Raw genomic sequence first — 57,671 nt, forward strand, 5'->3', positions numbered from 1 at the left:
CCTTTTTCCGGCGACCATTTACGTCCCATCCGCTCTTTGCCTTTTGCGTCCGTAGAAGAAAAGTAATAGACAATTCCATCCAAACCAGCCGTAGAACCATCCAAATCCTGCACCTGTTCTGTCACCAAACGGAAGATGGCCCCTAAAGACTGATACAGGGAAGCACTGATGACAACCGATTTTGTATCCACCGTCACCGTCCCCTTCTCCGCCTGCCAGTAGGTACGGGATAGTGTGTTCGAAATCAGCGTATAACGCCCGTTCTTCCTTTCTACTGACATTGCATACTCCGGCGAAAAGGAAGGGATAGCTGCAAAACGCGCATAAGGCTGTTTCTGAAAGCCAGCATTAAGTAAAGAAAACACACTACGGTAATATTCGCCTAACTCGCCTGTATAAGAAGAAAAAGGTTTCACCGGCTCCAAATAGTCAATCTGGGCCGCCAGGCGAAAAGAAAAGGTTAAAAGCAGAAGACAGAAAACAATCTTTTTCATAAGTTGCCGGATTTTCGGTACATATCGGCAACAAAGATACAAATTATTTCGATGGTTCGTGATAAAATTATATCTTTGCACGGTTTTTACTAAGAAACTGAATAACAATACATCGAAAATATGATAGCTAAGATTGAACAACTTCTGAAAGAGGTGGAAGCCTTACACGCCTCCAATGCCGAAGAACTCGAAGCTCTCCGCATCAAATACCTAAGTAAGAAGGGAGCCATTAACGACTTAATGGCAGATTTCCGTAATGTAGCTGCCGAACAGAAAAAAGAAGTCGGCATGAGACTGAATGAACTGAAGACAAAAGCGCAGGACAAAATCAACGCGCTGAAAGAATTGTTTGAAAGTCAGGACAATGATTGTGACGGATTGGATTTGACGCGTTCGGCTTATCCCGTGGAACTCGGTACACGCCACCCGCTCACCATTGTAAAGAACGAAATCATCGATATCTTTGCCCGCCTGGGATTCAGCATTGCCGAAGGTCCGGAAATTGAAGATGACTGGCATGTATTCTCGGCACTCAACTTTGCCGAAGATCATCCGGCACGTGATATGCAGGACACTTTCTTTATCGAAGCTCACCCGGACGTTGTATTGCGCACGCATACTTCTTCCGTACAGACCCGTGTGATGGAAACTTCACAACCTCCTATCCGCATCATCTGTCCGGGACGTGTGTATCGTAACGAAGCAATCAGCTATCGCGCACACTGTTTCTTCCATCAGGTAGAGGCACTGTATGTAGACAAAAACGTATCGTTCACCGACTTGAAACAAGTTCTGTTGCTTTTCGCTAAAGAAATGTTCGGTACTGATACAAAGATTCGTCTGCGTCCGTCTTATTTCCCGTTCACTGAACCAAGTGCTGAAATGGACATCAGCTGTAATATCTGCGGCGGTAAAGGTTGTCCGTTCTGTAAACACACCGGCTGGGTAGAAATCCTCGGTTGCGGTATGGTAGACCCGAATGTGCTTGAATCTAACGGTATAGACAGCAAAGTATACAGCGGTTATGCTCTCGGTATGGGTATCGAGCGTATCACAAACCTGAAATATCAGGTGAAAGACCTCCGTATGTTCTCTGAAAACGATACTCGCTTCCTGAAAGAATTCGAAGCGGCATATTAATAATGTGCTAAATTTACCAGTATGCCAATGTTCCCAATGAAACCGTCGGACGGTGATCGGGACATTGGCATATTCATCAACAGACCAATCAGACCAACCGCCCCGGGTTCCAACCCACGCGAATCGGCCGATTGAACGATCATTCATTATGGCAAAGGATAGACTCATTACTCCCAGTTATTGTTTCATCTTGGCAGCCAACTTCCTGCTCTACTTCGGCTTTTGGTTGTTGATTCCTGTTTTGCCGTTTTATTTATCCGAATTTTTCCAAACTGGAAATTCCACTATTGGCATTGTACTTTCCTGCTATACGGTAGCCGCCCTCTGCATCCGTCCGTTTTCCGGTTATCTGCTCGACACGTTTGCCCGCAAACCTCTTTATTTATTTGCTTACTTCATCTTTATGATGATGTTCGGCGGATACCTGATAGCCGGCTCCCTTACCTTATTTATTATATTCCGAATCATTCATGGCGTCTCTTTCGGAATGGTTACAGTAGGAGGAAACACGGTAGTGATAGACATTATGCCATCTTCCCGCCGCGGAGAAGGCTTAGGCTATTACGGGCTCACCAACAATACAGCTATGTCTATCGGACCGATGTTCGGACTGTTTCTGCACGATGCAGGAGTCTCTTTTGCTACGATCTTCTGTTATGCATTCGGTTCCTGCATTTTAGGTTTCCTATGTGCCGGTCTGGTGAAAACTCCCTATAAACCTCCTGTGAAACGGGAACCGATTTCACTCGACCGTTTCATTTTGATGAAAGGACTGCCAGCCGGACTTAGCCTGCTGTTACTTTCCATCCCCTACGGAATGACAACCAACTATGTCGCCATGTATGCCCGCCAAATCGGATTGAACACACAAACCGGATTCTTCTTTACCTTTATGGCTGTCGGCATGGCAATCTCCCGCATCTTTTCGGGGAAACTGGTGGATCGTGGAAAAATAACGCAAGTAATAATGGCCGGATTATATCTGGTTGTTTGCAGTTTCTTCCTGCTTTCAGCCTGTGTTTATCTGATTCAATGGAATGATACTGTTTGCAACATCCTGTTTTTTGGTATCGCATTGTTGATGGGGGTCGGATTCGGGATCATGTTTCCGGCATTTAATACGTTGTTTGTCAACCTCGCCCCCAATAGCCAGCGGGGAACAGCCACTTCCACTTATCTCACTTCCTGGGATGTAGGAATCGGTATCGGTATGCTGACCGGCGGATATATCGCAGAAATAAGTACATTTGATAAGGCCTATCTTTTCGGAGCCTGCCTGACGGTAGTTTCCGCTATCTATTTCAAACTAAAAGTGACGCCTCATTACCATAAAAACAAGCTACGATGAGAAAGAAAGAACGTTATGAGAAAGTAATCGCCTGGTTTCAGGACAACATTCCTGTAGCCGAAACCGAACTGCATTACAACAATCCGTATGAGTTGCTGATCGCTGTTATTCTTTCTGCACAATGCACGGACAAACGGGTGAATATCATTACTCCTCCTTTGTATAAAGATTTTCCGACTCCGGAAGCACTGGCAGCCACTACACCGGAAGTTATTTTCGAATATATACGAAGCGTGTCCTATCCGAACAACAAAGCCAAACATCTGGTTGGCATGGCAAAGATGCTGGTGAATGACTTCAACAGTCAGGTGCCCGACAATCTGGACGATTTGATAAAGTTGCCTGGCGTAGGAAGAAAAACGGCCAATGTCATCCAGTCGGTAGTGTTCAATAAAGCTGCAATGGCGGTAGATACACACGTATTCCGTGTCAGCCACCGCATCGGACTGGTGCCGGACAGTTGCACCACTCCGTTCAGTGTGGAAAAAGAATTGGTGAAGAATATTCCGGAAAAACTCATACCGATTGCTCACCATTGGCTCATTCTGCACGGTCGTTATGTTTGTCAGGCACGCACTCCCAAATGTGACACCTGTGGTTTGCAAATGATGTGCAAATATTTCTGTAACACCTATAAAGTTACGAAAGAGGAACCAAAAGCCAAGAATAAATAACGATTTAATAGCAAGGAACCGAAATAAATAGTAACTTTGCGGTCGTTCTAAAAGAAGAATTTTAAAAACACTTTTAAATAAAAATAGAGTATTATGCAGACAATTGACAAATTCAATTTTGCCGGTAAAAAGGCATTTGTTCGCGTGGACTTCAATGTACCCCTGGACGAAAACTTCAACATCACAGATGACACTCGTATGCGTGCAGCTCTTCCTACTTTGAAGAAGATCCTGGCAGACGGCGGAAGCATCATCATTGGCTCTCACCTGGGCCGTCCGAAAGGCGTTGCCGATAAATTCTCTTTGAAACATATCATCAAGCACCTGTCTGATTTGCTGGGCGTTGAAGTTCAGTTCGCTAACGACTGCATGGGCGAAGAAGCTGCTGTAAAAGCTGCTGCTCTGCAACCGGGAGAAGTGCTGTTGCTCGAAAATCTTCGCTTCTACGCTGAAGAAGAAGGCAAACCAAGAGGTTTGGCTGAAGATGCAACTGACGAAGAGAAAGCTGCTGCCAAGAAGGCAGTGAAAGAAAGCCAGAAAGAATTTACCAAGAAATTGGCTTCTTATGCTGACTGCTACGTAAACGACGCATTCGGTACAGCTCACCGTGCACACGCTTCTACAGCATTGATCGCTAAATATTTCGATGTAAACAATAAGATGTTCGGTTACCTGATGGAAAAAGAAGTGAAAGCCGTTGATAAAGTATTGAACGACATCAAACGTCCGTTCACTGCTATCATGGGTGGTTCCAAAGTTTCTTCTAAAATCGAAATCATCGAAAACCTGTTGAGCAAAGTAGACAACCTGATCATCGCTGGTGGTATGACTTATACATTTACTAAAGCAATGGGCGGTAAAATCGGTATCTCTATCTGTGAGGACGACAAACTTGACCTGGCTTTGGATTTGATGAAGAAAGCAAAAGAAAAAGGTGTAAACCTGATATTGGCTGTTGACGCTAAGATTGCTGACGCATTCTCTAACGATGCCAATACTAAATTCTGTGCTGTTGACGAAATTCCTGACGGATGGGAAGGCCTTGACATCGGTCCTAAGACTGAAGAAATCTTCGCTAACGTTATCAAAGAATCTAAAACTATTCTTTGGAACGGTCCTACAGGTGTATTCGAATTTGACAACTTCACTCACGGCTCACGTGCAGTAGGTGAAGCAATCGTTGAAGCAACTAAGAACGGCGCATTCTCACTTGTTGGTGGTGGCGACTCTGTAGCTTGTGTCAACAAGTTCGGTTTGGCTAGCGGTGTATCTTATGTTTCAACCGGTGGCGGCGCATTGCTCGAAGCAATCGAAGGAAAAGTTCTTCCGGGTATCGCTGCTATTCAAGAATAATAGAACTAGATAATTAGTTAATTTTTTAAATAGTTAATAATAAGAGGGCAGTTCTTTGTGAAAAGAGTTGCCCTTATTCATAAAAACGAGGTATGAAAAGACCGATACTACTTTTTTGGTTCATCCTTTTCTTCCTTTACTCCTGTCAGAGTAAAAAAGGAGACAGCTCTTTTTTACCTCTAACCGAACTGCAACCACTCACCCTGGGCATGATGCCTACACTGGACGGACTCCCTTTCCACATAGCTAAAACACAAGGTATCTACGATTCATTAGGATTGGACCTGAGCATTCTTTCATTCAACTCCGCCAACGATCGCGACGCCACTTTCCTGATTAGGAAAATGGATGGCATGATTACCGACTATCCCAGCGCAATAGTGCTGCAAGCTATCCATCATGCTGATTTAGGATTTATCTTGAAAAATAATGGTTACTTCTGCTTCATTGTCTCTAAAGAAAGTAATATCAACCAACTGGAACAACTCAAGGAAAAAAATATCGCTGTGTCACGCAACACAGTTATTGAATATGCTACTGACCAGTTATTAAGCAAAGCCGGAATCAGTCTTTCGGAAATGAATATGCCGGAAATCGGTCAGCTTCCTCTCCGCCTGCAAATGTTGCAGTACAATCAGATCGACGCCTCTTTCCTGCCCGACCCTGCCGCATCTATCGCCATGAACAGCAAACATCGTTCATTGGTGAGCACACAAGAACTGGGCATTGATTTTACGGCTACCGCTTTTTCACGAAAAGCGCTCAACGAAAAAAGAAAAGAAATCGAACTACTCATCACAGGCTATAATCTGGGAGTAGATTATATAAAAATGCATCCACAAAAGGAATGGGAGCAAGTGCTGATTGAAATAGGTGTACCGGAAAATCTGACAGGACTTGTCGCCCTCCCCAATTATCAAAAAGCAAAACGCCCTTCAGCTGAAGGGATAGATAAAGCTATACAGTGGTTGAAAGAAAACCACCGAATCCCCGAGACCTACGCTGAAAAGAATCTGATTGACACAACGTATATCCCCACAATATCAACCAAAATCAAATAACAACTAACTCATGCGAAAAACACTACTCCAATTCTTAACCTTTGTTTTATGCATTACAGGTATGCAAAATCCGCTCCTGGCACAGGAGCAGACACCATTAAATCAAGTTGTCAACACACTGAAAGAACGGATTAGCCTCTCCGGATATGCCCAATTGGGATATACTTATGACGATGCAGCGAATCCGGATAATACATTCGACATCAAACGAATCATTTTCATGGCACACGGAAAGATTACCAAACGGTGGACTTGTGATTTTATGTATGACTTCTACAATGGGGGCATGTTACTCGAAGTGTATACCGATTATCAGTTTCTCCCCGGACTTACGGCACGTATCGGTGAATTCAAGGTTCCTTATACCATAGAAAATGAATTATCTCCTACCACAGTAGAACTCATTAATTGTTATTCGCAGTCTGTTTGTTACCTGGCAGGAGTAAGCGGCAGCGATAAGTGTTACGGAATGACGTCCGGACGGGATATCGGTATGATGCTTCACGGGAAATTATTTCGTGACTTCCTGCAATATAAGGTGGCTGTAATGAATGGACAAGGATTGAACACCAAAGACAAAAACAGTCAAAAAGATGTGGTCGGTAACTTGATGGTTAATCCGCTGAAATGGTTATCCGTGGGTGGTTCGTTTATCCGCGGAACAGGACATGCCATAGCAGATTCGGAATATACCGGAATCAAAGCTGGAGAAAATTACGCCAAGAAACGTTGGAGTGCAGGAGGGGTTGTCACCACTTCCACCTTTAATCTGCGTACGGAATATCTCGGCGGAAAAGACAGGAATGTGAAAAGTGAAGGTTTCTATGCAACAGGCAGCGTACGCTTCGCCCGGAATTTCGATTTCATCGCTTCTTATGACTATTTCAACCCGAATAAAGCTGCCGACTTCAAACAGAATAATTATATTGCAGGCGTACAGTACTGGTTTTATCCCAGATGCCGCTTACAAGCACAATATACTTTTTGCGACAAGCAAGGAGACGGACAAAAAGACTCCAATCTGATACAGGCACAAGTGCAGGTAAGATTTTAATTTAACGAAGAATCTTATATTATCAGGCACGGATTACATAAACCAATTAATAACAGAAACCAAGAAATCATGGAACACAAAATCGCCGAAACCAACGCCCGAATAGACGTGGCCGACGTATTAAGAGGATTAGCAGTAATGGGAATTATTCTCTTACACAGTATTGAACACTTTAATTTCTACTCCTTCCCGGAAGAAGTACCTTTTGAATGGATGAAATTTACCGATCAGGCTATTTGGAGAGGATTATTCTTCACATTCAGTAACAAAGCATACGCTGTGTTTGCCCTGCTCTTCGGTTTCAGTTTCTATATTCAAGACAACAACCAACAACGGAGAGGGAAAGATTTCCGCTTGCGATTTTTATGGAGATTATTCATTCTCTTCATTATAGGACAGTTCAATGCCGCCTTCTTTACCGGTGAAATATTGACCATGTATGCGATTTTAGGAATTATCCTTCCGATATTCTGCCGGATGAGTGACCGCACGGTTGTCATCTTCGCTACTTTACTAATTTTACAACCTATCGATTGGGGGAAATTGATTTATGCTTTGTGTAATCCTGACTATGTGGCAGGAAAAAGTTTGGCAGGTTATTATTTCAGCATTGCTTTCGACGTGCAAAAGAATGGAACGTTCCTCGAAACAGTCCGCATGAATATGTGGGAAGGACAACTGGCCAATATGACCTGGGCACTGGAACATGGACGTATCTTACAGACACCGGGATTATTCTTATTCGGAATGCTTGTCGGTCGCCGCAAATATTTCCTGTACAGCGAACAGAACGAACGCCTGTGGCTAAAGGCATTGGCCGTTTCACTTCTCTGCTTCTTCCCCATCTACGGATTGAACAATATGTTGCCGGAATTCATCGAACGAAGTGCCGTCCTTGTTCCCCTCCAATTGATTTTAAGTTCATTCAGCAGCCTTAGCTTCATGGTATTGCTGGTAACAGGATTACTGCTGACTTTCTACCGCGTAAAGGACCGCAGCTTCTTTATGCGTTTCACATCTTATGGTAAAATGAGTTTAACAAACTATCTCGGACAATCTATTTTCGGTTCTCTTTTGTTCTATCATTGGGGATTCGAACTTGGAAGATATTTAGGAATCACTTACAGTTTCCTTTTTGGCATCCTTTTTGTTATATTACAAATGGTATTCTGTTCGTGGTGGCTCCGGCACCATAAACACGGTCCTTTTGAGGGTCTCTGGAAACGTTTGACCTGGATTGGAAAAAATAAATAATAAAATAATGATGAACGAAAAAACGATTAATGAACAATACGCATATATACGTACTTTACTTGAAGAGAAAAGACTCAAAGAGGCCCTAATGCAGTTGGAATCTTTGCTGTGGCAGTGTCCCGACTGGGATTTGCGCACTCGCCTGGAACAATTGCAGACCTCTTACAAATATATGCTGGAATACATGAAACAGGGAGCAAACGACCCTGAACGGTGGAATCTGTATCAGAAAATGGTAGCAGACACCTGGGGAATTGCCGACCAATCACGTCTGCTCATGTTGGATAATGCTTCATCAAGATACTATCATGAAGTACGCCGCACTCCCGTATCGGCGGACTTGGCTAACTATGGTATAAAAACAATATTACACATGCTGGAGTCATTTAATGACGACTTGGCAGTCAGCGGATTACTGTCTGACGAAAAGATGGATGAAGTATTAAAGCGGCATGAAGATACGCTCAAGTTTATGTTTATAAGAACATGGACAAACAGCGCATGGACTCCCGAAGACGAGGAAGACGCAAAAGCCATGCTTACCTCGGAATTACTTCCGGGAGATGACTTATGCTTATTTGTCAGTGCCCTTACATTGAGCTTGATGGAATGTTTCGACTTACGAAAAATAGTGTGGCTGCTCAATGCTTACGAACACCCTAACGTCAACATCAGCCAACGGGCATTGGTAGGTACAATGATTATTTTCCACATCTACAGAAACCGTCTTCCTTTTTATCCGGAACTCATCAAAAGGGTAGATCTGATGGAGGAAATACCTTCATTCAGAGAAGACGTCGCACGTATATACCGCCAAATGCTATTATGTCAGGAAACGGAAAAGATTGATAAAAAGATGAGGGAAGAGATTATTCCTGAAATGCTGAAGAATGTCTCCTCCATGAAAAATATGCGGTTCGGTTTTGAAGAAAACGATGAAGAAAACAATGATATGAACCCGGATTGGGAAGATGCATTCGAGAAGTCCGGTCTGGGGGATAAATTGCGTGAAATGAACGAACTGCAGCTAGAGGGCGCAGATGTGTATATGAGTACTTTTGCCGCATTGAAAAATTATCCGTTCTTCCGCGAGGTACATAACTGGTTTTATCCATTCAGCAAACAACAGTCCAATGTGCACAAAGCAATGAAGCAAGCGGGAAATCAGGGAGGCAGTCTGTTGGACTTAATTCTTCAATCGGGATTTTTCAGCAACAGCGATAAGTACTCGCTCTTTTTCACGATTCATCAATTGCCACAGTCGCAACAGGATATGATGTTGAGTCAGCTGAACGAACAGCAGGTGGCAGAATTGGCAGAGAAATCGAATGTTGAAACAATGAAGAGATTCAATGAACGTCCGGGAACGGTCAGCAACCAATACCTGCACGACTTGTACCGTTTCTTCAAACTTAGTGTACGCAAGAGTGAGTTCAGAGATATTTTTAAAGAGAAACTCGATCTTCATCACGTTCCTGCACTTGACAATATATTGTGTTGGAAAGATGTATTGTTCCCCATTGCCGATTTTTATCTGTCAAAAGAACGTTGGGACGAGGCTACCGAAATTTATGAAGAACTGGAGTATATCGGAGGATTCAAAGGAGAAAGTGCGGAATGTTATCAGAAGTTTGGCTATGCATTACAGAAAAGAAAGAAATATGCAGAAGCTATTCAGGCTTATCTGAAAGCAGACACGCTGAAGCCGGATAATATCTGGAACAATCGCCACCTGGCTATTTGTTACCGGCTAAACAGAAACTATCAGGCTGCACTCACTTATTATAAAAAGGTAGAAGAAGCTGCTCCGGAAGATACCAATGTGACTTTCTATATCGGTAGTTGCCTGACTGAATTGGGACAATATGAGGAAGCTCTGAATTATTTCTTCAAGTTGGATTTCATCGAGAACAATTGTATAAAGGCATGGCGCGGCATCGGTTGGTGCTCGTTCATCAACCAGAAATATGAACAGGCGATGAAATATTATGAAAAGATCATTGGACAAAAGCCGCTGGCTATTGATTATATGAACGCAGGACATGTGGCCTGGGTAATGGGAGATATTCAGAAAGCTGCCGTTTTCTACGGAAAAGCCATTACGGCTAGTGGAAACCGGGAAAGATTCCTGGAGATGTTCCATAAAGATAAAGACTCTCTTCTCATACAAGGGATTCGGGAAGAAGACATTCCTCTGATGCTGGATTTATTATAGTCTCCCGCATCTTTCAATTTGGGATATTCAGTAAATATCCCTGCTTAAGAATACAGAAAAAGGCTGCCTCAAAATAGAAAATGAGGCAGCCTTCTCATATTATTGGGTTGAGTAGAGATGAGATAGTCAGATAGATTCACGAGCCCTACTATAACTTTTTCAACTCTCCATACAACTTCTGTATGGGAAGTCCCATAATATTATAGAAGCTACCTGAAATTGATTTCACTCCGATATACCCGATCCATTCCTGAACGCCATAGGCTCCTGCCTTATCCATCGGCAGATAGCGATCGACATAATACAGGATTTCATCTTCTGACAAGACATCAAACAATACTTCGGAGGAAGCAGTAAAGCTTTTTTGCCATTCGGTGGTAGCCAGGCAAACACCTGTGAAAACCTGATGAGACTTTCCCGAAAGAGCACGAAGCATTTCAATGGCTCCTTCCCTGCCCTCCGGTTTTCCAAGTACTTTTCCATCCAGCCAGACTATGGTATCTGCTGTAATCAATAATTCTCCCGGCTCCATCATGGTACGATAGGCATCCGCCTTTTCACGAGCAATATATTCGGGTATTTCAGCACCAACCAATGTATCCGGATACGACTCGTCTACATCCGGCAATGTTCTGACTACATAATCTACTCCCAAGCCTGACATCAGTTCTTTCCGACGGGGAGAATTGGAGGCTAATATAATCTGATATTTCTTTAAGTTATCAAGCATTATTTTATTTACAATTTGACGATTTACTATTTATGATTGAAAATACTTTTTATTGATGTTACCAGTTGATCTCACCAGCCGAAAGCATCTTCTGCCATCCATAGACCATGAGCTTTCAATACCTGCTCCACTACATCACGCCCGCAACCACGTCCGCCGTCTGCATAAGAAATATACTTTGCTACGGATTTCACTTCCGGCACGGCATCTTTCGGACAACATGGAAGTCCGCATTCACGCATCACTTCAATATCAGGAACATCATCTCCCATATAAAGAATTTCATCATCGGTCAATCCATATTTATCACGAAAATCACGATAATCGTGTATCTTGACGGCAGATCCCATATACAGATCCTTCACTCCCAGTCCTTCAAAACGGATACGCACTGCTTCTGTACGGCCACCGGTGATGATGGCTATGTGAAGTCCCTTTTTCACAGCCAACTGGATAGCGTACCCATCTTTGATATTCACGGTACGCATCGGTTCTCCGGAAGGATGCAGAGGTACAGTTGTCGAACTCAATACTCCGTCTACGTCAAAAGCTAAAGCCTTGATACGAGATAAATCATAGTTGATGGTGCTCATGGATACTTTTGCTCATTAGTTTATATATTTCCTGCAATGCCGGAGAATCTACCAACATGGCAAGATGATTGCTAATCACATTCTCATCATAACGGACAGCGGGTCCGGTCTGTGCATCATGCGGTGCCAGTTCGTGCACTTTACGTGCTGTTTCGTCTATCAGCGGAAGCATGACATCAAAAGGCAAGTTATACCTTTCAAGCAAATCAGCAGCTAATGCATACATGTGATTTGTGAAGTTACAGATAAAAACAGCTGCCAAATGAAGGCTTTTACGCTGCTCGGAAGAAGCTTCGTAAACTTTCTCCGAAAGAGCGGCAGCAACAGCTTTCAAGAACTCTACATCTTCCGGTCGTTTCGCTTCAACAAAGAAAGGTACTTCCTGAAAATTGACTTCACGTTGTTTGCTGAATGTCTGCATCGGATAAAATACCCCATACCGTTCTGCATGCCCTTCCCAGATACTCATCGGAATACTTCCCGCTGTATGCACCAACAATGAATTCTGTTTCCCTTCTGTTATCTGCGGCAACAAATCTACCAAAGCGGCATCTTTCAAAGATACGATATACAATTTGGCATCTTTGGAAATTTCCTGCAAATCTGTGGTATATTCAGCTTCCACTTTCTCGGCTAAAGTACGGGCAGATTCCATTGTCCGGCTATATACCTGCACAATGCGGAATCCTTTATGATAGAGAGCTTTCGCCAGATTAGTAGCCAGGTTGCCTGCACCGATAAACACAATCGGTGTATCTTCTATACTTCTCTTCATTATTTCTTTACCGTTTTGCAAACCAGAATAAAATGATTCCGACAATGAGCAGAGTCAATGGCAACAGATACCCGGATAACGAACCCAGCAATGATATTACCAGACTGATATTCATCACCAGCCAAAGACCAAGCAACACAAAACCAATTGATTTGTCACGTTTAAAAATAAGAAAACAGATCGAAGCATACAATAACATATTGTCCTTATTCATCACCCAAGGTAGTCCAACAGTAGAGAAATGAATCAGTTTATCAATCAGATAAAGTGCTCCGATAACGATAAAGGTAACAGCAGTAGCCAAATAAGTATCTTTGCTGTTACTCGCTTTAGCAGCTCCCATATTTATTTTCCTCCGAATTTATTTATGTGAATTTTCTCCCATTGAAGATGTTCTTCGTTGAAAGGTTTACGTTCCATCCCTTTATGTCCGATAGCAATAACGGAAAGAATTTGAAGTTGCAAAGGAATATCCAGGATTCCATGAACAAATTCATCGGAAGGCATTCCGGTAGCAGTGAAACGTTCGCGAACCTGCACCCAGCAGCTTCCCAAACCCAAATCTTCAGCCTGCAACTGTATCATGATGGAAGCAATAGAAGCATCTTCAATCCAAACATCACTGGCCAACGGATCGGCCATTACCACAATTGCTAAAGCTGCGTCGGCAATGAATGAAGAAGCCTGTTCCTTGCAATGAGACAATTCTTTCAATACCTCTTTATCATCAATCACTACAAACTGCCAACTATTACTACGTTTGGAAGAAGGAGACATCAAAGCTGCTTTCATCAACGTAACTACCTGATCTTGTGTCAACTCTTCATCGGTGAACTTCCGCATACTACGACGGTTCTTTATTAATTCACTGAAATTTTCCATATTATTTTTTGGTTTCATTTGATTAATGTATGCAAAGATAATGCAAACCGAGCGTAATAGGAAATAAAAGTATCTTTTTCATTTCTATTGTCAGAAGGGAATCTATGAGATGAAAAGAGCGCCAAATACTCCACTAAATGAAGAATATATTGTATCTTTGCACAGAGAAATAATTTCATTATGAAAAAGCGAATTACACAAGACGATTACATTAAAGCGAATCGTAAAGCTAGCCGTGAGGCAGAAATCGAGATGTACGGGCACCCTATTTGTCACAAACGAGTGCACCAGTCAAAGAAAGTATATAACCGCAGAAAGATAAAGGCAGCCGATAAAAAGCTGCCTTATTTTTTTGTCTTCAAAATGGCGTCACTATCCCCCAGACATAGCGACACTATGCAATAGAAATAGCGTCACTATCATGATAGGATAGCGTCACTATATTTAGGAGGTTAAAAAAGAAGGTTATCTATTTACCTATCTATCTAATTATCTATACAATCCGAGTTAATTCCCCGGTCGTAGAATCAATAATAAATCCGTAGACTGTCACATCTGAAGGGATCAAAGGATGGCGCACGATAAAATCGACTGTTCCTCTCACCGACTTTTCCGTATCTTCGAAACCATCCAGCCACGAATGAAAGTCAACTCCGCAGAAGCGCATCATGTCAATATAATCCGGATTGATTCCGCGTGCTTTCATTTTTTCGAGCATTTCTTCACTGTGCATGTGGCAAGCTCCACAATCAGAATGAGCAATCACCATTATTTCCTCCACACCCAGTTCAAAAATAGCAACGAGTAAACTACGTATTACGCTACCGAAAGGATGGGAAATAACGCCACCTGCATTTTTTATCATTTTCACATCGCCATTCTTAATTCCTAGTGCGGCTGGAAGCAAAGCAGTCAGTCGGGTGTCCATACAGGAAAGAATAGCTATTTTCTTATCGGGATATTTATTGGTAATATACGATTCGTATCCCTTGTTCTCAACAAATTGCTTGTTGTAAGCTAAAATTTCTTCTAACATAGTTCCGCTTTTTAAAAGTTCTGTTCGATTACACAAAGATATATAAAAAAGGGACATATCATCACGACATATCCCCTCTTTAATTAAAATTTAATCTGTATTGCTATTGTAAAAATCCATCCAGACCAGACTTAGCTGTTGTACCGTATCCATTATCTCCATATTCTTCAGCATTATCAATCTGTTGAAGGAATGTTTGTGATATAGGACGCCATATATTATAAGATTTGAAGCTAGAAGCAGCACGTTTGTTATATTTCGCCAAACGAGTTGAGAATGCTTGATGACGCTGCAACAATGCCCAACGTGAATGTTCTCCACAAAGTTCACGTGCATATTCGTCGTAGATATCTTCTTCGGTGACAGTAGTCAGCTTGTAAGACGACTCCGAAGCTCCGGTGCGAGCTGCACGGGCACGAAGCGTATTCAAATATCCTGCAGCTTTTGTACCGTTACCTAAATGCTGTTCGGCCTCGGCAGCAATCAAATAAACTTCTGCCATACGCATCACAAAAATATCACCATTACGGATTTGCAAGTTACTTCCATAATATACCCCTTCATAACTCCAGATAAACTTATTCAGACATGGATATGTTGCATATACTTTTGAAGTACGATCATAATCGCTAGGCATATCGTTCTGTGTTTTTACGTAATTGCCATTTGTATCAAACAAATCATCGATATTCACACATGCATAAACACGATCTTTCTTGTCTTCCGCTGACAAAGGTTCTTTGGACAAATAAAGAAAGAAACGATTATCATCCGCAGGCAATGGATAATCTATTACATATACTTTTTTAGGGGTCATCAATGTTGATACATCCCCTGTAGTCACCCCTTTGGGCCACACAGATGCTGTATACTGATTTCCTCCATGAGACATCGTTTTGCCATCACAATCAACATAGGGATAAATTTTTTCACCCACATGAGAAGCATCAATACCATACTTCTGACATAAATCGCTAGTCAAAGTCACTATATTCTTAGTATATGGAATCCATGCCACTTTTTCCATAGAAAATGCCCCGAAAGCAGTCTGGAATGAATTCTCCCAACGTTTATCCCAAGTTGGTTCAAAGCAGTCCAACAAATATTTAGATGGTGCGCAGTTACCATTGTTGGTACGTCCATAAAAATAGTTCTGTTTGTCAGATGTAATCTTACTAATATCCGACAGGTTCGTCTGATTCCAGTAAGTATACGTAAACAATTTATTATATCCCGCATTCGAATAATCCCATGCGTCATCATCACCGGCATCACAACCTGCTGCAACAAAAAGCGCTTCTTTATTAGTACGGTTGTTGCCATCAGCCCACATATCTGATATATCATTATAAAGATAACCTCCGTAAGTACCTCCGCCGGCTTCTGTATCCGCAATAAAGCTTTCCGCAACATCTGCCGCTCTTTGCCAGTAAGAAACACCATTCTCGTTCAATCCCTGACCGGCTCCTTGTATGTAGGCACGAGCCAAAAGTCCCATAGCCGATTTTCTTGAAACACGGGCACGATTATTACCGTAAGGAGTTGTATTCAGATTATCCGCAGCATACTTCAAATCATCAATAATGTATGAATAAATTTCCGACAATGTATTCCGTTTAGGTTCCAACACAATATTATTTCCCGCTTCATTCATGCAAAGAGTGATCGGACCAAAGTAAGTAGTCAATATCAGATGATAAAAGCCACGCAAACAACGAGCTTCGGCTGTTAGCACACGAATATCATCCGCATTTCCTTCTACACTTTCCGCACGGTTTATAACCGTATTACATATCCCCAAAGCAGTATACGCCTGCATAAATAATTTATCCCATGCCTTATCTTTACTCGGCGTCAGAGATTCATAGTAAAAAAGTTCTTTTGAGTTATCATTATTATTTGCCGTCAACCACGTATCCGTACCAGCCTCTGCAACAGATAAAAAGTCTGTCACAGTATACAACTGACTATAAATAGGATTATAACACTGGGTTTGCATTCCGTACCACCCGTCAAACGTAGCCAACGTTTCTTCGCCGGTAACTTCCATTGGATTATATTCATCCAATGAACATGAATTGATAGTAACCATCGCACACAATGCTAAGGCCACATTATATACTAATTTCTTCATTATTTATCAGTTTAGAGAATTAAAATGAAAGATTAAGACCAAAGACCAACTGTTTTGTCAATGGATAGTTCAAACCACCATTCATTTCCGGATCATAATCCTTCAACAAATGACTTTTTGCAATAACGAATGGATTAGTAATCGTTCCATACACACGGAGCTTGCCCAATCCCAGTTTTTTAGCCAATTTATCAGGCATAGTATATCCCAATGTTATATTCTTTATTTTAAAGAATGATCCATCTACATACGACAACGCTGCAAAGCCTGGATAATAGCTCAACTTATCCTTGATAGAAGCATCCATAGCAGGAAAATCGTTCGAAGGATTTGTTTCAGACCATACATTAAAATAAGTAGGATAGTTGTTCAACCCTGTCGGGTCATAATCCGTTAATACAGAATATTTAATCATCTGTCCCCAACGCATATACATATAAATACTTAAATCAAAATCTTTATATGTCAAAGTATTCTGGAAACCCATTGTCCAATCCGGAGAGTTATGTCCCAATACTTGATAATCATCAGCAGACACAGAATATGTATTAGAAGCATCATAACGGATTTCCTGTCCGTCAGCATTCACTTTCGTATAGTAGACACTACCGTCCGTATCCGTATGCCGCACCATATCAGGCACATTAATCTTTATAGATCCCGGTTTCAGTCCAAACACAGCAGCATCAGCTTCTTCACCTTTCTGCCAGATACCATCCAGTTTGTAGTGATAAAAAGAGTTGATTGCACTACCTACCGCATAAGTATAATCGCCATTGATTACTTTATCATTAGCAGTTCCGGTCAGTTTCGTAATCTCTTCCTTATTATATGCAAAAGTCAGAGCCGATGTCCATTGAAAATTTTTAGTTTCAATGTTGCGGGTATTCAAAGCAAACTCAAGACCTTTATTTTTAGTCTCACACAAGTTTATATTGGTCAGATATTGCTCTTTAGAACTATAGGAACCGTTCACTACAGGTAATGATTTTTTCCATATCACACCTTCCGTCTTAGTCTTATACATATCCAATGTCACATTGATACGATTATTCAGGAAAGAAGCATCAATACCGATATTGGTGTTCTTTGAACGTTCCCATGTCAGTTCCGGATTAGCTATTATTTTAGTGAGATTATAAATCTGCGTTTTTTCACCACCTAACGTCAACCATCCGGACTCCAGAGAAGAAGAGGAAGAATAAGGATCAATACTGGCCGTACCAGAAATACCGTAACCCACACGAATTTTTAAATTATCCAACCAGTTTCTTGTACTTTCCATAAACTTCTCGTCAGAAATACGCCATCCCAATGAAACAGCCGGGAAATTAGACCATTTATGATCTTTAGCCAAACGTGAAGAACCATCCCGACGAATAGAAGCAGAAAGCAAATACCTACCCAATAGAGAGTAGTTGATACGTCCTACTAATCCGACTCCTTTAGACATGGTATAACTGGACGAGTTCTTCTGAACGGCAGCTTTTTCCAATCCTTCCCACAAATATTTGTTGTTAGCAATACCTGTTCCTGTCATTTCCGTGTTATCCGTCTGGTTATGATTCCAGGTAGACACACCGGTAAGCGTAAATTCATGTATCTTAGCAATATTAAAGTTGTAAGTTACGATATTTTCCCACTTATAATTATATGATCTGTTTTGAGTAATCTTTGCATTCGTATCTGTCTCTACATTTCCTCCCGCTTTGTAAAAGTTGTACGAGCCATCTCCCTGGAAACTATTCGAACGGGAATAAGTCAACGTCCCATTCACGCGTGACTCCCATGTCAATCCTTTAATCGGAGTTATTTTAATATAAGGATTCACATACAGTTTTGTATTCTGGGATTGGTTTCTCCAATTACTTTTATTATTCATCAAAAGATTCAAATAGCTGGCATCCCCTTCAATCGGATAAGGATTAACATTGCCATTCTCGTCATAGATTTCACCGTAAGGAATAGCCGTCATACCATCTTGAATCTTTGCAAAAGGCTTATTCTGATGCACATAAGATGCCTGGATACTAATTCCTGTAGTAAACCATTTATTGATTGTGTGATCAATGCGAATATTTGTTGAATACAATTTATAATTATCATCGTTGTATTGTCCGTTTTCATCCGAAAAATTCATAGACATATAAGCCTTTGTATTTTTTGTACCTCCTGAAACCGACAAACTATAATTCTGAACAGTCCCCGTATGCAACAATTCATCTACCCAGTCAATGTATTTCCCGTTTTGATAAGCTTCATAATAAGCAGGGTTAGTAAACATATTGGCATCATCCACATAAGTACCCGCATTTTTATGGGCTGTACGCAAACCCTCCATGTAGGTTTCTCCTTGGCGGACTTCCGGCATTGTAGACCAGCTGTTTATACCAAAAAAGGCATTAAAATTGGCAGTCAATTTTCCTTCTTTTCCACCTTTGGTAGTAATGATTACAACACCATTGGCACCGGAAGAACCATAGACAGCCGTAGAAGAAGCATCTTTCAACACTTCAATAGATTCAATATCATTCGGATTCAGTGTCGCATAGTCACCCGGCATCCCGTCAATAATAAACATAGGATTACCACTTGCCGTCAATGAACGGTTACCGCGCAATTGCATTTTCACTCCTGAACCCGCTTGGCCCGATTCTCTCGTAATATCCAATCCCGCTACTTTTCCCTGCAATGCTTCCATCGGATTTGTACCCGGATTCATCGTAATGTCTTCCGATTTCACAGAAGCAACCGCTCCTGTTAAATCACGTTTCTTCACTGCACCGTAGCCAATAACAACCACTTCATCCAATGCCTGCGTATCCGAAATCATTTTCACATTGACCGGTCCGTTGCCCGTCACAGTCACCGTCTGTCCTTTGTAACCGATATAAGAAATGACCAGTTCTTTTCTTCCCGCCGGAAGATCAATAGAGAAGTTACCGTTAAAATCAGTAATCGTACCTGTACTTGTTCCTTTCACAACGATAGAAACTCCAATCAGCGGCTCCCCGCTTTCATCAATGATAGTTCCTTTCACAGTTTTCGTTTGTGTGACAACTTGCACCATAGTATTAGAAACTCCATCTTCCGCATAAACAGCGTATGACAGAGGGGCAGCCAATAAAGACAACCCTAAAATCATGGAAGCGCGTCTATGATGATTCTTCCATGCTTCAACAAATGCATTACATCTCATTCGTTCTAATTTAAAGTTAATATTAATTCTCGTTGTTTTGCAAAAACTATTTGATTATAATCTTAATTTAAGACGAACCTAATTTTAATACGTACTCACTTTTCATACCATATTTCTCCTATAAAATACATTTTTCCATTAAATACGCAAAGATATATTATACTTTACTTCAAGCAACTCCAACAAATTCTTTGTTTTGTTGTTGAATAAAGAATAAAAAGTGTAAATTTGTACCTAGATGCCACTTAAACTAACAACATATTATCATGGGAAGGACATTCCTGAATTGCCGGGAAAAAACACCTTCCATTCCAAAGAGTTATTTCAGATTTATGAAGCAACTCCAGGGTATACTCCTTTATTAATAGTGGCAACAGAAGACGGCAGACCTGTGGCACGCCTGCTTGCCGCCATTCGCAAAGCGAAGAAGTGGCTCCCCTCCTCTTTAGTGAAACATTGCGTGGTATATAGCGAAGGAGAATTTCTGGATGAATCGCTTTCGGCCAACAAAGAAAAGGCAGAAGAAGTCTTTGGCGATATGCTCGAACATCTCACACAAGAAGCATCGCGCAGCTGTGTCCTGATCGAGTTCCGAAACCTCAACAATTCGATGTTCGGTTATCGGGTTTTCCGTGCCAACGATTATTTCCCTGTCAACTGGTTGCGGGTACGCAATTCGCTGCACAGTATGAAAAAGACGGAAGACCGGTTCAGCCCGTCGCGTATCCGGCAGATAAAAAAAGGGCTCAAGAATGGAGCCAAAGTAGAGGAAGCACATACCGTGGAAGAGATACACAATTTCTCACGGATGCTGCATAAGGTTTACTCCTCCCGCATACGCAGATATTTCCCTGCCAACGACTTTTTCCGCCACATGAACAACATGTTAATCAAAGGACAACAGGCAAAAATATTCGTAGTAAAATACAAAGAGAAAATCATTGGCGGTTCCGTTTGTATCTACTCGGGAGACGATGCGTACCTTTGGTTTTCGGGAGGAATGAGAAAGACCTATGCACTTCAATATCCGGGGATACTGGCCGTTTGGAAAGCATTGGAAGACGCGCGCCAGCGGGGATTCCGCCATATGGAATTTATGGATGTAGGACTTCCGTTCCGTAAACACGGTTATCGTGATTTCGTTCTCCGCTTCGGCGGAAAGCAGAGCAGTACCCGCCGTTGGTTTCGTGTCAATTGGAATTGGCTGAACAAACTCTTAGTCAAATTTTATGTCTAAATGTAATCTCAAGATTGCAAAACGACTCTTCATGTTCCTTTCCTACCATTTTTTCTGTTTAATAATCCAATAATTAAATGCAGAAATATTTCTTTATTAGGTAAGAATTGTCTTTCTTTGTGCTGTTTTATGCCTTATAAGCACAGATTTAAAACCAAATAAAAAAAGTATAGTTATGAAGATTTCACACATTGAACATCTGGGCATTGCTGTAAAAAGCATTGAAGAAGCCCTTCCTTACTACGAAAATGTATTAGGTCTGAAGTGTTACAACATTGAAACAGTGGAAGATCAGAAAGTAAGAACCGCTTTTTTAAAAGTAGGCGAAACAAAAATCGAACTGTTGGAGCCGACTTGCCCGGAGAGTACTATTGCCAAATTCATTGAAAACAAAGGTGCAGGCGTTCACCACGTTGCATTTGCTGTAGAAGATGGCGTAGCCAATGCTTTGGAAGAAGCAGAAGGCAAAGAAATCCGCCTTATCGACAAAGCCCCCCGCAAAGGTGCCGAAGGTTTGAATATCGCTTTCCTTCACCCGAAATCAACTTTGGGCGTGCTGACAGAACTCTGCGAACATTAATCATAAACTCTAAAACCAACAAGAACTCATGAGTAATCAACTTGAAAAAATTAAAGAGCTTATTGAACGCCGTGCCGTAGCACGTATCGGAGGCGGTGAAAAAGCAATTGCGAAGCAACACGAAAAAGGGAAATACACAGCACGCGAGCGTCTGGCTATGCTGCTTGACGAGGGTAGCTTCGAAGAAATGGACATGTTCGTTGAGCACAGATGCACGAACTTCGGTATGGAGAAAAAACATTATCCGGGAGACGGTGTAGTGACCGGCTGCGGTACAATCGAAGGACGTCTGGTATATGTGTTCGCACAGGACTTCACTGTTTCTGCCGGTTCACTGTCAGAAACAATGTCATTGAAAATTTGTAAAATCATGGATCAGGCCATGAAGATGGGTGCTCCTTGTATCGGTATCAACGACTCGGGTGGTGCACGTATTCAGGAAGGTATCAACGCTTTGGCCGGTTATGCAGAAATCTTCCAACGCAACATCCTTGCTTCGGGTGTTATTCCGCAGATTTCCGGTATCTTCGGTCCTTGTGCCGGTGGTGCTGTTTATTCTCCGGCTCTGACCGACTTCACGCTGATGATGGAAGGCACTTCCTATATGTTCCTCACCGGACCGAAAGTGGTGAAGACCGTTACAGGTGAAGACGTTAGCCAGGAAAACCTCGGTGGCGCAAGCGTTCACTCCACTAAATCGGGCGTGACCCATTTCACCGCCCAAACAGAAGAAGAAGGTTTCGAACTGATTCGCAAACTGTTGAGCTATATTCCTCAAAACAACCTTGAAGAAGCTCCTTATGTAGATTGCACAGACCCAATCGACCGTCTGGAAGATTCTTTGAACGATATTATCCCCGACAGCCCTACTAAACCGTATGATATGTACGAAGTCATCGGCGCTATTGTGGACAACGGTGAATTCCTTGAAATCCAGAAAGATTATGCAAAGAATATCATCATCGGTTTCGCCCGCTTCAACGGACAATCGGTAGGTATCGTTGCTAATCAGCCTAAATATCTGGCTGGTGTGCTCGACAGCAACGCATCTCGTAAGGGTGCACGTTTCGTTCGTTTCTGCGATGCATTCAATATTCCTATCGTATCGTTGGTAGACGTACCGGGCTTCCTTCCGGGAACAGGTCAGGAATACAATGGCGTTATCCTTCATGGTGCCAAACTGTTGTATGCTTACGGTGAAGCTACTGTGCCTAAGGTTACTATCACATTGCGTAAGTCTTACGGTGGTTCTCACATCGTAATGAGCTGTAAGCAACTTCGCGGTGACATGAACTACGCATGGCCTACTGCCGAAATCGCAGTAATGGGTGGTGCAGGAGCAGTAGAAGTATTGTACGCACGTGAAGCCAAAGATCAGGAAAACCCTGCTCAATTCCTTGCAGAGAAAGAAGCAGAATACACGAAACTGTTTGCCAATCCTTACAATGCAGCTAAATATGGCTACATCGACGATGTGATTGAACCACGCAACACACGTTTCCGTGTAATCCGTGCTTTACAGCAATTGCAGACTAAGAAATTGAGCAATCCAGCTAAGAAGCATGGTAATATTCCGTTGTAATCCTACTTTTCACATTAAAACAAGAACGATTATGAACAAAACCAAAATCGGAATAATCCTTTCTTTGCTGTTGCTGATTGGTCTGACTTCTTGTGGAGAGCAAAAGTCGAACAATAAGCTGGTGCTAAACGAAATCCTGATAGACAATCAGAGTAATTTTCAGGACGATTACGGATTGCACAGCGCATGGATTGAAATATTCAATAAATCATTCGGTAGCGCCGACCTGGCAGCTTGCTTGCTGAAAGTAAGCAGCCAACCGGGCGATACAGTTACTTATTTTATCCCGAAAGGTGATATACTAACATTAGTGAAACCGCGCCAACATGCACTATTCTGGGCAGATGGCGAACCTAACCGCGGTACTTTCCACACCAGCTTCAAGCTGAATCCGGAAACAGCCAACTGGGTGGGTCTGTTCGACTCCGGCAAGAAGTTGCTCGACCAGATTGTAGTGCCCGCAGGCGCTCTCGGTCCCAACCAATCATACGCTCGTGTAAGCGACGGGGCAGCTGAATGGGAAGTAAAAAGTGGAAGCGGTGACAAATACGTGACTCCGAGCACCAACAACAAGACTCTTGACAGCAATTCCAAGATGGAAAAGTTTGAAGAACACGATGCTGATGGCGTTGGAATGTCCATTTCTGCCATGAGCGTAGTATTCTGCGGATTGATTCTTCTCTTTATTGCTTTCAAGATTGTAGGAAAAGTAGCCGTTAATTTGAGCAAGCGCAACGCTATGAAATCTAAAGGCATCGACAAACATGAAGCTAAGGAACTGTCACAGGCTCCGGGCGAAGTATACGCCGCTATTTCTATGGCATTGCACGAAATGCAAGATGAAGTGCACGACGTAGAAGAAACGGTGCTGACCATCACTCGCGTAAAACGCAGCTACTCACCATGGAGTTCGAAGATTTACACTTTGCGTGAAACTCCTCCCAGAAAGTAAGTCACCTTTTAAAAAGTAAAAACGATGAAAGAATATAAATATAAAATCAACGGTAACTCATATAAAGTAACCATCGGAGATATTGAAGACAACATCGCTCATGTAGAAGTGAACGGTACACACTATAAAGTAGAAATGGAGAAACAGCCGAAGCCTGTTGCAAAACCTGTGACAGTACGCCCGATGCCTAATGCTCCTACTGCTCCTACTCAAGTAGTGAAACCGACCGCTCCATCTACCGGAAAATCAGGAGTAAAATCTCCGCTGCCGGGTGTGATCCTCGACATCAAAGTGAATGTAGGCGATACTGTAAAGAAAGGACAGACCATTATCATATTGGAAGCCATGAAGATGGAAAACAATATCAATGCGGATAAAGACGGTAAGATTACTGCCATCAACGTCAACAAGGGAGACTCTGTTCTTGAAGGTAATGACCTCGTAATTATTGAATAATATGGGAGATTTTATAAACTTTTTAGGAAATAACCTCGCCGACTTCTGGACATACACAGGCTTTGCCAATGCTACGGTAGGGCATGTAGTCATGATTCTCGTTGGCTTGGTATTCATCTATTTGGCAATAGCCAAAGAGTTCGAACCAATGCTGCTGATTCCTATCGGTTTCGGTATATTGATTGGTAATATACCTTTTAATATGGATGCCGGACTGAAGGTCGGTATTTATGAAGAAGGTTCTGTATTGAATATATTGTATCAGGGAGTGACCTCCGGCTGGTATCCGCCGCTCATCTTTTTGGGCATCGGCGCCATGACGGACTTCTCGGCACTTATCTCTAATCCGAAATTGATGTTGATCGGTGCAGCTGCACAGTTCGGTATCTTCGGTGCATATATGATCGCGCTGGAAATGGGTTTCGACCCGATGCAAGCCGGTGCTATCGGTATCATTGGTGGAGCGGACGGCCCGACAGCTATCTTCCTTTCTTCCAAGCTAGCACCTAACCTAATGGGAGCCATTGCAGTGTCCGCCTACTCCTATATGGCGTTGGTTCCGGTGATACAACCGCCTATCATGCGTCTGCTCACCACCAAGAACGAACGTATCATCCGCATGAAACCGCCGCGTGCCGTTTCTCACACGGAGAAAGTGATCTTCCCGATCATCGGTTTGTTGCTGACTTGCTTCCTGGTTCCTTCCGGTCTACCTTTGCTGGGTATGCTGTTCTTCGGCAACCTATTGAAAGAAAGTGGTGTAACCCGTCGTTTGGCTAATACTGCCAGTGGTCCGTTGATTGATACTATTACTATTCTGTTGGGACTGACAGTAGGTGCTTCTACACAAGCTTCCGAATTCCTGACGCTCGATTCCATCAAAATCTTTGCTCTCGGTGCATTGTCATTTGTTATTGCAACTGCCTCCGGTGTCATCTTCGTTAAGATCTTCAATATCTTCTTGAAGAAGGGTAATAAGATTAATCCGTTAATCGGTAACGCAGGGGTTTCTGCTGTTCCTGACTCTGCACGTATCTCGCAAGTGATTGGTTTGGAATATGATTCGACCAACTACCTGTTGATGCACGCTATGGGTCCGAACGTTGCCGGAGTGATCGGTTCAGCTGTTGCTGCCGGTATCCTGCTCGGATTCTTGATGTAAGATATAAGACAAGTATAAAATCACCTTTACTGTATATCATTATAGTAAAGGTGATTTTTTATTGTAAGAACTTGTCGATTTAAAAATATTGCATTTGCTATTCCGTATATATCATATTGCGTTTTGTTGCGGATAGAACTGTAAAGAGACAAAAAAGGCTGCCACCGTCAACCGGTAGCAGCCTTTCTTTTATTTATGGAATAATCCGAAGATTACTGTGCCAATTTGTTGTCAGAACCGAGCACGTTGATAATTTTGTGCTTGTACAGTTTTTCCATGTTGTCACGAGCCGGACCAAGATACTTACGTGGGTCGAATTCAGCTGGTTTTTCAGCGAAAGTCTTACGGATAGCTGCAGTCATAGCCAGACGTGAGTCAGAGTCGATATTGATTTTGCAAACAGCAGACTTAGCAGCCTTACGCAACCATTCTTCCGGAATACCGATAGCAGCTTTCAGTGCACCACCGTATTGGTTGATAGTTGCCACTTCTTCCTGTGGAACAGAAGATGAACCGTGAAGAACGATAGGGAATCCCGGAAGTTTTTCCATTACAGCGTCCAATACTTCGAATGCCAATGGAGGAGGAACCATTACGCCTGTAACCGGGTCGATGTGGCATTGTTCCGGAGTAAATTTATAAGCACCGTGAGAAGTACCGATTGAGATTGCCAAAGAGTCGCAACCAGTGCGAGTAGCGAAATCGATTACTTCTTCAGGGTCAGTATATGTGTGGTGGTCAGCAGAAACTTCATCTTCTACACCAGCCAATACGCCAAGTTCACCTTCTACAGTTACGTCAAACTGGTGAGCGTATTCAACAACTTTCTTAGTCAATGCTACGTTTTCTTCGTAAGGAAGGTGAGAACCGTCGATCATTACTGAAGAGAAACCTGAATCGATACAAGATTTGCAAGTTTCGAATGTATCTCCGTGGTCAAGGTGAAGAACGATTTCCGGATGTGCACAGCCTAATTCTTTAGCATATTCTACAGCACCCTGTGCCATGTAACGCAACAAAGTAGCGTTAGCATACTGACGAGCACCTTTAGAAACCTGAAGAATCACAGGAGATTTAGTTTCAACAGCAGCCTTGATGATAGCCTGCATTTGTTCCATATTGTTGAAGTTGAATGCTGGGATAGCATATCCACCTTTGATAGCCTTAGCAAACATTTCTCTTGTGTTTACCAATCCTAAATCTTTGTAATTTACCATTTTGTTTAAAGTTTATTGTTAGTGAATAAAAATTCTACGCAAAAGTAAGCATTATCCATCGAATAACGAACATCGGAAAGAAAAATATAGTAGAAAAAGGTTTAAATCAGACTGCAAAATTTAGCAGGAATACGAGTGTGACATTAGATTGTAATGTCTACCTTGCAAACTTTGGGATTTATGATTTCTGAATTCTGATTTATGCCTTCGGATTTATATCTCCTTATTTATACCCTATTTATACCTCATTTTTCATTCATTTAATCACCAAAATCTGCATAGCAAATCAGAAATTTTAGAAAACCTTTTTCTATTTCACAGAAAAGCATTATCTTTGCGCACTGAAAATGACCATTACACTATTTCTTACCAAAATAGTAACAGAATATAAATTAAAAAAACAGATACTGAAATGAAAAAAGGCCTTCATCCAGAATCATACCGTCCGGTAGTATTTAAAGATATGTCAAATGGTGACATGTTTTTGTCTAAGTCAACTGTAGCAACTAAAGAAACCATCGAATTCGAAGGTGAAACTTATCCGTTGCTGAAGATTGAAATCTCAAACACTTCTCACCCGTTCTATACAGGTAAATCTACATTGGTAGATACTGCAGGTCGTGTTGACAAGTTCATGAGCCGTTACGGTGACCGTAAGAAGAAATAATTCGATCTTTCGTGAAAGATGAAAAAAGAGGAGATTCTCGCGGAGAATTTCCTCTTTTTCGTTTTCTATACTCCTCAACATCAAGCATTATCCAACAGGAAATCGGCTATATTTTTAGCGTTCAGCTTATTGCCAATATTATCGAAAACAAACTTCACTACCCGCTCGAGCAACTCCACATTCCGAATATTGCGACACTGCCCCGTGTCACGAAGAATGACAGAAAAATAGATGTCGTAGACTATTTTATAGATAGCCTCATATCCATAATCGGCAGTATGTATGACCGGAAACCCTCCCATACGGAGATATTTCTGAGATTCCTCCTTCCGGTTGAGCATCGGATCGTTGACCTGCAAGTCATGAAAAGTCAGATATTCTCTAAAAGACAAGGTCATGACAGTTCGTCACGAATCAGACGCAGCACTACCGACTTTCCACTGCGACGAATACCCGTTATCACTTTTACAAACGGCTTATCTATAAAAGGAACGATTTGTTCCATATACTGTTCACGATTAATCATATTCAAAAGTTTTTAGGGTTATAAGCACAAAGATATACTATTTTCGGAAAGTTTTTAGGGTTATAACCCTAAATAAATCCATAAATTCAGATTCTTTTAGGGTTACAAGCCGAAAAATAAATAAAAGAAATATGACTAAATCCGATTTATTACCAAATAAAGAAAGTACCTTTACCCGACTAATTAATAAAAAATGGAAATAACCGATTTAAAACAAATGACAAAGGAAGAAGTTTTTAATTTCATCAGACAACGCCTTTCTTTCAGTAAAGAACTGCAAGAACAATTCAGGCATGTGAATAAAGACGATCTCGCAAAAGAACATCGCAGATTCGAAATGTCCGGAAATGAATCAAAGACAGGCCAATGCACGATTTTCAACACAGCGATTCTGAACGAGTTTGCCGATCTTGGCATCTATGATTATACTTCTTACCTTTTTCTCGACTTCCACAATGGCACTCCAACCGTTTATCTCAAATACTTCTCCGAAAATGAAAATTTGGAATATACATTTACCGGATATACCACAACGGAAATCATCTTTGCAATTCTTGAACTGACTATCTTCTCCGGAAAGCCTAAAAGAAATCGCAGCTAAAAAAAGAATTGCACGGAAAGACAATGCGAAGTCAAAAGACTTTTATGGCTTTCATTTAGGCACGGATTACACGGATTTCACGGTTCCATTAGACTAAAACCGTGAAACCCGTGTAATCCGTACTTAAATAATATCAATCTTGGAGATGGTTTTACTTTTGGCTCCCTCCTTTTTATCATCACATTATATTTGCCACCCGTATAGCATATTTACCATCTTTATACCATACTCTCTATTCTCATACCATATTTCCTGCATTTATTTCCTCTTTTCCATCCTATTCCGAAAAAAACATATATCTTTGTCATACGCTTTCTGCCCATCAGCGTGATGAAACAGGCAAAAGCGGTTTTTATTCCTTAATGGAGTAAATAACGTATTGTTTCCCAAATCGAAACTTAGCAAATTTCATGTACCGGGAAATGATACAACAGATACTCCACGTAGATGATCGTATATCAACATATCGATTAGAGATTTGTTATATATAAACGTTTGGCGTGGGTGTCTGTTGTTTATCATTATCTGGTGCACGGTATGCTAAGACCTCGATTTAGATAATGGTACAACAGCACTCACGCTTTTATTGTATCCGGTCGGTTTCAACAATCCTTATACCCCAAACCAATTCTCCCCCCGACCGAAATCACAAAAATCGTGGGTGTTCGTTGCACCTCTCCGGACAATACGTTATTTACTCCTTTTTCTTATAACACATTAAAACAAAAGCAATATGCCAAAATGGATTAGTGTAGAAAAAGCAGTGATTAAGTATCACATCGAAAAAGAAGCGATCCTGCTTTGGGTGGAAATGGGACAATTCCCTATGTTATACATAGACAATGTTCCGAACGTTGACGAAGAATGTATTCTGGAACTCTTTCGCCGAAGTAAAGCCGGTATTACAGCAGAATATATTGATACGCTGGAACAACTGTGTATAGATAAAACAATGGTCTGCGAGAAATATGCCCACATTATTCAATTGAAAGAAAAGGAAATTCAGCTGCAGAAGGAAATAAATACGTTGATAAACGAAATACAGGCAGCAATGAAGAGACAAAACGAACGAATCCGGGATTTGAAAAAAGCGATTGGAGAGAATAATAATGTTATACGTAGCGACAGTTGGATAAAAAGACTACGCAAAAAGTTCCAATAGTGAATAATTATCAGTGTACCAATTACCATGTCGGACACAGCGTAAACAATTAGCATATTGGCACATTCTTGCACGGTTTTGAATCCATTACCACTAATGATTTCATTCGTTACTTTTAGGTAATTGCTTCCCTATTAATATGTATTTCATAGCCTAATGAGTTTTCGTTTGACAGTTGTCGAACGAACGCTTAACTTAAGTTGAACTATCGCTTGACAGTTGTCAAACGAAAACTCATTAGGCAATCAAAGAAATAATATAGGCAAGAAGAAAAAATAAAAGTAGCATAGTAGCGAGGTATAATTAACTAGAGCATAGTTTATTCATTCTTGCACTGAAATGAGCAAATAGTGCGATTTTAGTTTATTTCTACACACTTCTTTGTTAAATAGGAATTTATATTTCACCACAGAGGACAAGGAGGACACAAAGGTTTACTATTTCTTATTCACTATAAAGTAACACAGAGTAATCGTATTTATCGCTCTGTTTTACTTACGGAAAGAGAAAGAAGAACTCTGTGTCCCCTGTGGTGAACTCGTAAAGTTCCCGTTTTTTGTGTTCCATATAAAAGTTAAAAGACAGAATATGAAAAAGATAGGAATGTTGAACATAAATAAACGGGAGTTGTTTTAGTATATTATTCGCTATTTATCAACGCAAAACCTCTAAACATCAACGTGGTATATGAAAAAGAAATTTGGATTCGTCCTGGCGGCTGCAATCTTGCTGGCCGGCTGCGGACAGAAAAAAGAAACGACAACGACAACTGCCCGTCCCGTAAAGACTACGATTGTCGAGTCAAGATCGATTATCAGAAAAGATTTCTCGGGAATCGTGGAAGCGGTGGAATATGTGAAGCTGGCTTTCCGGGTCAACGGACAAATCATCCAGCTTCCTGTCATCGAAGGACAGAAAGTGAAAAAAGGACAACTCATCGCAGCTATCGACCCCAGAGATATCGCATTGCAATATGCCGCTACGAAATCGGCATACGAAACGGCTTCGGCACAAGTGGAACGTAACAAACGGCTCCTCTCCCGGCAAGCGATCTCCGTACAGGAATATGAAATCAGCCTCGCCAACTTCCAGAAGGCGAAGTCTGAATACGAACTGTCTGCCAACAATATGCGCGACACCAAGCTGACAGCTCCTTTCGACGGTTCTATCGAAAAACGGCTGGTGGAAAACTATCAGCGTGTCAATTCCGGTGAGGGTATCGTTCAGCTTGTCAATACGCACAATCTGCGTATCAAATTCACCATTCCGGATGCGTATCTTTATTTATTGCGCGCCAAAGACCCGCGTTTCCTTGTAGAGTTCGACACATTTAAAGGACACGTGTTTCAAGCGAAGCTGGAGGAATATCTTGATATTTCTACGGATGGCACAGGGATTCCGGTCAGCATCACGATTGACGATCCGTCATTCGACCGCGATCTGTATGCTGTGAAACCCGGTTTCACGTGTGGCATTCGTTTCACGGCAGATATAGGTCCGTTGGTGCAGGATAGCTGGACGATTGTACCGCTGAGTGCCGTATTCGGCGAAAGCGAAGGGAATAAAATGTATGTCTGGGTGGTAGAAGACAACAAAGTCCACAAACGGGAAGTGACCGTCAACGCCCCGACAGGAGAAGCACAGGCGCTCATCTCGGAAGGTTTGAAACCCGGTGAAAAAATCGTCATAGCAGGCGTACACCAACTAGTAGAAGGAGAATCTATTACAACTGTTGACAGGTGATAGGTGATAAATGATTAACTATCATTTATCCGCTGTCATTCATCAACTATCAACGATCATTTATTATGAGTTTAGCCAGATATTCATTAGATAATACGAAAATCATCTATTTCTTTCTCGCTGTGCTGCTGATTGGAGGAATCACTTCTTTCGGCAAGCTGGGCAAGAAAGAGGATGCTCCTTTCGTCATCAAGTCGGCGGTTATTATGACCCGCTATCCGGGTGCCGAACCGGCAGAAGTGGAGCGGTTGATTACCGAGCCTATCTCTCGCGAGATCCAAAGCATGAGCGGTGTGTACAAGATCAAATCAGAATCTATGTACGGGCTCTCAAAAATCACATTCGAGTTGCAACCTTCCTTGCCGGCAAGCTCCATTCCGCAGAAGTGGGATGAGTTGCGACGGAAGGTGCTTAATATACAGCCACAGTTGCCGAGCGGTGCTTCCGCGCCGACGGTTTCCGATGATTTCGGCGACGTGTTCGGCATCTATTACGGTCTGACGGCGGACGACGGTTACACATACGAAGAGATGCGCAACTGGGCGGAACGTATCAAGACGCAGGTAGTGACGGCGGACGGAGTGATGAAAGTCGCCCTGTTCGGGACGCAGACGGAGGTGGTCAATATCTTTATTTCCACCAACAAGCTCGTAGGTATGGGCATCGATCCGAAACAGCTTGCCAGTCTGCTGCAATCGCAGAACCAGATTATCAATACCGGAGAAATCCGTGCCGGCGAACAACAGCTCCGGGTGACTGCCAACGGTATGTACACCACCGTAGACGATATCCGCAACCAGGTGATTACCACCAAAGCCGGACAGGTGAAACTGGGTGATATCGCCGTCATCGAAAAAGGGTATATGGACCCTCCATCCAATATCATGCACGTGAACGGCAAACGTGCCATCGGCATCGGTGTCTCCACCGACCCGCAACGGGACGTGGTGCAGACGGGCAAGAACGTGAAAGCCAAACTGGACGAATTGCTGCCACTGATGCCTGTGGGACTGGAACTGCAAAGCCTGTATCTGGAGAACGAAATTGCCAACGAAGCCAACAACGGATTTATCATCAATCTGATCGAATCGATTCTGATTGTAATTGTGATTATCATGTTGGTGATGGGGTTGCGCGCAGGTGTGCTGATCGGCTCGTCACTGATTTTCTCTATTGGCGGCACACTGCTTATCATGTCTTTCTTCGGTGTCGGACTGAACCGTACTTCATTGGCGGGATTTATCATCGCCATGGGTATGCTGGTGGATAACGCCATCGTGGTGACGGACAACGCACAGATTGCCATCGCCCGCGGAGTAGACCGGCGGAAAGCGCTGATAGACGGCGCAACCGGTCCGCAATGGGGATTGCTTGGGGCTACGTTCATCGCTATCTGTTCGTTCCTCCCGCTCTACCTTGCTCCTTCTGCCGTGGCGGAAATCGTGAAACCGCTTTTTGTGGTGCTCGCCATCTCGCTGGGATTGAGCTGGGTGCTCGCGCTGACGCAGACCACTGTTTTCGGTAATTTCATCCTGAAAGCGAAAGCAAAGGACGGCGCGAAAGACCCGTATGACAAACCGTTCTATCACAAATTCGCCTCCATCCTCCGCACACTGATTCGCAGGAAAACATTGACACTAGGTTCGATGGTAGTGCTTTTTGTTGCTTCGCTGGTTATCATGGGAACGATGCCGCAAAACTTCTTCCCTTCTCTCGACAAGCCTTATTTCCGGGCAGACGTGTTCTACCCTGACGGGTATAGCATCAACGATGTAGTGAAAGAGATGAAATCCGTGGAAGAGCATCTGGCAAAACAGCCGGAAGTGAAGAAAGTGTCGATCACCTTCGGCAGCACACCGCTAAGGTATTACCTCGCTTCTACTTCGGTGGGTCCGAAACCGAATTTTGCCAATGTATTGATTGAATTGACAGACAGTAAATATACGAAAGAGTATGAGGAAGATTTCGACGCGTACATGAAGGCGAATTATCCGAATGCAATTACCCGCACCAGCCTGTTTAAACTGTCGCCTGCGGTGGATGCCGCTATCGAAATCGGGTTTATCGGTCCGAATGTAGACACGCTCGTGGCGCTCACCAACCAGGCTTTGGAGATTATGCACCGGAATCCGGATTTAATCAATGTGCGTAATTCGTGGGGAAATAAAATTCCTGTATGGAAGCCTGTATATAGTCCCGAACGGGCGCAACCATTAGGGGTATCGCGTCAGGGAATGGCACAAAGCATCCAGATCGGAACCACAGGCATGACACTTGGCGAGTACCGTCAGGGAGACCAGGTGCTTCCTATCTTATTGAAGGATAACACGGTGGATTCGTTCTACATCAATGACCTGCGCACGTTGCCCGTGTTCGGCACGGGGAATGAAACGACCAGTCTGGAACAGGTGGTATCGGAATTTGATTTCCAATATCGTTTCTCGAATGTGAAGGATTACAACCGGCAAATGGTGATGATGGCGCAATGCGATCCGCGTCGCGGAGTGAACGCGATTGCTGCTTTCAATGAGGTTTGGCCGCTGGTGCAGAAAGAGATTAAAGTGCCGGAGGGATATACGATGAAGTATTTCGGGGAACAGGAAAGTCAGGTGGAGTCAAACGAGGCGTTGGCCAAGAATTTACCTTTGACGTTCTTCCTGATGTTCGTCACTCTGTTGTTCTTGTTCAGGACGTATCGTAAGCCGACAGTGATCTTGTTGATGTTACCGCTTATTTTTATCGGTATCGTTTTGGGATTGGTGTTGCTAGGCAAGTCGTTCGACTTCTTCTCCATCCTTGGTTTGCTCGGATTGATTGGGATGAATATCAAAAATGCGATTGTACTGGTAGAACAGATTGATCTGGAGACAAAAACGGGTAAAAAGCCGTTGGATGCTGTTGTCAGTGCTACAACGAGCCGTATTATTCCGGTAGCGATGGCGTCCGGCACTACCATTCTGGGTATGTTGCCGTTGTTGTTCGACGCAATGTTCGGCGGTATGGCGGCTACAATTATGGGAGGTCTGTTGGTGGCTTCAGCTCTGACGCTGTTTGTTCTTCCGGTTGCCTATTGTGCCATTCAAAGAATCAAATAATTGAATAAAAATGAAAACTCAACTTATAACTCTGTCACTGTTGCTCCTCGGCCTCACAGCCGGGGCACAACAGCCCTATCTTAGCCGGGAAGCTTACCGGAATAAAGTGGAAGCTTACAGTCAAATTCTGAAACAACAGAAACTAAAGACGATAGCAAGTACGGAAGCACGGAAGATTGCTCACACGGGATTCTTGCCCAAAATTGATGTCAATGCGGACGGAACCCTCAACATGAGCGACCTTAATGCATGGAACGAACCGGTAGGCGAATACCGCAATCACACCTATCAAGGTGTCTTTATCGTCTCGCAACCGTTGTACACGGGCGGGGCACTCAACGCCCAGCACAAGATTGCCAAAGCGGACGAAAAACTGGATCAACTAAATGAGGAGCTTACCATCGACCAGATTCATTATCAGAGCGATGCGGTTTACTGGAATGCTTCCGCTTCACAGGCTATGTTGCAGGCGGCAGACAAGTATCAAAATATCGTGAAGCAACAGTATGACATCATTCAGGATCGTTTCAACGACGGGATGATTGGCCGCACGGACTTATTAATGATTTCCACCCGGCTGAAAGAAGCGGAATTGCAATATATCAAGGCACGTCAGAACTATACGCTGGCACTGCAAAAGCTGAATATCCTGATGGGAGAAGAGCCGAACAATCCCATAGACAGTCTGTACACGATTGACACGGCTTCCGCTCCGGTGCAGATCCTTTCTCTGGAGAATGTACTGCAACGTCGGGCGGATTATGAAAGTACGGAGGTGAACATCATGAGGAGTCAGGCGCAACGCAAAGCGGCTCTTAGCCAATTCAACCCGCAGCTGAATATGTATTTCAGCGGTGGATGGGCTACCGGAACGCCTAACCTCGGTTATGATATTTCTTTCAATCCCATCATCGGCATTAACCTGAATATACCGATCTTCCATTGGGGAGCCCGATTCAAAACAAACCGTCAGCAGAAAGCGTATATCGGCATACAGAAACTGCAACAAAGCTATGTGACCGATCATATCAATGAGGAACTTTCTGCCGCCCTGACCAAACTGACGGAAACGGAATATCAAGTGAAAACCGCCAAAGAGACTATGAATCTGGCTAATGAAAATCTTGATTTGGTTTCTTTCTCGTATAATGAGGGAAAGGCAAATATGGTGGATGTGCTCTCCGCGCAATTGTCATGGACCCAGGCGCACACCAATCTGATTAATGCGTATCTGTCGGAAAAGATGGCGGTAGCGGAATACAGAAAGGTAATTAGTGAATAAATTTAGAAACAAAAGAAACTTGTTCACAAAGTCTTAGTCTTATAAAAGAAATCGTCCTGTTATCACGTAACCGTGAAACAGGACGATTTCTTTTTATATCATAAGGATTACAAAATACCGTTTTGCTTCAGGATATCTTCTATTTCCTTATCTGTCAAACTTTCACATTCGGACTTGTCGTAGATAGTAAGCAACTTTATTTCCGAATCTACCTCTGTCAGAATCACCGTATAGGTTATCACTCACGCACCTCCGCTCTTTCCTTTATTCTTCGAAGTAATGGCCATACGAACCTTACGAAGATTATTACCCAAGCTGACTCCTTGTTCAGGATTCGCTTTCAGAGATTCCAATAAATTGGCATAATCCAACTTCAGAGATTTGTAATGTTTGCTCAATTTTTTCAATTCTCTCGCAAAACGAGGAGAATACGTTATATCACAACTCGTCCAGCAAATCCTCCGCTGGCTTAAAATCCAGCTTACCTTCCAGATTCAACTTCAATTCCTTGCACGCCTCATCAAGGCTTTCCAGAATTTCGGTCTTTGTCCGATAAGGAGTTGCCTCTTCAGCAACTACCCTCACCTGTTCTTCTTCATGATTCAACATTGATCTTATCTTTTTCAGGATAGCTATATCATCCACATCCAGAATCTGACGAATCAGTGCATTCTTTTCCGCCTCTAATGACATTGTGCTCATACGCTTTCCGTTTTTACTGTTATACATTACTCACAAAGGTAGCGTTATCAAATGAGTCTGCCAAACTTGAATGTATAAAAAGTATTTCTCCATGAAGAAATAAAATCTTCAATGATGAAGATTCTCCTCGCTTACGCAAGGAAGGAAATCAACACACCCGCAGCTACGGCAGAACCGATTACTCCGGAGATGTTGCTTGCCATGCAATACTGCAATACGTGATTCTTCGGATCGTATTTCAAAGCAATCTCATTGGCTACACGGCTCGCCATCGGAACGGCACTCAAACCAGTGGCGCCGATAAGCGGATTGATTTTCTTCTTCGAGAAGAGATTTACCAGTTTCACAAAGAAAATACCACCGGTTATAGAAAGTGCAAATGCAAGGAATCCACCGATCACAATACCGATTGTTGTCCAGTTGAGGAATGCTTCGGCTGTCATCGTTGCTCCTACGGACAGTCCGAGGAAGATGGTGGCAGCATTCATGATACTATTGGAAGCGGCATCGAACAAGCGGAATGTGTTGGTTCCGATTTCTTTCACCAGGTTACCAAACATCAACATACCCACCAAAGGCACTGCACTTGGCACGAAGAGGGCAACAATAGTAGTTACCACAATCGGGAAGATAATCTTCAATACACGCAGGTTCTTGATTTCAGTCTTCGAAGGGTACTTCTTTTCCTGTTCTTTCATGTTGATGCTCAACTCTTTCTTCGTACAGAACAGTTTCACTACCAGCGGAATAATCACCGGAACGAGCGCCATATACGAATAAGCGGCAATGGCAATCGGGCCCAGCAAATGCGGCGCCAGTTTGATGGTGGTAAAGATGGCTGTCGGACCATCCGCGCCACCGATAATGCCCAGAGAAGCGGCTTCCTGTGGAGTGAATCCCATCAGGATGGCTACCAGCAACACGGTAAAGATACCCAACTGTGCAGCTGCACCGAATATAGAAAGATGCAGGTTACGCAACATCGGCCCGAAGTCCGTCAGCGCACCGACACCCATAAAGATGATCGGAGGCAGGAAACCTGTTTTAATCAACATATAGTAGATGAAGTTCATGATTCCCAGTTCGTGGGCAATGTCATGCAAAGGCATTTCCCAGATGTTCTTCAACACTCCGTTTACCATCACCATACCATTCTCGTCTGCCTGAATCACGCCCATATCTCCTCCGGGGAAGTTGGCTAGCAACACACCGAAAGCGATGGGAACAAGCAGCAACGGCTCGTACTGTTTCTTAATACCCAAATAGAGCAGGACGAACGCGATGGCATACATTATCAGGAACTGCGGTTCGGCAATGATATTGCTGAACGCAGTCATGTCATATAAGTTCTCAAATATTTCGTTCATTATCCTATCTTCATTAATACGTCATCTTCTGAAACAGCATCTCCCGGGTTGACACAGATAGCAGTCACTGTACCACCAAACTCTGCACGGATGGCATTGTAGGTCTTCATCGCTTCTACATAGCAGATTACATCACCTTCTTTCACTGTGTCACCTACTTGCAAAGGAGTTTCCTGCGCACCTTTCACTAAGAAGAACTTGCCTTCCAACGGAGAAAGTACTTCTTTACCCTCTCCTGCCGGAGCTGCAGCACTTGCAGGAGCAGCAGGTAGTTCGGTATCACCGTATGCTACCGTCACACGATAAGCCTGTCCGTCCACTTGTACGGTCAGTGTCTTCGGTTTGGCGTCTTCTTCCGGAGATTTATCTTTTTCGGCACGACGTTTGACTACGTCTTCCAGGAAGTCTTCTTTTGCTTTGCCACTCTTATAAGCCTCATATTGAGCCGGGTGCATAGCATATTCGAAGAGTTCTTCATCGTCCTGTCCCACTTCCCATTTGTTCTCTTTCATCAGTTTGCGGTATTTGTCGAGGGCATCAGGATAGTTATTCTGCGGATCACCTTCAAAGAACTTACGACCTTCACGTTCCGCCTTTTCAATGATTTCGGGAGCAAGTTTGCCCGGCAGACGTCCGGCTTTACCCAGAATCATATCCCAGATATCATCTGCAATCATTCCCCAACGGTCTTTTCCTTTTTCCATGGCCATCACGTTCATCATGGCAAGATTCTTCACGTATTGGCTGAACGGAGTCACCAATGGAGGATAACCGACACGAGGCCATACATAAGCCACTTCATCAAAAAGCTTGATGAGCAACTGGTCTTGCGTCATAAACGGCAGATTGTGTTTTGCCTTATATTTATTGATTGATTCCAAATTGGATTCGAGGTCGGCCATCAGACTACCCATCATACCGCCGGGAAGTCCGGGAGCAATCAGCAAGGAGTTCATCAGACGGTTTTTCGGGCTGATATACAAGCCGAGGAAGTCGTCCATAAATTCCTGAATCATGCCGCGCACTTTCATGTAGGCTTCCATATTGATTTCGGGCACTTGATATCCGGCGTCTTTCAGCATCGCCTGCACGCTAAGCAAGTCAGCGTGACCTGTTCCCCATGATAGTGGTTCCATGCCTACGTCGATGTAGTCACAACCGGCTTCGCATACTTCGAGGATGCTTGCCATGTTGAATCCGGGACCTGCATGGCTGTGATACTGAACAGGGATTTCGGGATGTGCCGCCTTGATATTTGCTACGATCTTACCTAATGATACGGGACGACCGATGCCTGCCATGTCTTTGATACAGATTTCGTCTGCTCCCAGTTTGATAAGTTCCAGCGCCATATTGGTGTAGTACTCTACGGTATGGATAGGCGAATGAGTGATGCAAAGCGAGCATTGCGAAATCATGCCTGCTTCCTTCGCGTATGTGATGGAAGGAGCAATGTTACGCACGTCGTTCAATCCGCAGAATGTACGGGTAATGTCTGTTCCTTGTGCTTTCTTTACTTTGTAGAATAATTTGCGGACGTCTGCCGGAACGGGGCTCATACGGAGTCCGTTCAGTGCGCGGTCGAGCATGTGGGTTTGAATACCGGCTTCATGGAACGGTTTTGTCCATTCACGCACAGCTTTATTCGGGTTTTCACCAAACAATAAATTTACCTGTTCAAAACCTCCGCCGTTTGTTTCTACGCGGGCAAAACAGCCCATTTCAATGATGGCAGGAGCTACCTTTACGAGTTGGTCTACACGAGGTACGTATTTTCCGGCAGATTGCCACATATCTCGGAAAACCAAACTAAACTTTACTTCTCTTTTCATGTCTTTCAGTGATATTCTTTATAGATTTATAATTTTTCTACTTTAGTGATTTTTCCTTTACCTTGTGTCACCACGTTTACAGCAGCTGTAATGGCGGCTAAGATGTTTCCCGGAACAGGGGCAGGACCTTGCGATGCTTCCCGCTTCACAGGAACCACTTCTTCAGGAGCATACTTGTTGACTAATGTAATCAACAACTTACCTAAACAAATCACAATCAGCAGAATAACAAACACGGTAGCCATTCCGACCACCATCAGCAGGATCGCTGTTTCGATATTTTCCATATAATAAACTATTAGTATTTTAAGTTGTTTGTCCAAAAAGCGTTCGAAAATACCAAATTTTTATTATAAAATAAATTAAGAAAGGAATATAATGTATAAAAACGTCATTTCTCTGATTGAAAAACCAGATGATTTACCATTGAACGATTTATCGTCCCTACAAAAAAAATATGAGAGAAAGCCCCTCAACTTTCTCTCACACTCTGATAAAACAATTATTAAATAAAAATACTCAATGATAGACCGGTTCAGCCCTTTTCTGGTTTCATACTCTCTTAACCTACTATTAAACTACCAGATAAAACCGGTCTTGTTAAACCTCTCATGCGCCATCACGGCTTTCATTCTTTTAATTAGCGTAGCAGTCTAGCAGAAAAACCCTTTTAAGCCAACTAAGTCTGTTTGATCGGAAAAAAACAAGCCTCTAAAGCTCATATTACTTCCGATGAGGGAACCTTTCCGGCTTACGTCTGTGGCAGGAATGATTCATCTGCCACTGTCTATTGTTTGCTTTGAGTCTTAGTTTGTATTTCTTTTAAAACATTGTTTGTTTTGAATCCCGGCCTTATTTCTACCGGATAATTTCTAATTTCTTCTACAACATTTAATCTTCTAATCAATTCTACCGTTTTCTTCAAACATCATTAAATAGCTCATCTATTAGAAAGAGAAGCACTCGTTGCTTTTTTACCAAGAAAAAACGAAGAAAATTTGAAGAAAAACAAAAAAGCCTCTTCCGGATAGTCAGAAGAGGCTTTTTTTATTGCAAAATAATTTCTTTCCCTCGTATTTGATAACTGATTCCACACGATCCGAAAACTTTTTCCAGTGTGGCGTTCAGGTCTTTCGTTAAGACCGTCCCGTTGTAGGTCAGTCCCTCGCACTTCTCATGCCCGACGACTGTTACCTTAAATATATGCTCAATATCTGCCACTACATTTATCAGCGGGTCATCTTCATATCCTAACACTTCAGGGAACTCCGATTCTTCCGCCTTTTTTTCTACAGGTACAATCTTGGTTTCATCGCAACGCACACTTTCTCCGGCAAGCAATGTATGATTACCTACGGCAGTCTCAACTTTCACGCTTCCTTCCTCACAGTTTACGAACATCTTCTTTCCCTGCTGATCGACCAGGAATTTAGTGCCGAGCACCGTCACGTCACCGGCTTCAGTGCTGACGGTAAATGTCTTGCCTTTAGTCACATTGAAAGAGGCTTTACCCAACAATTGCAACTTACGTTCCCAAAGCCATGTTATATGATTGTAAGTCAAACGTGAGTTTTCCATCACCTGCACACTACTGCCATCGGGCAATTCATAATTCATTGCAGTATTACTTGTCTCCACTTTTTCCTCTGCCAGGAAGTAACTGCCTACCCCCAAAAGAAAGACAACCGCAGCTGCCACTCCCCAAGAAAAGGAGAAGCTTTTTCCGACACTTTGTTTTCTTTTCCGGCTTAAGGTAATCTTATGGCTTTCTTCGCGCTGCAACTTTAATTTATCGCCTATCTCTTTCTTACGGGAAAATATTTCGCCCATTAGAGGAAGCTTACCGTCCTCCAGGTATTTATCTAAAGATTCTGTCCACTTTTCCATATCTCACCTCAATTAAAAATCCACAAATTAGCTGCCACCAGTAACAAGAAAGATTTGCTCATGCGCTCCCGTAAACTGGATATAGCCATATGAGTAGTATTGTAAACTGTACGCGAAGTGAGCCCCATCACCTGGGCTATTTCTTCCGGACTCATCTTCTTATAGTACTTCAGATACAATACCTCCCGCTGTTGCTTTGTCAAATTATTCAGTTCTTTCTGCAAAACTTCCAGCTGTTCTTTTTCCAACTCTGAATGGATAATAGCAGTTTCAATATCGATCTCCAGATCAAACTGATATTCGTTTGTGCCTACTTCATCCAGTGATTTGAATGATCCACTATTCTCTTTTTTCAGCTCGTTCACTATCATGTGTCTCAACGAAACACACAAGTAAGCGGGTATGGATTGAGGCGCCGCGCAAGTTTCTCTTTTCTCAAAGATATAAACAAACAACGACTGTATCGCTTCGGTCACCAGAGTATCATCACCGGCTATCTTCATGCCATATCCATACAGTAAATCTGCATATTGCTCATAAAGCTGCCGGAATGCCTCTTCATCCCCTTGCTGAATCTTATCCCAGGATAGTGTCTTCATTTCTCTTCACTCATTTATATGAGATATGTTTTCCCTTTTTTTACCTGATTTTTTAGTTAAAATCGTACGAATATGTCTTAAAACTCGCTCGTAAAGTGGAATTTTATGTGTTTAAAGTCTATCTGAGCCATCTGAAGTACATAACCGGAGTCTGCCAGGAACACATCGCGCCCTTCTCTATCCTTTGCCATGTATTGGTATTTACGTTTCTTGAAAGCCTCCAGTTCCGCCGGGTCATCACTCTCCACCCAACAAGCCTTATAAAGGCTTACCGGCTCCCAACGACAGGACGCATTGTATTCATTCAACAAACGATACTGAATGACCTCAAACTGCAACTGTCCCACCGTACCAATAATCTTACGCCCATTGAACTGATTGACAAACAGCTGTGCCACACCTTCATCCATCAACTGATCGATACCTTTTGCCAACTGTTTCTGTTTCATCGGATCGGCATTCTCGATATACTTGAACATCTCCGGCGAGAAGCTCGGCAATCCGCGGAAATGAAGCTGTTCACCCTCTGTCAATGTATCGCCAATCTTAAAAGTACCATTATCCGGCAGACCGATAATATCTCCTGCATAAGCTTCGTCGATCGTTGTTTTGCGCTGTGCCATAAACTGGGTAGGCGATGAAAAACGCACTGTTTTTCCATGACGAACGTGTGTATATGGAGCATTGCGGACAAACTTACCCGAACAAATCTTACAGAATGCCACACAAGAACGATGGTTAGGATCAATATTGGCAGTTATCTTAAAAATGAAGCCGGTGAATTTCGGTTCGTCAGGTTTCACTTCACGCTCTTCTGCCTGTACAGGACGAGGGCTGGGAGCTATCTCTACGAAACAGTTCAGCAACTCTTGCACACCGAAGTTGTTCAACGCCGATCCAAAGAATACAGGCGCACAGTCTCCTGCCAAATAGGATTCCGAATCAAATTCCGGATAAACACCCTCAATCAGTTCCAAATCACCACGCAGCTTGTCTGCCAACGACTTGCCAATTTGCTGATCCAGTTCTTCCGAATGAATATCGACTGCCACTTTCTCTGTAACCATCTGTTTGGATGGCTGATACAAGTCCAGTTTCTGTTCGTAGATATTGTATACTCCTTTAAAACGTGCTCCCTGCTCGATCGGCCAGGACAAGGGACGAACCTGAATCATCAGTTCTTCTTCGAGTTCATCGAGCAAATCGAACGGGTCTTTTCCTTCACGGTCCATTTTGTTGACGAAGATAATTACCGGAGTCTTTCTCATACGACACACCTCCATCAGTTTACGCGTCTGCGTTTCCACACCTTTTGCACCGTCTACAACGATGATAACGCTGTCCACAGCCGTCAGCGTGCGGTATGTATCTTCGGCAAAGTCCTGGTGACCGGGAGTATCGAGAATGTTAATCTTATAGTCCCGATAGTCGAATTCCATCACGGAAGTCGTTACCGAAATACCACGTTGTTTCTCGATTTCCATCCAGTCGGATGTAGCCGTCTTTTTAATCTTATTACTCTTTACCGCGCCAGCTACCTGTATCTGACCTCCGAAAAGCAATAACTTTTCCGTCAAAGATGTCTTACCGGCATCCGGATGCGCAATAATGGCGAACGTCCGCCGTCTCAAAATTTCTGTATTATCTGCCATAGTTTTTTAGTTAGAATTATGAATTATAAGCATGAATGGGCTATGCTGGAATAACATAGCCAAATTCATTATTCATCTTTCATAATTTTATCAATGCATTGTTTGAGGCTCTCCTCCCAATGAGGAATCTCTATATCGAACGTTGTTTTTATTTTTGTTTTATCAAGCACGGAATATGCCGGACGGTTTGCTTTCGCAGGATATTCGGCTGTATGCAAAGGGGTCACTTTGCAGGTGGTTATTCCTGCCAGGCGATGAATAGCTACTGTGAAATCGTACCAGGAACAAACTCCCTCATTGCTGAAATGGTAAATACCGCGAACTACACCTTTATTAATAATGGTATAGATGGCCCGTGCCAAGTCATTGGCATATGTCGGAGTTCCGATTTGGTCGAAAACAACCCCCAAACTGTCACGCTCTTTTCCAAGACGAATCATCGTCTTCACGAAATTATTACCGAAAGTGGAATAGAGCCATGCAGTACGGATAACGACTGTTTTCTCACAGCAATTCATTACCTCCTTTTCTCCCTCCAGTTTAGTGGTGCCGTACACAGAATCCGGGCAGGGATCGCACTCTTCTGTGTATGGAGTATGCGCAGTACCGTCAAATACATAGTCAGTAGATACTTGTATCATGGCAGCACCATTGGCTTGGGCCGCACTTGCCAGTTGTTTTGGTGCTTCACAATTCAATTTGTATGCTAATTCTTGATTATCTTCTGCTTTATCTACAGCTGTATAAGCTGCACAATTAACAACAAGCTCAATCTGCTTCTCTGCCATATAAGCCCAAACAGCTTGCGCATCACAAATGTCGAGCTCCTGCACATCTGTGAAATAATACGTATGTTGCGGGTTCTCTTTCGCAAGCACCTGCATCTCATTGCCAAGCTGACCGTTGGCACCCGTTACTAAAATTCTCATTTATTCATCCAGTTTTAATTCACCTTTACGGTCTTTATCATAATAATTTGCCAACATAGAAAGGAAACTAGTGATAGCTTCCACTGCCTTGGCAGTGCCTTCGCTGATAGGTTTCTTTTGAAGACGAAGCAGGAGCACTCCATACAACGCTTCAAAACAGGTTTCCAGTTCGGGCTCATCTTTCTTGCCGTTTTTATTCCGTAATTCTACGATAAATGGCAATGCCTTGAAATAAGCGGCACTGTAAAAAGGAAATTTAGGAGAAGAGGACAATGCGTTATGCAACTCTGTCAGATTGATAATCACGTTCTTATTAATCTGCAGATGCCCTTTTTCCCGTACTCCTTCCTCGCCCATCATCGTTATCAGATTGGTATACCATTCTCGCATGGCAGGCCGCTGATCTTCCGGATAACGGACAATTACATTTGCCTCCATCTCTTCCGGTTCACAATGATTGGCGCGGATCAAGTCTTCCTCTTGCCACATATATATAAGGTATTCGGCAATGTTTCTCTCTTTCAGTTGTTGTGCTATCTGATTCATTATGTTATCTCTTAATAAAGTGACTCTCCCAACAAAGTATAAATCAATCCGGCAACAGATACCAGCATTACGATACTTCCTACAACACGATTCAGTATCCAGATACCACGTAAATTGAATTTAGTGCGCACCTTATTCACAAAATAAGTGATACCCAACCACCAAGTCAATGCTCCTATAGCAATTGCAAGATATCCCGTGATCTCTTCAAACACCAGGACTCCCGGCTGCACAAAGGCAAAGCGGGCAAAAAGTCCGATAAACAGGAAGATTATCAAGGGGTTGGATAGAGTGACGAAAAAGGCGGTAATAAAATTATGGAAATAAGAACCTTTACTGGACGAAGCCGGACGAATGGATTGCACCGGATTGCTACGAAAGGTATATATACCAAAAAGGAGTAGCATGACACTCCCCAACAACTGCAGATAGAAAATATTCTTATTAATATAATCGAACACAAAACTCATCCCGTAACCGGTGAGCAAAGCATAGGCTATATCGCTCAACGAGGCTCCCAGCCCCGTTACGAATCCGTACCAACGCCCTTTATTCAGAGTCCTCTGGATGCATAATACGCCCACCGGACCGAGGGGTGCGGACACAACAACGCCAATAATAAAGCCTTTCACTAATATATCGAATATTGTCTCTATCTGAATCATGTCGCAAATATCGCACTTTTTTGTGATATGGGGATAGTATATTAACGTTTTTTCCACACAAGAATCACTATATATAGCGATAATAAGTAAAACGTACATCGAAAATAAACATATTAAATAAGGTATAGGAATTTATTCTCTATTTTTTTCCTACCACCAACGAAATTGATTATCTTTGCGCCACAGAAAAAGAGAAGAGTTTCTCCTGCAGGAACTTCAATCGTAAAATCGTAAATCGTAAAATCGTAAATATACAACATGATTCTTTTTTTCAGAACCCCTTCCAAGAGCGTGATTGCCGTAGAGAGCAACCATCAGCTCACCCCTGACGAAAGTAATAAACTCTGCTGGCTTTTTGGCGAAGCCGTGATGGAAAGTGAAGAAAACCTGAAAGGCTGTTTCGTTGGCCCACGCCGCGAAATGATCACTCCCTGGAGTACAAACGCAGTAGAAATCACCCAAAACATGGGGCTCGAAGGCATCAGCCGCATCGAGGAGTACTTCCCTGTTAAGGACGAAAACGCTGACTACGACCCGATGCTCCAACGCATGTACAAAGGACTCGACCCAAACTTATTCACGACAAACCGTCAGCCGGAACCGATCATCTACATCGAAGATCTCGAAGTGTATAATGAAAAAGAAGGTCTGGCTCTTTCTAAAGAGGAAATGGACTACTTGAAGAAAGTGGAAAATGATCTCGGACGAAAACTGACTGACTCTGAAGTATTCGGCTTCGCACAAATCAACTCCGAACACTGCCGCCACAAAATCTTCGGCGGAACGTTCATCATCGACGGTGTAGAACAGGAATCCTCTCTGTTCCAAATGATTAAAAAGACAACACAGGAAAATCCAAATAAAATCATCTCTGCTTATAAAGATAATGTAGCCTTCGCTGAAGGTCCGGTTGTTGAACAGTTTGCTCCGGCAGATCATTCAAAACCTGATTTCTTCCAGATAAAAGACATCAAGAGCGTTATCTCACTGAAAGCGGAAACACATAACTTCCCGACTACCGTAGAACCGTTCAACGGCGCTTCTACCGGTACTGGTGGTGAAATCCGCGACCGTATGGGTGGTGGTAAAGGTTCATGGCCGATTGCAGGTACTGCTGTCTACATGACTTCTTACCCGCGTACCGATGAAGGACGCGAATGGGAAGAAATTCTTCCGGTACGCAAATGGTTGTACCAGACTCCGGAACAGATTCTTATCAAAGCATCCAACGGTGCTTCCGACTTCGGTAACAAGTTCGGCCAACCGCTGATCTGCGGTTCGGTACTGACTTTCGAACATACGGAAAACAAGGAAGTTTATGGTTACGATAAAGTAATCATGCTTGCCGGCGGTGTGGGTTACGGCACACAACGTGACTGTCTGAAAGGTACACCGGAAGCAGGAAACAAAGTGGTAGTAATCGGTGGTGACAACTATCGTATCGGACTGGGTGGCGGTTCCGTATCTTCTGTAGATACCGGTCGTTACAGCAGTGGTATCGAGTTGAATGCCGTACAACGCGCTAATGCTGAAATGCAAAAACGCGCCAACAATGTGGTACGCGCTCTTTGTGAAGAAGAGGTAAATCCGGTGGTTTCTATCCACGACCACGGCTCTGCCGGACACGTAAACTGTCTGTCCGAACTAGTGGAAGAATGTGGTGGTTTAATCGAGATGAGTAAATTGCCTATCGGTGACAAGACTTTATCGGCAAAAGAAATCATCGCCAACGAGAGCCAGGAACGTATGGGTCTATTGATTAAAGAAGAAGCCATCGAACATGTACGTAAGATTGCCGAACGCGAACGCGCTCCAATGTATGTAGTCGGTGAAACAACCGGCGATCATCGTTTCGCCTTCCAACAGGCTGACGGTGTACGTCCGTTTGATCTTGCCGTAGAGCAGATGTTCGGTTCTTCTCCCAAGACATATATGGTAGACAAAACCGTGGAACGTCATTACGAAATGCCGAAATACGAATTGTCTAAATTACATGAATATCTGACAAATGTATTGCAGCTTGAAGCTGTTGCCTGCAAAGACTGGTTGACAAATAAGGTAGACCGCTCGGTAACAGGTAAAGTGGCACGCCAGCAATGTCAGGGCGAACTTCAGTTGCCGTTGAGTGATTGCGGTGTCGTTGCACTTGATTACCGTGGCGAAAAAGGAATCGCTACTTCTATCGGACATGCTCCGCAAGCAGCATTGGCTGATCCGGCTGCCGGTTCTATCCTTTCCGTATCTGAAGCACTAACCAATCTTGTTTGGGCTCCGATGGCGGAAGGTATGGACAGTATTTCTCTGTCTGCCAACTGGATGTGGCCTTGCCGTTCTCAAGAAGGTGAAGACACCCGTCTGTACACGGCTGTAAAAGCATTGAGCGACTTCTGCTGCGCATTGCAAATCAACGTTCCTACCGGAAAAGACTCTCTGTCTATGACACAGAAGTATCCGAACGGTGAGAAAGTGATTTCTCCGGGAACTGTGATTGTTTCTGCCGGCGGTGAAGTTTCCGACGTGAAGAAAGTGGTATCTCCGGTATTGGTTAACAATGAAAAGACTACGCTTTATCACATTGACTTCAGCTTCGACGAACTGAAATTAGGTGGTTCGGCTTTCGCACAATCTTTGGGTAAAGTGGGTGACGAAGTACCTTGCGTACAGGATGCCGAATATTTCCGTGACGCTTTCCTTGCCGTACAGGAACTTGTAAACAAAGGATTGATCCTTGCAGGACACGATATATCTGCCGGTGGTTTAATCACTACATTGCTCGAAATGTGCTTCTCTAATGTAGAAGGCGGCTTGGAAATCAGCCTCGACAAGATGAAGGAAGAAGATATCGTTAAAATTCTGTTCGCGGAAAACCCAGGTATCGTTATCCAGATCAGCGACAAGCATAAGGATGAAGTGAAGAAGATTTTGGAAGACGCCGGCGTAGGCTATATAAAGCTGGGTAAACCGACTGACGAACGCCACATTTTGGTATCTAAAGACGGTGCTACTTACCAATTCGGTATCGATTATATGCGTGATGTATGGTATTCTTCTTCTTACCTGCTCGACCGCAAACAATCTATGAACGGTTGCGCAAAAGCACGTTTCGAAAACTATAAGATGCAACCTGTTGAATTCGCTTTCATGCCGGAATTCAAAGGTAAGCTTTCTCAATACGGTATCACTCCGGATCGTCGTACCCCAAGCGGTATCCGTGCGGCTATCATCCGTGAGAAGGGTACAAACGGTGAGCGCGAAATGGCGTACTCACTCTATCTGGCAGGTTTCGACGTAAAAGACGTTACGATGACCGACCTCATCAGCGGACGCGAAACACTGGAAGACATAAACATGATTGTTTACTGCGGTGGTTTCTCTAATTCCGATGTTTTGGGTTCTGCCAAAGGATGGGCAGGCGGCTTCCTGTTCAACCCGAAAGCGAAAGAAGCGCTCGACAAGTTCTATGCTCGTGAAGACACACTTTCACTAGGTATCTGTAACGGTTGCCAGTTGATGATGGAACTCGGTCTGATCAACCCTGAACATAAGGAAAAAGGCAAGATGCTACACAATGACTCCCATAAATTCGAGTCTACTTTCGTCGGCCTGACTATCCCAACAAACCGCAGTGTGATGTTCGGTTCACTAAGCGGAAGTAAACTGGGTATCTGGGTAGCACACGGAGAAGGTAAATTCTCACTGCCATACGATGAAGACAAATACAATGTAGTGGCGAAATACAGCTACGATGAGTACCCGGGCAACCCGAACGGTTCAGACTACTCCATCGCAGGACTTGCCAGTGCAGACGGACGTCATTTGGCGATGATGCCCCACTTGGAACGTGCCATCTTCCCATGGCAAAACGGTTGTTATCCGGCAGACCGCAAGAACAGCGATCAGGTTACTCCATGGATAGAAGCGTTTGTCAACGCTCGCAAATGGGTGGAAGCTAAAATGAAATAAATCATTCCTATATTTACAGAGGCTGGTACTTTTTAAAGTGCCAGCCTCTTGTTTTACGTAACTTTTCGCTCTACCGAAAGTCCCTTTATAGATACCAAAACACCGAAAACAAACAGTATGTATAAATACCTATAAAATAGTCTGTTTTCTTGTTTTCTTTCATTTGGAGAACGCTGTTATCTTTCTTCAAAATTTTGTAATATCGGAAAATCTTCTTAATTTTGTCAAACTTTCCCCCTCATTAAAGATTCAATAACCCTTAAAAGTCCTATTTGTATGAAAAAATGGCTTTTTCTAATCTTATTGTTTCCTCTAACTTGTGTCGCGCAGACGTATCGATATCTTGGAGTGGAGGATGGGTTAAGTAACCGGCGGGTTTACTGCATTCAAAAAGATAAAACCGGCTACATGTGGTTCCTTACACACGAAGGTATTGATCGATACAACGGAAAAGATTTTAAACGATATAAGTTAATGGATGGTGATGTAGAAATAAACTCTCTGTTAAATCTGAACTGGCTTTATATCGATCAGGAAGGAGTTTTATGGGAAATCGGAAAGAAAGGAAAAGTGTTCCGGTATGACCAGATTCACGACTGTTTCAATCTTGTATATAAGTTACCGATGGAAAGCTTCAGTGAGCAACCGGATCCGGTCACTTATGCCTGGCTTGACGAGAGTAAACACATCTGGCTGTGCAATAAGGATACAATCTTTCTCTATAACACAGAAACCCAACAGGTCACCCATATAAAGAACGATATCAGTGAAGAAATCACTGATATTGAACAGATAGACGAGTCGCATTTCTTTATCGGCACAGAGATGGGTATTCATTACGCCAAGCTGGAAAATAACGCATTGGAACTTATCAATTGTGATAAGCTGGAGAGCCTGAAAGCCCAGGTTATCGATCTATATTTCGACAAAAAGATTCGTAAACTATTCATCGGCACTTTTCTACGGGGAATCATGATTTACGATATGAATACCAAATCTGTCATACGCCCGGAACAGAATTTGAAAGATATCAGTATCACACGATTCAGACCATTAAATGATAAGGAATTACTGATAGCAACCGACGGTGGAGGAGTACACAAAATAAATGTGGACACTTATCAGATAGTACCCGAAATTGTGGCTGATTATAACAGTAACAATGGTATGAATGGTAACAGCATCAATGACATCTTTGTAGATGATGAAGAACGGGTATGGCTGGCTAATTATCCCATCGGAATCACCATACAAAACAACCGTTATACCGGCTACAAATGGATCAAACACTCCATCGGCAATAAACAGTCTTTAATCAACGATCAGGTGAACGCCATTATCGAAGACAGAGACGGAGATTTATGGTTCGCAACAAACAATGGCATCAGTTTCCTCAATTCAAAAACCGGCCAATGGCGTTCGGTGCTTAGTACTTTTGAAGAGTCGCAAGGTAATAAAAGCCATATCTTTCTTACCGTATGCGAAGTAGCTCCCGGAATTATCTGGGCAGGCGGGTACTCTTCCGGTGCTCACCAGATAGATAAAAAGACGTTCAACGTCAGCTATTTCATGCCGCCCTTGTACACTCATAGTAACAAGCGACCGGATAAATACATACGTGATATCCGTACAGATATGCAGGGTTATATCTGGTCCGGAGGTTTCTATAACCTCAAACGCATCAATCTAAAAACGCAGGACATACGGTTTTATGATGGATTAAATTCCATTACCGCCATCGTTGAGAAAGATGAAAAAAGCATGTGGATCGGTAGTGCGGCCGGTCTGTGCCTTTTAGATAAAGAATCCGGGAAATTTGAACGTATCAAACTTCCGGTAGAGTCGAACTATATCTACTCTTTGTATCAGGCAAAAAACGGATTATTATATATAGGTACCAGCGGATCGGGACTATTGATTTACGATGTCAACAAAAAACTGTTCACTCATTACCACTCTGAAAACAGTGCTTTAATATCCAATAATATCTACACTATATTATCGGATGCGGACAAAGACATTATAATGAGTACAGAAAGCGGACTGACAAGCTTCTATCCTGAAGAAAAGAAATTTCATAACTGGACCAAAGACATGGGATTGATGACTACACATTTCAATGCGTTGTCAGGCACACTGCGAAAAAACAATAAATTCATTTTAGGCAGTTCAGACGGAGCCGTAGAGTTTGACAAGGACATGAAATTACCCAGAAGCTATACCTCTAAAATGATTTTCAGCGATTTCAAGCTTTTCTATCAGACAATCTATCCGGGTGATGAAGATTCTCCGTTAAAAGCAAGCATCAATGAAACAAAGGAACTGAGGTTGAAATACAATCAGAATATTTTCTCTTTGCAGGTTTCTTCCATCAATTATGACTACCCCTCCAACGTTCTTTATTCCTGGAGATTAGAAGGTTTTTATGACGAATGGAGCAAACCCGGAACCGAGAATACGATTCGTTACACCAATCTTGCGCCGGGCAAATATACGCTAAGAGTGCGTGCCATCTCCAATGAAGACAAACGCATCATGCTTGAAGAAAGAAGCATGGACATTGTCATAGCACAACCTTTCTGGCTGACATTTTGGGCTATGCTGCTTTATGCGGCTTTCCTTTGTCTCATTGCCATCATTCTATTGCGTATCCTGATTTTAAGAAAGCAGCGCAAAGTCTCCGATGAGAAAATACACTTCTTTATCAATACGGCACATGATATCCGTACCCCATTGACGCTTATCAAAGCACCTTTGGAAGAACTACGCGAGAAAGAGGAGTTGAGCAAAGAAGGTATTTCCAACATGAATACGGCATTACGAAACGTAAATGCCTTGCTACGTCTTACCACCAATCTTATCAACTTTGAAAGAGCGGACGTATATTCTTCCGAATTATATATTTCAGAGCATGAGCTAAACACGTTTATGAATGAAATATTCAATGCGTTCCTGCAGTACGCCAACATCAAGCACATCAACTTTACTTATGAAAGTAATTTCAGGTATATGAATGTATGGTTTGATAAAGAAAAGATGGAATCTATCTTTAAGAACATCATTTCGAACGCACTGAAATATACTCCGGAAAATGGAAATGTACAGATTTTCGTTTCAGAAACATCTGACTCATGGAGCGTGGAAGTCAGAGACACAGGAATCGGCATCCCGGCCAACGAACAAAAGAAATTGTTCAAACTTCATTTCCGTGGCAGTAATGCTATTAATTCCAAAGTGACAGGAAGTGGCATCGGGCTGATGCTTGTATGGAAACTAGTCCGCCTGCATAAAGGAAAGATTAATCTGTCAAGTATTGAAAACCAGGGATCAGTCATCAAAATAACGTTCCCTAAAGACAGCAAGCGCTTCCGGAAAGCACATTTGGCAACTCCTAGCAAACAGCGTCAGGAAATAAAGGCTATCGACAACGTTCCGCCTCCATCACCTGAAATTTACGAGAACGCACAGAAAAAAGAAAATATAAACCATCGTCGAATCTTGATTGTAGAGGATAATGATGAGTTGCGTAACTATCTGTCACAGACATTGTCAGAAGAATATGTCGTACAGGTATGCTCCAATGGAAAAGAAGCACTGACGATTATTCCCGAATACAAACCGGAACTGGTCATTTCAGACATTATGATGCCGGAAATGCGAGGGGATGAATTATGTCAGGCTATCAAGAATAATATCGAGACTTCTCACATCCCTGTCATCCTGCTGACAGCTTTGAATAATGAGAAAGATATTCTTTCGGGACTTCAGATTGGTGCGGATGAATACGTTGTGAAACCGTTCAACATCGGTATATTGAAAGCAAACGTTTCCAATCTGCTGGCCAATCGTGCACTCTTGCGCAGTAAATACGCCAATCTGGATCTGGATGATGAGGAGCATGATGAAGACTGCATCAACTGTTCACAGGATATTGATTGGAAATTCATTGCAAACGTCAAAAAGAACGTGGAAGATAACATTGACAATCCGGCTCTCACGGTAGATGTATTATGCAGCCTGATGGGAATGAGCCGCACGAGTTTCTATAATAAATTAAGGGCATTGACCGATCAGGCGCCGGGAGATTATATCCGGCTGATTCGTCTGAAACGTGCCGTACAATTACTAAAAGAAGACACACATACCATAACAGAAATTGCAGAAATGACAGGATTCAGTGATGCCAAGTACTTCCGCGAAGTATTTAAAAAGCATTATAATGTAAGTCCCAGTCAATATGGCAAAGAGAAAAAAGCAGTTAGTAAGGAAGGAGGAGAAAAGAAAGAATGAACATTTATCTAGAAGCATTTGGAATCTTTTTTAAAATAGGCGCCTTTACCATTGGAGGAGGGTATGCAATGGTGCCACTGATTGAAAATGAAATTGTCACCAAACGGAAATGGATTGCGCAGGAAGATTTTATCGATCTGCTGGCTATCTCCCAATCCGCTCCGGGAATTTTGGCAGTCAATATTTCTATCTTTATAGGATATAAACTGCGTGGAATCCGGGGAAGTATTATCACGGCATTGGGAACAATCTTGCCGTCTTTCATTATTATATTAGCTATCGCCCTGTTCTTTCATAGTTTCAAAGACAATCCGATAGTGGAACGCATCTTTAAGGGAATCCGACCGGCAGTGGTAGCACTCATTGCCGCACCGACCTTTACCATGGGACGATCTGCGAAAATCAACCGCTACAATCTGTGGATTCCGGTTGTTTCGGCATTATTAATCTGGCTGTTGGGCTTCTCCCCTATCTGGATTATTATTGCTGCCGGTATAGGAGGTTTCCTGTGGGGAAAGATTAAAAAAGTTGAAAGTTGAGAATGGAGAGCTGAGAAGGCACGGATTACACGGATTAACGCTGTTGTTTTACAGATTCATAATTCTAAAAGCCGTGAAATCCGCGTAATCCGTGCCTGAAATTATTATATAATAAATTATTAATCACATGATTTACCTACAGTTATTCTATACATTTTTCAAGATCGGGCTTTTCGGCTTCGGTGGCGGTTATGCCATGCTTTCCATGATTCAAGGCGAAGTGGTGACCCGCTATGGATGGGTGAGTTCGCAGGAGTTCACGGATATTGTCGCAATCAGCCAGATGACACCGGGCCCTATCGGTATCAACGCAGCTACTTATGTAGGATTTACTTCTACGGGTAGCGTATGGGGTTCCATCATTGCTACCTTTGCCGTAGTCCTTCCCTCTTTCATCTTGATGTTGACCATCAGTAAATTCTTCCTGAAATACCAGAAACATCCGATAGTAGAATCTATATTTAGCGGATTACGCCCGGCAGTAGTCGGATTGCTCGCCTCCGCCGCGTTGGTACTAATGAATGTAGAAAACTTCGGTTCACCTACGGAAGATACTTACTCATTCGTTATCAGTATCATTATCTTCCTGATTGCTTTCATCGGAACAAGAAAATATAAAGCCAATCCGATATTAATGATTATCGCTTGCGGCATTGCGGGATTGCTGCTCTATTAATAGCAAGCGGCTGAACAGTAAACAAAAAACGGTGAACAAACTGCGTTATCATGCTGCAGAGTGTTCACCGTTTTATCGTTGTTTATTCTATACCTTTACAGTTTCAACTTCTTACTTACGGATTTCGATTCATTATGTAAACGATCTAAAGCAGTCACTACATAACGGTATTTTGTTTTTCCTGTTTCATAAGGAAGTTTGTAGAACGGATTGCGAGTGATAGCTACAATATGTGAAGGATCGTCCAAATTCACCTTCTCTTTGCTGCCAAAGCGATAGACTACATATCGAACAGCCTTATCCATCTCCGTATCGGCTTTCGGAGCAGTCCAGAACAGAATATAGCCGTCTTCTGTCCATACCTTTTTCATTTTGCGCACCTTGTCCGGAGCTTTATCATCCATAAAATCAAAGACTGGAACCAAAGCCGGATACTTATGATATTCACTGATTAAAGCATCACGATATCTACCCTGATTCTCAACAACAGCTGCCGCATACCATTGGCAACTACCTCCGATTGTCTGATAAGCACGTTGCAAAGCCATCTTACGGGGAAGCTGATTGATAGAAGGATTCTGCGGATCGGCAAACTGAACAGTCTTCGGCACAGATTGACCGATAAACAACGGCCGGTTTTCCGAATGAGTAGCCCACCATTTCACCAATGTCTCATAGTCAGCCGCTTTATGACCAATTTCCCAATAAACCTGCGGAATATTATAATCAATCCATCCTTCACGTGCCCAAAGCAGTACATCGGCATAAAGATCATCATAGTTTTGCAAGCCATTGGTATTGCTTCCCAACGGGTCACTCTTCTGGTTACGATAGATACCAAACGGACTGATACCGAACTTCACCCAAGGCTTGATGCCACGAATCGTTTCGTGAAGCTTCTTTATCAACACATTCACATTACTACGACGCCAATCTGCCTTATTCGTGAAACCTCCACCATAACGGGCAAAGCTCGCATTATCCGGGAAATCCAATCCATTAACCGGATAAGGATAGAAATAGTCATCCATATGGATAGCGTCCACATCATAACGAGACACGATATCAGTCACAATTTTACAGATGTACTCCCGACTTTCAGGAAGTGCCGGGTCGAAGTATAGCTGATCGCCATAAGTAACAAACCATTCCGGATGCTGGTGATAAATATGCTCCGGCGCCAACTTGTTTTTTAATGAAGTCTTCACACGATAAGGATTGATCCAGGCATGAAACTCCATATTCCGTTTCTGACATTCTTCAATCATAAACTGCATCGGATCCCACATAGGAGAAGGCATCTGTCCTTGTGTTCCTGTCAGGAAACGGCTCCACGGTTCATATTGGGAAGCGTATAATGCATCCGCTTCAGGGCGCACCTGAAAAATGATCGCATTAATACCGGCTTCCTGAAGAGAATTCAACTGGCTAATCAATGTTTGCTTCAATCGCTCTGTGGGAATACCACGAAACTGGCCGTTGACAGCCTGTATCCATGCTCCACGGAATTCACGTTTAGGATATTTATTGCCTGACGGCACCTGCGCCCTCACTCCTGCCACCAGAAGAAGGGCTAAAAGTAAAAGATAGTTTTTCAGCTTCATAATATTCTTAAATCGTAATAATGTGACGCAAAGATAATACAAACTCCCGATAAATTCGCTAACTTTGCCGACTACCATAAAAAAGGAGTATTTTATGTCAGAAAACAACTATATTTCGATCAAAGGCGCACGAGTCAACAACCTAAAAAACATCGATGTAGATATTCCCCGCAACAAACTTGTTGTTATCACCGGATTGTCGGGTTCGGGAAAATC

Annotated in this window: 47 protein-coding genes and 2 pseudogenes (2 of these 49 cut by a window edge); 26 read left to right on the forward strand and 23 right to left on the reverse strand. The window is 42.9% G+C overall.

Going from position 1 to position 57,671, the window contains the following annotated elements:
- On the reverse strand, positions 1–494 hold the 5' portion of the coding sequence (locus GD631_RS20065; RefSeq protein WP_143259410.1) for an energy transducer TonB. The gene continues 523 nt to the left of window position 1, outside the view; only the first 494 of its 1,017 coding nucleotides appear in the window; it begins with the start codon at positions 492–494; the stop codon falls past the left edge of the window.
- A 120-nt stretch (positions 495–614) separates the two neighbouring features.
- Here GD631_RS20065 and pheS point away from each other — a divergent pair, with 120 nt between their 5' ends.
- From pheS to GD631_RS20105, 8 genes are all read left to right on the forward strand, one after another.
- On the forward strand, positions 615–1,634 hold the full coding sequence (gene pheS / locus GD631_RS20070; protein WP_143259409.1) for a phenylalanine--tRNA ligase subunit alpha: 1,020 nt from the start codon (positions 615–617) through the stop codon (positions 1,632–1,634).
- Between the two features lie 148 nt (positions 1,635–1,782).
- Positions 1,783–2,982, forward strand: coding sequence for an MFS transporter (locus GD631_RS20075; protein WP_143259408.1), 1,200 nt, complete (start codon positions 1,783–1,785; stop codon positions 2,980–2,982).
- Positions 2,979–3,656: an endonuclease III gene (gene nth, locus GD631_RS20080; RefSeq protein ID WP_143259407.1), complete on the forward strand. Its 678-nt coding sequence runs from the start codon at positions 2,979–2,981 to the stop codon at positions 3,654–3,656. Before GD631_RS20075 ends, nth begins: the two co-directional genes overlap by 4 nt.
- 93 nt (positions 3,657–3,749) lie before the next feature.
- Positions 3,750–5,009 carry a phosphoglycerate kinase gene (locus tag GD631_RS20085; RefSeq protein ID WP_143259406.1) on the forward strand — a complete coding sequence of 420 codons (1,260 nt, stop codon included), beginning with the start codon at positions 3,750–3,752 and terminating at the stop codon, positions 5,007–5,009.
- Between the two features lie 92 nt (positions 5,010–5,101).
- A complete protein-coding gene (locus GD631_RS20090; protein ID WP_143259405.1) occupies positions 5,102–6,070 on the forward strand; it encodes an ABC transporter substrate-binding protein in 969 nt (322 codons plus the stop codon).
- Positions 6,071–6,080: 10 nt separating this feature from the next.
- Positions 6,081–7,124: a porin gene (locus GD631_RS20095; RefSeq protein ID WP_143259404.1), complete on the forward strand. Its 1,044-nt coding sequence runs from the start codon at positions 6,081–6,083 to the stop codon at positions 7,122–7,124.
- A 69-nt stretch (positions 7,125–7,193) separates the two neighbouring features.
- The gene (locus tag GD631_RS20100) at positions 7,194–8,378 is read left to right on the forward strand and encodes a DUF418 domain-containing protein (RefSeq protein ID WP_143259403.1); all 1,185 of its coding nucleotides are present in this window, start codon (positions 7,194–7,196) and stop codon (positions 8,376–8,378) included.
- A 7-nt stretch (positions 8,379–8,385) separates the two neighbouring features.
- A complete protein-coding gene (locus tag GD631_RS20105) occupies positions 8,386–10,593 on the forward strand; it encodes a tetratricopeptide repeat protein (protein ID WP_185911521.1) in 2,208 nt (735 codons plus the stop codon).
- Between the two features lie 148 nt (positions 10,594–10,741).
- Here GD631_RS20105 and GD631_RS20110 read toward each other — a convergent pair whose 3' ends face one another.
- From GD631_RS20110 to GD631_RS20130, 5 genes are all read right to left on the reverse strand, one after another.
- Positions 10,742–11,323, reverse strand: a complete 582-nt coding sequence (locus tag GD631_RS20110) for a Maf-like protein (RefSeq protein ID WP_143259402.1) — start codon at positions 11,321–11,323, stop codon at positions 10,742–10,744.
- 71 nt (positions 11,324–11,394) lie between these two features.
- Complete coding sequence (locus tag GD631_RS20115) at positions 11,395–11,916, reverse strand: KdsC family phosphatase (RefSeq protein ID WP_008026011.1); 522 nt, start codon at positions 11,914–11,916, stop codon at positions 11,395–11,397.
- Entirely contained in the window at positions 11,897–12,691 is a 795-nt protein-coding gene (locus GD631_RS20120) for a Rossmann-like and DUF2520 domain-containing protein (RefSeq protein ID WP_143259401.1), read from the reverse strand. The genes GD631_RS20115 and GD631_RS20120 overlap by 20 nt, the downstream gene beginning before the upstream one ends.
- 7 nt (positions 12,692–12,698) lie before the next feature.
- Positions 12,699–13,034 carry a hypothetical protein gene (locus GD631_RS20125; RefSeq protein ID WP_143259400.1) on the reverse strand — a complete coding sequence of 112 codons (336 nt, stop codon included), beginning with the start codon at positions 13,032–13,034 and terminating at the stop codon, positions 12,699–12,701.
- A 2-nt stretch (positions 13,035–13,036) separates the two neighbouring features.
- On the reverse strand, positions 13,037–13,573 hold the full coding sequence (locus tag GD631_RS20130) for a nitroreductase family protein (protein WP_004321512.1): 537 nt from the start codon (positions 13,571–13,573) through the stop codon (positions 13,037–13,039).
- A gap of 180 nt (positions 13,574–13,753) precedes the next feature.
- On the opposite strand from GD631_RS20130, the gene GD631_RS20135 reads away from it, so the two are divergent.
- The gene (locus GD631_RS20135; RefSeq protein ID WP_143259399.1) at positions 13,754–13,978 is read left to right on the forward strand and encodes a hypothetical protein; all 225 of its coding nucleotides are present in this window, start codon (positions 13,754–13,756) and stop codon (positions 13,976–13,978) included.
- A gap of 88 nt (positions 13,979–14,066) precedes the next feature.
- Here the strand turns inward: GD631_RS20135 and GD631_RS20140 are convergent, their stop codons facing one another.
- The 3 genes from GD631_RS20140 to GD631_RS20150 form a co-directional block, all read right to left on the reverse strand.
- Positions 14,067–14,609, reverse strand: coding sequence for a beta-class carbonic anhydrase (locus tag GD631_RS20140; protein WP_004321516.1), 543 nt, complete (start codon positions 14,607–14,609; stop codon positions 14,067–14,069).
- 103 nt (positions 14,610–14,712) lie between these two features.
- The gene (locus GD631_RS20145; protein WP_143259398.1) at positions 14,713–16,743 is read right to left on the reverse strand and encodes a RagB/SusD family nutrient uptake outer membrane protein; all 2,031 of its coding nucleotides are present in this window, start codon (positions 16,741–16,743) and stop codon (positions 14,713–14,715) included.
- A gap of 19 nt (positions 16,744–16,762) precedes the next feature.
- Complete coding sequence (locus GD631_RS20150; protein WP_143259397.1) at positions 16,763–19,942, reverse strand: SusC/RagA family TonB-linked outer membrane protein; 3,180 nt, start codon at positions 19,940–19,942, stop codon at positions 16,763–16,765.
- 238 nt (positions 19,943–20,180) lie between these two features.
- Between GD631_RS20150 and GD631_RS20155 the strand changes: the two genes are divergently transcribed.
- The 6 genes from GD631_RS20155 (at position 20,181) to GD631_RS20180 (ending at position 25,911) form a co-directional block, all read left to right on the forward strand.
- Positions 20,181–21,179 carry a GNAT family N-acetyltransferase gene (locus tag GD631_RS20155; RefSeq protein ID WP_143259396.1) on the forward strand — a complete coding sequence of 333 codons (999 nt, stop codon included), beginning with the start codon at positions 20,181–20,183 and terminating at the stop codon, positions 21,177–21,179.
- Positions 21,180–21,354: 175 nt separating this feature from the next.
- The gene (gene mce / locus GD631_RS20160; RefSeq protein ID WP_143259395.1) at positions 21,355–21,759 is read left to right on the forward strand and encodes a methylmalonyl-CoA epimerase; all 405 of its coding nucleotides are present in this window, start codon (positions 21,355–21,357) and stop codon (positions 21,757–21,759) included.
- A 28-nt stretch (positions 21,760–21,787) separates the two neighbouring features.
- A complete protein-coding gene (locus tag GD631_RS20165; RefSeq protein WP_004300890.1) occupies positions 21,788–23,341 on the forward strand; it encodes an acyl-CoA carboxylase subunit beta in 1,554 nt (517 codons plus the stop codon).
- A gap of 31 nt (positions 23,342–23,372) precedes the next feature.
- Entirely contained in the window at positions 23,373–24,293 is a 921-nt protein-coding gene (locus GD631_RS20170; protein WP_143259394.1) for an OadG family transporter subunit, read from the forward strand.
- A 24-nt stretch (positions 24,294–24,317) separates the two neighbouring features.
- A complete protein-coding gene (locus tag GD631_RS20175; RefSeq protein WP_004314215.1) occupies positions 24,318–24,749 on the forward strand; it encodes an acetyl-CoA carboxylase biotin carboxyl carrier protein in 432 nt (143 codons plus the stop codon).
- 1 nt (position 24,750) lies between these two features.
- The gene (locus GD631_RS20180) at positions 24,751–25,911 is read left to right on the forward strand and encodes a sodium ion-translocating decarboxylase subunit beta (RefSeq protein ID WP_143259393.1); all 1,161 of its coding nucleotides are present in this window, start codon (positions 24,751–24,753) and stop codon (positions 25,909–25,911) included.
- A gap of 212 nt (positions 25,912–26,123) precedes the next feature.
- On the opposite strand, the gene GD631_RS20185 is transcribed toward GD631_RS20180, so the two are convergent.
- Positions 26,124–27,128 carry a class II fructose-bisphosphate aldolase gene (locus GD631_RS20185; RefSeq protein WP_008648889.1) on the reverse strand — a complete coding sequence of 335 codons (1,005 nt, stop codon included), beginning with the start codon at positions 27,126–27,128 and terminating at the stop codon, positions 26,124–26,126.
- Positions 27,129–27,540: 412 nt separating this feature from the next.
- Between GD631_RS20185 and GD631_RS20190 the strand changes: the two genes are divergently transcribed.
- Positions 27,541–27,795 carry a type B 50S ribosomal protein L31 gene (locus GD631_RS20190; RefSeq protein WP_005678397.1) on the forward strand — a complete coding sequence of 85 codons (255 nt, stop codon included), beginning with the start codon at positions 27,541–27,543 and terminating at the stop codon, positions 27,793–27,795.
- Positions 27,796–27,893: 98 nt separating this feature from the next.
- On the opposite strand, the pseudogene GD631_RS20195 reads toward GD631_RS20190, so the two are convergent.
- Positions 27,894–28,321, reverse strand: a pseudogene (locus GD631_RS20195) (ATPase); the annotation flags it as partial.
- A gap of 193 nt (positions 28,322–28,514) precedes the next feature.
- Here GD631_RS20195 and GD631_RS20200 point away from each other — a divergent pair.
- From GD631_RS20200 to GD631_RS20220, 5 genes are all read left to right on the forward strand, one after another.
- Positions 28,515–28,922, forward strand: a complete 408-nt coding sequence (locus tag GD631_RS20200) for a hypothetical protein (protein ID WP_004304410.1) — start codon at positions 28,515–28,517, stop codon at positions 28,920–28,922.
- 733 nt (positions 28,923–29,655) lie between these two features.
- On the forward strand, positions 29,656–30,084 hold the full coding sequence (locus tag GD631_RS20205; RefSeq protein WP_008774791.1) for a hypothetical protein: 429 nt from the start codon (positions 29,656–29,658) through the stop codon (positions 30,082–30,084).
- 687 nt (positions 30,085–30,771) lie between these two features.
- A complete protein-coding gene (locus GD631_RS20210; protein WP_143259392.1) occupies positions 30,772–31,827 on the forward strand; it encodes an efflux RND transporter periplasmic adaptor subunit in 1,056 nt (351 codons plus the stop codon).
- A 65-nt stretch (positions 31,828–31,892) separates the two neighbouring features.
- Positions 31,893–34,922, forward strand: coding sequence for an efflux RND transporter permease subunit (locus GD631_RS20215; protein WP_143259391.1), 3,030 nt, complete (start codon positions 31,893–31,895; stop codon positions 34,920–34,922).
- A gap of 10 nt (positions 34,923–34,932) precedes the next feature.
- Positions 34,933–36,204, forward strand: a complete 1,272-nt coding sequence (locus GD631_RS20220) for a TolC family protein (RefSeq protein ID WP_185911522.1) — start codon at positions 34,933–34,935, stop codon at positions 36,202–36,204.
- 107 nt (positions 36,205–36,311) lie between these two features.
- On the opposite strand, the pseudogene GD631_RS20225 reads toward GD631_RS20220, so the two are convergent.
- The 11 genes and pseudogenes from GD631_RS20225 to GD631_RS20275 all read right to left on the reverse strand — a co-directional run bounded on the left by GD631_RS20225 (position 36,312) and on the right by GD631_RS20275 (position 46,383).
- Positions 36,312–36,602, reverse strand: a pseudogene (locus GD631_RS20225) (addiction module toxin RelE).
- A gap of 40 nt (positions 36,603–36,642) precedes the next feature.
- The gene (locus tag GD631_RS20230) at positions 36,643–36,906 is read right to left on the reverse strand and encodes a hypothetical protein (protein ID WP_049703533.1); all 264 of its coding nucleotides are present in this window, start codon (positions 36,904–36,906) and stop codon (positions 36,643–36,645) included.
- A gap of 131 nt (positions 36,907–37,037) precedes the next feature.
- Positions 37,038–38,273, reverse strand: coding sequence for a sodium ion-translocating decarboxylase subunit beta (locus GD631_RS20235; protein WP_004300937.1), 1,236 nt, complete (start codon positions 38,271–38,273; stop codon positions 37,038–37,040).
- Positions 38,273–40,105, reverse strand: coding sequence for a biotin/lipoyl-containing protein (locus tag GD631_RS20240; protein WP_143259389.1), 1,833 nt, complete (start codon positions 40,103–40,105; stop codon positions 38,273–38,275). Before GD631_RS20240 ends, GD631_RS20235 begins: the two co-directional genes overlap by 1 nt.
- 26 nt (positions 40,106–40,131) lie before the next feature.
- Complete coding sequence (locus tag GD631_RS20245) at positions 40,132–40,392, reverse strand: OadG family protein (protein WP_004311386.1); 261 nt, start codon at positions 40,390–40,392, stop codon at positions 40,132–40,134.
- A 760-nt stretch (positions 40,393–41,152) separates the two neighbouring features.
- A complete protein-coding gene (locus GD631_RS20250) occupies positions 41,153–41,992 on the reverse strand; it encodes a FecR family protein (RefSeq protein ID WP_143259388.1) in 840 nt (279 codons plus the stop codon).
- An 8-nt stretch (positions 41,993–42,000) separates the two neighbouring features.
- Positions 42,001–42,591 carry an RNA polymerase sigma factor gene (locus tag GD631_RS20255; protein WP_004300948.1) on the reverse strand — a complete coding sequence of 197 codons (591 nt, stop codon included), beginning with the start codon at positions 42,589–42,591 and terminating at the stop codon, positions 42,001–42,003.
- Between the two features lie 77 nt (positions 42,592–42,668).
- Positions 42,669–44,243, reverse strand: a complete 1,575-nt coding sequence (locus GD631_RS20260; RefSeq protein WP_143259387.1) for a peptide chain release factor 3 — start codon at positions 44,241–44,243, stop codon at positions 42,669–42,671.
- Positions 44,244–44,311: 68 nt separating this feature from the next.
- Entirely contained in the window at positions 44,312–45,172 is an 861-nt protein-coding gene (rfbD, locus tag GD631_RS20265; protein WP_143259386.1) for a dTDP-4-dehydrorhamnose reductase, read from the reverse strand.
- Complete coding sequence (locus GD631_RS20270) at positions 45,173–45,718, reverse strand: DUF4924 family protein (RefSeq protein ID WP_143259385.1); 546 nt, start codon at positions 45,716–45,718, stop codon at positions 45,173–45,175. It abuts the gene before it with no gap.
- Between the two features lie 11 nt (positions 45,719–45,729).
- Positions 45,730–46,383, reverse strand: a complete 654-nt coding sequence (locus GD631_RS20275) for a LysE family translocator (RefSeq protein WP_004314184.1) — start codon at positions 46,381–46,383, stop codon at positions 45,730–45,732.
- 258 nt (positions 46,384–46,641) lie between these two features.
- On the opposite strand from GD631_RS20275, the gene purL reads away from it, so the two are divergent.
- From purL to GD631_RS20295, 4 genes are all read left to right on the forward strand, one after another.
- Positions 46,642–50,346 carry a phosphoribosylformylglycinamidine synthase gene (purL, locus tag GD631_RS20280; protein WP_143259384.1) on the forward strand — a complete coding sequence of 1,235 codons (3,705 nt, stop codon included), beginning with the start codon at positions 46,642–46,644 and terminating at the stop codon, positions 50,344–50,346.
- A 276-nt stretch (positions 50,347–50,622) separates the two neighbouring features.
- The gene (locus GD631_RS20285) at positions 50,623–54,636 is read left to right on the forward strand and encodes a hybrid sensor histidine kinase/response regulator transcription factor (protein WP_143259383.1); all 4,014 of its coding nucleotides are present in this window, start codon (positions 50,623–50,625) and stop codon (positions 54,634–54,636) included.
- Positions 54,633–55,175: a chromate transporter gene (locus GD631_RS20290; protein WP_143259382.1), complete on the forward strand. Its 543-nt coding sequence runs from the start codon at positions 54,633–54,635 to the stop codon at positions 55,173–55,175. Before GD631_RS20285 ends, GD631_RS20290 begins: the two co-directional genes overlap by 4 nt.
- A gap of 127 nt (positions 55,176–55,302) precedes the next feature.
- Complete coding sequence (locus GD631_RS20295; protein ID WP_143259381.1) at positions 55,303–55,851, forward strand: chromate transporter; 549 nt, start codon at positions 55,303–55,305, stop codon at positions 55,849–55,851.
- Positions 55,852–55,946: 95 nt separating this feature from the next.
- Here GD631_RS20295 and GD631_RS20300 read toward each other — a convergent pair whose 3' ends face one another.
- On the reverse strand, positions 55,947–57,533 hold the full coding sequence (locus GD631_RS20300) for a glycoside hydrolase family 10-like protein (RefSeq protein WP_185911523.1): 1,587 nt from the start codon (positions 57,531–57,533) through the stop codon (positions 55,947–55,949).
- Positions 57,534–57,549: 16 nt separating this feature from the next.
- Here GD631_RS20300 and uvrA point away from each other — a divergent pair, with 16 nt between their 5' ends.
- Positions 57,550–57,671, forward strand: the 5' end (the start) of a protein-coding gene (uvrA, locus tag GD631_RS20305; protein WP_143259380.1) for an excinuclease ABC subunit UvrA. Its footprint extends 2,650 nt past the window's final position; 122 of the gene's 2,772 nt are visible here — the first part of the coding sequence; the start codon lies at positions 57,550–57,552; the stop codon falls past the right edge of the window.

The sequence above is a fragment of the Bacteroides luhongzhouii genome, assembly GCF_009193295.2.
In the GTDB taxonomy this organism is placed as follows: Bacteria; Bacteroidota; Bacteroidia; order Bacteroidales; family Bacteroidaceae; genus Bacteroides; species Bacteroides luhongzhouii.

What these genes read in the sequence shown, in the direction of transcription:
- pheS (WP_143259409.1), top strand. Translation starts at nt 615, where the DNA reads ATGATAGCTAAGATTGAACAACTTCTGAAAGAGGTGGAAGCCTTACAC.
- GD631_RS20075 (WP_143259408.1), top strand. Translation starts at nt 1,783, where the DNA reads ATGGCAAAGGATAGACTCATTACTCCCAGTTATTGTTTCATCTTGGCA.
- nth (WP_143259407.1), top strand. Translation starts at nt 2,979, where the DNA reads ATGAGAAAGAAAGAACGTTATGAGAAAGTAATCGCCTGGTTTCAGGAC.
- GD631_RS20085 (WP_143259406.1), top strand. Translation starts at nt 3,750, where the DNA reads ATGCAGACAATTGACAAATTCAATTTTGCCGGTAAAAAGGCATTTGTT.
- GD631_RS20090 (WP_143259405.1), top strand. Translation starts at nt 5,102, where the DNA reads ATGAAAAGACCGATACTACTTTTTTGGTTCATCCTTTTCTTCCTTTAC.
- GD631_RS20095 (WP_143259404.1), top strand. Translation starts at nt 6,081, where the DNA reads ATGCGAAAAACACTACTCCAATTCTTAACCTTTGTTTTATGCATTACA.
- GD631_RS20100 (WP_143259403.1), top strand. Translation starts at nt 7,194, where the DNA reads ATGGAACACAAAATCGCCGAAACCAACGCCCGAATAGACGTGGCCGAC.
- GD631_RS20105 (WP_185911521.1), top strand. Translation starts at nt 8,386, where the DNA reads ATGATGAACGAAAAAACGATTAATGAACAATACGCATATATACGTACT.
- GD631_RS20110 (WP_143259402.1), bottom strand. Translation starts at nt 11,323, where the DNA reads ATGCTTGATAACTTAAAGAAATATCAGATTATATTAGCCTCCAATTCT.
- GD631_RS20115 (WP_008026011.1), bottom strand. Translation starts at nt 11,916, where the DNA reads ATGAGCACCATCAACTATGATTTATCTCGTATCAAGGCTTTAGCTTTT.
- GD631_RS20120 (WP_143259401.1), bottom strand. Translation starts at nt 12,691, where the DNA reads ATGAAGAGAAGTATAGAAGATACACCGATTGTGTTTATCGGTGCAGGC.
- GD631_RS20125 (WP_143259400.1), bottom strand. Translation starts at nt 13,034, where the DNA reads ATGGGAGCTGCTAAAGCGAGTAACAGCAAAGATACTTATTTGGCTACT.
- GD631_RS20130 (WP_004321512.1), bottom strand. Translation starts at nt 13,573, where the DNA reads ATGGAAAATTTCAGTGAATTAATAAAGAACCGTCGTAGTATGCGGAAG.
- GD631_RS20135 (WP_143259399.1), top strand. Translation starts at nt 13,754, where the DNA reads ATGAAAAAGCGAATTACACAAGACGATTACATTAAAGCGAATCGTAAA.
- GD631_RS20140 (WP_004321516.1), bottom strand. Translation starts at nt 14,609, where the DNA reads ATGTTAGAAGAAATTTTAGCTTACAACAAGCAATTTGTTGAGAACAAG.
- GD631_RS20145 (WP_143259398.1), bottom strand. Translation starts at nt 16,743, where the DNA reads ATGAAGAAATTAGTATATAATGTGGCCTTAGCATTGTGTGCGATGGTT.
- GD631_RS20150 (WP_143259397.1), bottom strand. Translation starts at nt 19,942, where the DNA reads ATGAGATGTAATGCATTTGTTGAAGCATGGAAGAATCATCATAGACGC.
- GD631_RS20155 (WP_143259396.1), top strand. Translation starts at nt 20,181, where the DNA reads ATGCCACTTAAACTAACAACATATTATCATGGGAAGGACATTCCTGAA.
- mce (WP_143259395.1), top strand. Translation starts at nt 21,355, where the DNA reads ATGAAGATTTCACACATTGAACATCTGGGCATTGCTGTAAAAAGCATT.
- GD631_RS20165 (WP_004300890.1), top strand. Translation starts at nt 21,788, where the DNA reads ATGAGTAATCAACTTGAAAAAATTAAAGAGCTTATTGAACGCCGTGCC.
- GD631_RS20170 (WP_143259394.1), top strand. Translation starts at nt 23,373, where the DNA reads ATGAACAAAACCAAAATCGGAATAATCCTTTCTTTGCTGTTGCTGATT.
- GD631_RS20175 (WP_004314215.1), top strand. Translation starts at nt 24,318, where the DNA reads ATGAAAGAATATAAATATAAAATCAACGGTAACTCATATAAAGTAACC.
- GD631_RS20180 (WP_143259393.1), top strand. Translation starts at nt 24,751, where the DNA reads ATGGGAGATTTTATAAACTTTTTAGGAAATAACCTCGCCGACTTCTGG.
- GD631_RS20185 (WP_008648889.1), bottom strand. Translation starts at nt 27,128, where the DNA reads ATGGTAAATTACAAAGATTTAGGATTGGTAAACACAAGAGAAATGTTT.
- GD631_RS20190 (WP_005678397.1), top strand. Translation starts at nt 27,541, where the DNA reads ATGAAAAAAGGCCTTCATCCAGAATCATACCGTCCGGTAGTATTTAAA.
- GD631_RS20200 (WP_004304410.1), top strand. Translation starts at nt 28,515, where the DNA reads ATGGAAATAACCGATTTAAAACAAATGACAAAGGAAGAAGTTTTTAAT.
- GD631_RS20205 (WP_008774791.1), top strand. Translation starts at nt 29,656, where the DNA reads ATGCCAAAATGGATTAGTGTAGAAAAAGCAGTGATTAAGTATCACATC.
- GD631_RS20210 (WP_143259392.1), top strand. Translation starts at nt 30,772, where the DNA reads ATGAAAAAGAAATTTGGATTCGTCCTGGCGGCTGCAATCTTGCTGGCC.
- GD631_RS20215 (WP_143259391.1), top strand. Translation starts at nt 31,893, where the DNA reads ATGAGTTTAGCCAGATATTCATTAGATAATACGAAAATCATCTATTTC.
- GD631_RS20220 (WP_185911522.1), top strand. Translation starts at nt 34,933, where the DNA reads ATGAAAACTCAACTTATAACTCTGTCACTGTTGCTCCTCGGCCTCACA.
- GD631_RS20230 (WP_049703533.1), bottom strand. Translation starts at nt 36,906, where the DNA reads ATGAGCACAATGTCATTAGAGGCGGAAAAGAATGCACTGATTCGTCAG.
- GD631_RS20235 (WP_004300937.1), bottom strand. Translation starts at nt 38,273, where the DNA reads ATGAACGAAATATTTGAGAACTTATATGACATGACTGCGTTCAGCAAT.
- GD631_RS20240 (WP_143259389.1), bottom strand. Translation starts at nt 40,105, where the DNA reads ATGAAAAGAGAAGTAAAGTTTAGTTTGGTTTTCCGAGATATGTGGCAA.
- GD631_RS20245 (WP_004311386.1), bottom strand. Translation starts at nt 40,392, where the DNA reads ATGGAAAATATCGAAACAGCGATCCTGCTGATGGTGGTCGGAATGGCT.
- GD631_RS20250 (WP_143259388.1), bottom strand. Translation starts at nt 41,992, where the DNA reads ATGGAAAAGTGGACAGAATCTTTAGATAAATACCTGGAGGACGGTAAG.
- GD631_RS20255 (WP_004300948.1), bottom strand. Translation starts at nt 42,591, where the DNA reads ATGAAGACACTATCCTGGGATAAGATTCAGCAAGGGGATGAAGAGGCA.
- GD631_RS20260 (WP_143259387.1), bottom strand. Translation starts at nt 44,243, where the DNA reads ATGGCAGATAATACAGAAATTTTGAGACGGCGGACGTTCGCCATTATT.
- rfbD (WP_143259386.1), bottom strand. Translation starts at nt 45,172, where the DNA reads ATGAGAATTTTAGTAACGGGTGCCAACGGTCAGCTTGGCAATGAGATG.
- GD631_RS20270 (WP_143259385.1), bottom strand. Translation starts at nt 45,718, where the DNA reads ATGAATCAGATAGCACAACAACTGAAAGAGAGAAACATTGCCGAATAC.
- GD631_RS20275 (WP_004314184.1), bottom strand. Translation starts at nt 46,383, where the DNA reads ATGATTCAGATAGAGACAATATTCGATATATTAGTGAAAGGCTTTATT.
- purL (WP_143259384.1), top strand. Translation starts at nt 46,642, where the DNA reads ATGATTCTTTTTTTCAGAACCCCTTCCAAGAGCGTGATTGCCGTAGAG.
- GD631_RS20285 (WP_143259383.1), top strand. Translation starts at nt 50,623, where the DNA reads ATGAAAAAATGGCTTTTTCTAATCTTATTGTTTCCTCTAACTTGTGTC.
- GD631_RS20290 (WP_143259382.1), top strand. Translation starts at nt 54,633, where the DNA reads ATGAACATTTATCTAGAAGCATTTGGAATCTTTTTTAAAATAGGCGCC.
- GD631_RS20295 (WP_143259381.1), top strand. Translation starts at nt 55,303, where the DNA reads ATGATTTACCTACAGTTATTCTATACATTTTTCAAGATCGGGCTTTTC.
- GD631_RS20300 (WP_185911523.1), bottom strand. Translation starts at nt 57,533, where the DNA reads ATGGTAGTCGGCAAAGTTAGCGAATTTATCGGGAGTTTGTATTATCTT.